Genomic DNA, 57,671 nt, shown 5'->3' on the forward strand with positions numbered 1-57,671 from the left:
CTCATCGCGCGATCGCTTTTCTAGGAGATCGTATGAACTTCGGGAACCTGGGCTTCATGGAGATCCTCCTGATCCTCGTGGTCGTGCTGCTCCTCTTTGGGGCGCGCCGACTGCCGGAGATCGGAGCCTCGTTCGGCAAGAGCATCAAGGAGTTCAAGAAGGGGATTTCCGACGTGGATCGCTCCATCCAGGAAGAGACGCGGCGCGACGCGTTGCCGCCGCGCCCGGCCGAGCCGCTTCATCAGGACGAGGAAGCGCGCCCCGAGCCGAAGCGCCTTCTGTCCTGATCCAGGGAGTGGCGCGGCGTCAGTCAGAGAGGGGAGCTCCCAACGGACGCTCCCCTTCGTCTTGCACGGGGCACAGCATGCCCGCGCCTCCGTCCCCTACACGAGAAAGGGCGCCACCTTCGTGGCGCCCTTCATCGTTACGGCCAAGCCCGATCCTCAGCTCGTCTGCTGGCGCGCCGCGGCGTTGATCTCCTTGCGGTGATCCTCGACCTTGGCCCCCTTTCGCATCTCGTTGAGGAAGGTGCGCACGCGCAGCTGCTGCATGGCGGAGGTGGCCTCACGGCGCTGCTGCTCCTTTTGCGCTTCCCACGTGGCCTTGTTGGCTTCCACGCGACGGTCAACACGCAGCACGAACACCCCCTGATCGGTGACGAGCGGGGCGCTCACTGCGCCGAGGGGAAGGGTGAAGGCCGCACCGATCGCCGCGTTGAACCGCCCCAGCCCCGCCACGAACTGCGGGCGCGTGAACGTCTCTGACTTGCTGACGGTGAGCCCGGCGGCCGCCGCGGCGCTCTCGAGCGTCGACCCCGCGGCGGCCTTGGCCAGCGCCTGCGCCTTGGGGAGCAACGACTCGGCCTTCTTGCGCCCAATGAGCTGGCGGCGAATGTCGTCCTTGGCCTGCTCGAAGGTGGGAACGCCGCCTTCGAACAGCGAGTCGAGGCGCGCCAGGTAGTAGGCATCGTCGGCGTCGTACAGGTCGCTCGACTCGCCCACGCGCGCGCCGCCGAAGGCCCACGCGGAGACGCTTGGGATGGCGCGTCCGTTCGCCGCCTGCGCCGGCTGTCCCTCGACAGCGGTAACCACCTGCGGCGTGAGAGCGAGCGCCTTGGCGGCGCTGTCGAACTTTTCCTTCCGGTCGGCGGTCGCCGCCATGCGCGAAAGCGAGTCAGCACGCCGGTCGGAGCGGAGCGCCGACGAATCAGACTGCTGAATGCGCAGGAGGATGTGCCGCATGGTGAGCGTGTCACCCTTGCGCTGGTCGACCTTGATGAGGTGGTAGCCGAACTGCGTGAGCACCGGCTGTGAGACCTCGCCCGCCTTGAGCGCGTACGCCGCCGTCTCGAAGTCCGGAACGAATCGTCCCTTGCCGCCGGTGCCGAGCGAGCCGCCCTGGGCGCCGGAGATGGTGTCTGCCGACTCCCGCTTGGCGACATCCTCGAACTTGGCGCCGCCGAGGATCTCGTTGCGGAGCGCCTCGGCGCGCTGTCGCGTCGCCACCGTGTCGCTCGCCGTCAGGGCGCGCGGAACCTCGACCACTGAAAGGACGGCGCGTCCGGGACGGGTGAGCTGCTCCTTGTACTTGTTGTAGAAGTCACGCAGCTCGCTGTCCGGGATCTTCACCGTCGAGTCGGGCACCGTGGACGCATCGAACGACACGAAGCTCACCTGCGCCGAGTCGTTGAGGTCGCGATAGACACTCCAGAGTTTGGTATCGGGGACGAAGACGTCACCCGCCAGCTGGTCGAACAGCTTGGCGCGGGGGATCTCCTCGCGATAGTAATTCTCGAGCTGGAGCAGGACCCCCTGCGACCTCGCTGCCGCGCTCCCGATGAACCGCCGATACTTCTGGATGTCAAAGCGTCCGTCGGTCTGGAAGTCCGGGCTCTGCATGAGCTCGGGCGGCGGGCTCTGCTGCGCGGCCTCGACGATTTCCTGGTCCGAGACCACGATGCGGCGCCGCTTGTACTCCTGGTTCAGCAGGACACTGGATACGAGCTGCTCGAAGGCGCGGTCCTCGATCTGCCGGCGTTCGTCGAGCGTCAGCCCCCGCCCGGTGGTCTGCTCTTCCTGCTTGGCCAACGAGTTCGATAGGTTGGCCCAGGAGAGATACGGGATCTCGACGCCGTTGACTTCGGCGACAGCCGTGGAGGTGGTGATCGGGGCGCTGCCGATCCCCAGGAGGCCCGAGGTTTCGGCGAAAAGGAAGACTCCGACGAAGCAGATGACGATGAACAGCCAGATCCACTTCGCCGAACTCCGCATCTGTTGGAGCACGGGGCTATTACTCCTGCTGGAACACGAGGTGAGGCGGGGGTCGAGAGCCGCGAAAGCTATTTGTGATCTGCGCCTAAAATCAAGTTAGCGTGTCACTTCTGATCGACTTGCTCGTCTCACACACTGAGCACCGAAACGTTCCACTTGGGCGCCACATCTGGCGCGACGACATCGAGGGCTAGGCATGGCCACGTCCGCCCGACTCGACGAGCTCAAAAAGAAGTTTGACGAGAATCCGCGCCGCTATTTCGCGCCGCTCGCCAACGAGTACCGCAAGCTGGGGGACCTGACGCAGGCCATCGCCCTGTGCCGGACGCACCTCCCCAACCAGCCGGGCCACATCAGTGGGCATATCGTCCTCGCCCAGGCGCTCTACGAAGCGCGGGAGTTGGGTGAGGCGCGCTCCATATTCGAGGCCGCGCTCGATCTCGATCCCGAGAACCTGATCGCGCTGCGCTTTCTGGGCGACATCGCGCGCGAACAGGGCGAGCCCGGTTCGGCGCGCGGCTGGTACGAGCGCGTGCTGGAGGCCGACCCGCGCAACGACGAGATCGCGCAGCTGCTCTCCGAACTGGCGCAGAGCGCACCCTTCCAGGCCACCGCCGACGTGGCGACCGTGAGTGCGCTCGACTCCGCCACCGATACCGTGGTCCCGTCCTACGCGGAGCCGGAAAGCGCCGACAGCGCCGTTCCCACCTTCCTCGCGGCACCGTCCGACTTCGACGGCTCGACCGCCGAGCCCGGGTTCGACGCGCCCCCCCCCGCCGAGTTCCAGGCGAACGCGATCATCGGGGCGCACGACGCCCACGTGAGCGAGTCCCCGCCTGATGGCCTCGCACTCGCCCACTCGATCCCCGCCCTGGCAGAGCTCCACGAAGAGTCCGTCGCCCCGCTGCCTGACGCGCCGCAGGCTTCGGCCTTCTCCGATGAAGCGGTTGGCGAGGTGTCGCCAGCCCCTACCGAGGACCTGCACGAGGTTCTCGCCTCGCACGACGATCCGTTCTTCGGTGGGACATCGTCGCACAGCGGGTTGGACATGGGCGACCTGGAAGCGGTCGCCGAACCGACGGTGGACGACTGGTTCAGCGCCCCGGCCGGCGGCAGTGTGCATGAAGTTGCGGCGCACGCCGACTCCGACCCCGCCGCCTTCGACGATTCGTTCTTCCCCGACCTGTCGGCGGCCACGCCGGTCGCGTCCCCGCTGGTTCCCGAGCCGGCGTCGCTGTCGTTTGCTCCCCCCGCCGAAGTGGACGTGCAGGCACCGACGCCGCCCTTCGTGCGCGCCGAGGAGGAGCGCGGCTCCATCCCGACGCCGGCGTTCCTGGCGTCGATTGCCGCGGACCCAACCGCGCACGACCACGCGCCTCCAGCCGTCCCGGAAGCGATTCCCGCCGCACACTTCGAAGGAACGGCGAGCGAGCTGACGGCCGAACCGGCCGAAGTCGTGGATTGGCACACGGCGCCAACGCCGATCGACTCGCCGGCCATTGCCGAACAGCCAGTCGGCGAGTCCACGTCGGAAGCCAGTGAGGTCGCCGAGCCCGCCGCGGTGGAAAGCTCGAGCGAGTTTGCCGACTTCAACGCGTGGATTGCGGTTGCCGACTCCGAGTCTGCCCCCCCCGCGGAGACCGCCGAGGCGGTGACCGCAGAGGCGGTGACCGCCGAGGAGGAAGCGAGCGCCGAGGTCGTCGTCAGCGAGGGTGCTTTCGCGCCGGATCCTGAGGCGGACGCCGAGCCAGAACCCGTGCAGGCACTGGGCAGCACGACCGAGTTCGAGACCGAGGACGACTACCCGGCGTTGGCCAGCGAGGTCGCCTCAGCGGCGACGCCGTCCGACTTCATTCTCGAGGACAACGCCTTCGTCCCTCCTTCGCCCAGCGAGGTCACCTACATCGCCAGCAGCATCTCGGCCCCGCTGGAAGAGGTCGATGCCTACAGCGCGGGTGCGCCGGAGATGAGCGCCCACGAGCCGTTCCCCATCGAGGGGGAGCGCGAGCGCGAACTGGAACCGTTCGAGCCGGCGCTGGCGGGGTGGGGGACTTCGCCGCTCGACGCCGCGGCCTCGATGGAGCGGCCGGAGGAGCACGAGGAGTTCGTGGTCCCGGTGGAGGGGCTCGTGTCCCGCGAGACGCTCGCCGACCTGGCGGCGATCGCCGCGGCGAGCGAAGCGTACGAAGCAGCGGAAGCCGTCGAGCCTTCCTCCGTCATCGAGGCCAGCGCGCATGCAGTGGACGAAGCGGCGGCGGTGACTGGAGAGGCGGAGGCAACGCCTGCCGTTGCGGCTGGCGAGTCGCCCGCCTTCGTCACCGAGACGATGGCCGAGCTGTACCTGCAGCAGGGGTTCCACGGCGAGGCGCTCTCCATCTATCGTCAGCTGCTGGCGCAGCAGCCTAACGATCTGGCGCTGCGCGATCGCGTGGCGGCGCTGGAGCGCGGCGCGTCGTCGGCGGTGGTGGAGGGGCTTGCGCCGCGCGACATCGTCGATCGCCACGGGCAGTCGGTGCGCTCGTTCTTCCTCCACTTCGCGCGCCGGGAGCCTCGCCACTCGGCGGCGACGAGCGGGGAAGACAACGGCGAGTCCAGCGACCCCTTCGGGGTCACCGAATCGTCCGGCTCGCGCACCCCTTCCTTCTCGGGCGTCGCCACGCGCGAGGAGGCGCTCACCGTCCCTGATGCCCCCGCCACGGCACCGCATGAGGCGCCGACGCTGTCGGAACTGTTCTCCGCGGGCACGGTCTCGGGCGCGGATGACAAGGCGGCCTCGGCGCTGGCGTCGGCGTTCGGCTCCGGAGAAGGCGGCGGTGTCAGCGCTCCGTCGGAGTCCAGCGAACGAGAGTTGTCACTCGAGCATCTGTTTCGCGATGTTCCAGAGCGCTCGTCGGGCGCCGTGACGCTCGACGAGTTCTACGAAGGCTCTTCGCCGGGAAGCTCCGCCTCACCGTCGCCTGATGGCGAGGGGGGCGAGGAACGCGACGCGGACATCGAGCAGTTCACGGCCTGGCTCGAAGGCCTCAAGAAGAAGTGAGAATCGCAGTCCTCAACGGTCCGAACCTCAACCTGCTTGGCCGTCGCGAACCCGCGCTGTACGGGACCACGACCCTTGCCGACATCGAAGCCCGGCTTTGCGCAGTTGGCGCGGAGCTGGGCGTCGACGTTTTCTGCGCCCAGCACAACGGGGAAGGGGAGCTGGTCACCGCCATCCAGGGGCTGCGCGGCGTTACGCAAGGCGCCCTGATCAACGCCGGCGCCTACTCGCACACCTCGCTCGCCATCCGCGATGCGTTTGCAGCTGCCGAGGTCCCGTTCGTGGAGGTCCACCTCACGAACATCCACGCCCGCGAGCCGGAGCGGCGTCACTCCATGCTGGCATCGGGGGCGGTGGCCGTGCTGTGCGGCTTTGGCGCCATCGGGTACGAACTCGCGCTCCGCGGTCTCGTCGCGCGCCTGACCGAACGTGAGTAGCCGCCGGGCGGCGCGCCTGGGAGCACTCGTGGACCGCCTCGTGGTGCAGCACCTCGACGGCGTCCTCGTCTCGTCGCTCCCCAACATCCGCTACCTCACCGGCTTTTCCGGCTCCAACGCGCTCCTCTTCGTCTCGCCGCGCAACGTCTGGCTCATCACCGACTTCCGCTACCAGGTGCAAGCCGCCGCGGAGGCTGGCGACGTGGCCGACGTGCGGATCGAGACCAGCTCGCTCTGGACGGGGCTCTGGAACCTCCTCGCGCCGACGCCCGGGCAACAGGCGCTCGGCTTCGAGTCTGCGCAGCTCGTGCACCGCGATTTCCAACGGTTGCTGGAACAGGGCGCCCGGCATCACTGGCGAGCGACGACCGACCTGGTGGAGGAGCTGCGGCAGCAGAAGGACGCGGAGGAGGTCGCGCTCATCCGCACCGCCGGCGCCATGGCGATGGAGGCGCTGCGCGAGACGCTGGACGCCGTGCGCGTGGGGATGACCGAGCTGGAGGTGTGCGGGATGCTGGAGCGCGCGTTGCGCCGCTCGGGGAGCGACACGCACCCGTTTCCGCCGATCATCGCGTCCGGTCCCCGGTCGGCGCTTCCGCACGCGCGGGCGTCCGACCGGGCTATTGCGCCGGGAGAGTTTCTGTTGTTGGATTTCGGGGCTTCGACCGGTGGCTATTGTTCAGACGTGACGCGGACCGTGGTGGTGGGACGCGCGGACGAACGGCAGCGCTCGACCTACGACGCGGTCCGGGAGGCCAATGAAGTGGCCCGGGAGCGTGTCCGGGCCGGCATGCGAGGGCGTGAGGGCGATGCGCTCGCGCGCGAGGTGCTGGAGGCGCGGGGGCTTGGCGAGTTGTTCGGCCACGGGTTGGGGCATGGGATCGGGCTGCAGGTGCACGAGGCCCCGAGGCTGTCGCGGTTGGCGGAGGAGGTGCTTCCGGTTGGCTCGGTCGTTACCATCGAGCCGGGGGTGTACGTGCCGGAGTGGGGGGGAGTGCGAATCGAAGACGACGTTCATCTGGGCGCCGACGGAGCCGAGCTTCTCACGCACTTTTCGCGGGAGCTTCTCGAACTGACCTGAGCGCCCGAGCCGGCGGACCTCAATGGCTGATATGATCGACCTACGCTACGTGAAGAAACTGATCGAGATGCTCGACGGCTCGACCGTCGACTCGGTGGAGATCTCCTCGGACAAGGGGATGAAGATCCGCATCTCGAAAACCCCGCAGCAGCGCGGGGCGGTACAGATCCCGACGCCGGTGGCCATGCCAGCGCTGATGCCGTCCTCGCCGGTAGGGCGCATGACGCCGACCGAGCCGGTGCCGGCGATCGCCGAGCCGGAGGTCGCGACGCGCTCGGAGGCGCCCAGGGCCAACCTGCTCGAGGTCAAGTCGCCGATGGTCGGGACGTACTACGCGCAGCCCGAGCCGGGCGCCAAGCCGTACGTGAGCGTCGGGCAGCGCATCGAGAAGGGCGAGACGCTGTGCATCATCGAGGCGATGAAGATCATGAACGAGATCGAGTCGGAGTTTTCGGGGGTGGTGAAGGAGATTGTCACGTCCGATTCGCAGCCGGTGGAGTACGGCCAGGTCCTGATGCGCATTGATCCGAATGGGTAACCCGATTCCGGCGCCGGAGTCGCCGTCGCCAGCGGGGAGCCCCGCGGGGGCCAGCGCGCCGACCGCGACGGGGGCTGGTGCGCCGCGCGCCCCCTTCAACTTCAAGGCGATCCTGCAGCAGATGGTGCAGCGCAGTGCGTCCGACCTTCACCTGAAGGTGGGGCGGCCGCCCACGTTGCGTATCAACGGAGACCTGTCGCCGCTCCCGCTCCCGGCCCTTCGGCCCGAGGACCTGAGCACGCTGGCGAAGGAGATCATGACGCCGAAGCAGGTGAAGGAGTTCGCCGAGTTTCGCGAGGCGGACTTCGCGACCGGCGTTCCGGGGATCGGGCGCTTTCGCGTCAATGCCTACCAGCAGCGCGGGACGATCGCCTTCGCGATCCGAACCGTGCCGCACCAGGCCAAGTCGATCCAGGAGCTCAACCTCCCGCTCATCGTCGACGACATCGCGATGATCCCGCGGGGGCTCGTCCTCGTGACCGGGGTGACGGGGTCGGGGAAGTCGACCGCGCTGGCGTCGATGCTGCAGGTCATCAACGAGAAGCGCTACGCGAACATCATCACGATCGAGGATCCCATCGAGTTCCTGCATCGTGACATCAAGTGCCACATCAACCAGCGCGAGGTGGGGACCGACACCGGTTCATTCGCGCAGGCACTGCGGCGCGTGCTGCGACAGGACCCCGACGTGATCCTGATCGGCGAGATCCGCGACCTCGACACGCTCGACACGGCGCTCAAGGCGGCAGACACGGGGCACCTGGTGTTCTCGACGTTGCACACGACGGACGCCACGCAGACCATCAACCGCATTCTCTCCTTCTACCCGCCGCACCAGCAGAACGAGGTGCGCTTTGCGCTGTCGAACGCGCTGGCGGCGGTGGTGTCGTTGCGCCTCGTGCCGCGCGCCGACAAGCCCGGGCGTGTCCCGGCGTGCGAGGTGCTGATGAACACGGCGGCGGTGCGCGAGCAGATTCGCGACGTCTCCAAGACGCTCAACATCCCCGACCTCATCAAGGAAGGGACGGTGCAGTACGGGATGCAGAGCTTCGACCAATCGCTCATGGCGTGGTACACGAAGGGGACGATCTCGTACGAGAACGCGCTGTTTCACGCCACCAATCCCAACGAGCTGGCGCTGCGGGTGCAGGGCGTCGCGGGCTCGAGCGACACCTCCTGGGACGAGTTCCAGACCGACGAGACCGCGTAGGTTCCGTCGTCCACGCGCCGGGCCCCGAGAATCACCATGTTCAAGAAAGTCCTCGTCGCGAATCGCGGAGAGATTGCGCTCCGCGTGATTCGCGCCTGTCGAGAGTTAGGCATACAGACGGTCGCGGTCTATTCCGAGGCCGATCGTGAGTCGTTGCACGTGCGCTTTGCCGATGACGACGTCTGCATCGGGCCGGCGCCGGCACGGGAATCGTACCTCAAGATCCCGCGCCTCATCGCCGCGGCGGAGATCACGGGGGCCGATGCCATCCACCCGGGCTACGGTTTCCTGGCGGAGAACGCCGAGTTCGCCGAGACGTGCGTGGCGTCGAACATCGCCTTCATCGGCCCGACGGCCGAGCAGATCCGCGTGATGGGCGACAAGGCGGCGGCACGCAAGGCGATGCTGGAGGTCGGGGTGCCGATCGTTCCCGGGACGCCGGGACCGATCGAGGATCCCGACGCGGCGCTGGAGTTCGCGAAGGAGATCGGCTTTCCGGTCATCATCAAGGCGGCGGCCGGCGGCGGTGGGAAGGGGATGCGCGTGGCGAAGGATGTCGACGAGTTCCTGCGCTCGTTCTCGCTGGCGCGTTCCGAGGCGCTGTCGGCGTTTGGGAACGGCGACGTGTACGTGGAGAAGTACCTCACCAGGCCGCGGCACATCGAGTTCCAGATCCTGGGTGACACGCACGGCAACGTGATTCACCTGGGCGAGCGCGATTGCTCGGTGCAGCGCCGGCACCAGAAGCTGATCGAGGAGGCGCCGTCGCCGGCAATGACGCCGGAGCTTCGCGCGCGGATGGGCGAGGCGGCGGTGCGCGGCGCCAAGGCCATCGACTATGTCGGCGCCGGGACGATCGAGATGCTTCTCGACGAGGACGGGTCGTACTACTTCATGGAGATGAACACGCGCATCCAGGTCGAGCACCCGGTCACGGAGCAGCTGACGGGGGTGGACCTGGTGAAGGAGCAGATTCGCGTTGCGGCTGGCGAGAAGCTCTCCGTGCTCGAGCTCCCCACGCTGCGCGGCCACGTCATCGAGTGCCGCGTCAATGCGGAGGATCCCGCGCGCGGCTTCCAGCCCTCGCCGGGGCGCATCGAGGCCTTCCATCCCCCCGGTGGCCCGGGGGTGCGCCTCGATACGCACGTGTACGCCGGCTACACGGTGCCGCCGTACTACGATTCGCTGCTGGCCAAGCTCGTGGTGCAGGGGCGCGATCGCGAGGAGGCGCTCACCCGCATGCACATCGCGCTGGAGAGCTTCATCATCGAAGGGGTCACGACGACGGCGCCCTTCCTGGCGCGCGTGATGACGAACACGGGGTTCCGCGCCGGGCAGGTCGACACCAAGTGGCTCGAACGCGAGATCGCGGGGATCCTCAAGGAAGGGGGCTGAGTGCGGCTGGACGTCTTTTTCGGCGCGCAGGGGATGACCGGCGCCGACGTGCAGGGGCGCGTGGCGGTGGTGATCGACGTGTTGCGAGCGTCCACGACGATCGCGGTCGCGTTGCACAATGGGGCGCGCACGGTCATCCCCTTCGAGAGCGCCGAGGAGTGCATCACGCGCTCCAAGTCGTTCGAGCGCGGACAGTGCAAGCTGGCCGGGGAACGCCGCAACCTCATGGTCCCCGGCTTCGATCTCGGGAACTCGCCGCGCGAGTTCACGCGCGAGGCGGTGGAGGGGAAGACCATCCTGTTCACGACGACGAACGGGACGGTGGCCCTCATCGCCGCGCAACCGGCGCGCGAGGTGCTGGTTGGCGCCTTCGTGAACGTCACGGCGGTGAGCGCCATGGTACGCGCCGCCGCCAGGGCGCGGCATGACGTGGCCATCATCGCCGCCGGAAGCGAGCGCCACTTCTCGCTCGAGGATGCGGTGTGCGCGGGGCGCTTCGTGCGCGCCATTCGCCGCGGCCTGTCCGACATCGACCTGAACGACGGGGCAACCGCCGCGTTGCAGCTGGAGAAGCGATATGGCGCCGACCTCGGGCGCCTCCTCGCCGATGCCTCCCACGGCCGGTCGCTCACCGACTCGGGGTTCGGCGAAGACCTCGCCGTGTGCGGAAGCCTCGACGCCTATCCCGTCATCCCCGTGTACCAGGACCGGCAGATCACCAAGGTCGGTCCCGACCGGGAGCGGTAGCGTGCCGCATAACCTGAGGCGCGAGGTGACGGGGATCGCGCTCATTGCGCTCGCCCTCTTCATGGGCGGCGCCCTCGCCCTGCAACCGCTCCCGCTCGACACCGCGTGCACCTCGGCGCGGGGGATCTTTGGCCCGGTGGGGGGCTGCCTCAAGGGGGCGCTCCTCTTCGTGCTGGGCGCGCCGGCCGCGACGATCCTGGCCTTCATCCCGCTGGTGCACGGCCTGCGCCTGCTCGACCGCATGCGGTGGGAAACCGACCGGCGCTGGCTCCTCTTCCTCGCCGGGCTGGTGGTCATCCTCCCCATCGTGGTCGGCCTCGCCACCGGGACGGAGCGACACACCGACGGCCCGGCCGGCATGTGGGGCGGGTTCGTCGCCTTCTACCTGCGACGCGCGTTAGGCATGGGGGGGGCGTGGCTGGCCGTCTTCGTGCTGGCCAGCGCCCTCACCGCGTGGACGCTGCGGTGGAACCCGCTCACCACGCGCGTGGCACTCCCCCGCGTTGCGGCTGGCGGCACGTCGCCCGAGGCGCTGGCCCTGGAACCGCCGCCCGAGGAGATGCCGGCCATCGAGGGCGACGCGCGGGAGGGTGGCGAGCGACGGCGTGCGAAGCGCGCCGAAGCCATCGAGCGCGCAGGTGCCGAGCACCTGGCGGCGAGCGAGAGCGAGGGCGGGGGCACGGCGGCGCCCCGGAAGAAGGCGGCGAAGGCAAAGCTTGAACCGCTCCCCGTTGCGCAGGACTCGTCCCCCACGGTGCCGCTCGTGGAGGAGAGTGATGCGCTCGAGGACCGGATCCCCGAAGCCGAGCTGCTCTCGCCACCTCCGGCGGGGAACGTCGACGTCGGTCGCAAGGAGATCGACGCGATGGGGGTGAAGCTCATGGAGGCGCTGCGGACCTTCAAGGTCGACGGACGCCTGGCGGGGCAGACGATCGGACCGGTGGTGACGCAGTTCGAGGTGGAGCCGGCGTCGGGGGTAAAGGTGCGACAGTTTGCCAACCTGGCCAACGACCTCGCGCTGGCCATGCGCGCACCGAGCATCCGCGTCGTGGCCCCGATTCCCGGGCGCGGGGCGGTCGGCGTGGAGGTGCCGAACCCGGTCCCGCAGATCGTCTCGTTCCGCGAGCTGATCGAGGCGCGGGAGTTTCAGCAGGCGCGCATGGCACTCCCCATCGCGTTAGGCAAGGACCTCGAGGGGAAGGTCGTCGTGGCCGACCTGGCCAAGATGCCGCACCTGCTCATTGCCGGGGCCACGGGGTCGGGGAAGTCGGTGTGCGTGAACACGATCATCACGTCGCTGGTGTACCGGCACAAGCCGGACACGCTCAAGTTCCTGATGGTCGACCCGAAGATGGTCGAGCTCTCGGTCTACAACGACCTTCCACACCTCCTGCACAAGGTCATCACCGACAACCGCGACGCTGCCTACGTCCTCAAGTGGGCGGTGATCGAGATGCAGCGTCGCTACGAACTCCTGGCGGCGAATGGGGCGCGCAACATCCAGGACTTCAACAAGCGCATCGTCGATGGCGGGTCGCTCGTGCTGCCGACGCGCCCGGAGGTCGCCTTCGAACGGCGCGAGTACACCGAAGGGATCCTTCCGTACGTGGTGGTGGTGATCGACGAGCTGGCCGACCTCATGATGACGGTGCAGGGCGAGGTGGAGACGCCGCTGGCCATGCTGGCACAGAAGGCACGGGCGATCGGGATCCATATCATCCTTGCCACGCAGCGGCCGAGCGTGAACGTGATCACGGGGTTGATCAAGGCGAACTTCCCGAGCCGCATCGCCTTCCGCGTCGCGTCGCAGGTGGACTCGCGCACGATCATCGACGGGATGGGGGCGGAGTCGCTGCTGGGCAACGGCGACATGCTGTTCATCCCGCCGGGGAAGTCGGAGCCGCAGCGGTTGCAGGGAGCCTTCATCCCCGGCGACGACACCGAGCGCCTCATGCACTGGTTCGACGCGCGCAGGATCGCCAAGCGAGCGGCGCGCGCTTCCAAGGGGCTCCCCGACGAGGAGCTGGCGCGTCCCGACATCATCGCCGAGGTGAAGGCACAGGAAGCGATCGACAATGCGGAGGATGGCGACGGCGACGTGGGCGGCCACGAGGATCGCGATCCGCTCTTCCGCAAGGCGGCGGAGACCTGCATCCAGCACCAACTCGGCTCGACCTCGCTCCTGCAGCGCCGGCTGAACGTGGGCTATGGGCGCGCGGCGCGCATCATCGACCAACTGCACGCAGCGGGCGTGCTGGGGCCGTCGAAAGGGTCCAAGCCCCGCGACATCCTGATCGGGCTGGACGAGCTGGACCGGATCGCCGGGCCGGACGACAGCTGACACTGGCCTAACGCGCGACAGCGATCGGCGCCTTCGCGGGTGCGGTGGCGTGTGGCGCGCGCCGCGACGTGGTGCGCCAACGAGGCGACGTGACGCGGCGCTGCGGCGAACGCGCGCGAGCGCAGAGGAATGATCCCATCTGCAACGGAATGGTCCGGTGCCCCGCGCGACGGGGTGCTAGCGTAGGGTCGTGACGACGGACCTGCAGCGTTTCGGGATCGAGGGGGAGGCAGTCGCGGAGCGGTGGCTCCGGCTTCGGGGATGGCGCGTGGTGCAGCGCCGGTTCCGGAACGGGCATCGCGACATCGACCTGGTGGTCGAGCGCGACGGGACGGTGGCTTTCGTCGAGGTCAAGGCGCGCCGCGGGGCGTGGTGCGGGGGGCCGGTGGAAGCGGTCAACTGGCGCAAGCGCAGGGAGTTGGTGCGGTCGGCGTCGATCTGGATCGATCGTTTCGGCAAGCGAGGCGAGGCGTATCGGTTCGACGTGATCGGGGTGATCATCGACGGGCGAGGCGTTCGTGTACGCCATGTGGAAAACGCCTTTGACGTTCCAACTCGTACTTGATCGCGGAGAGGGGGTTTCGTATTTTGTTCGGGGTATCGAATCGTTCGCGCCACCCGGTAGATTGCCCGCGTGGCCAGGGCCTCAACGACTCACCAACTGGGTGAATCATGGCGGTTTCGGCAGTGCAAGACGATCGCAGGAAAGCACTGAGTCTGGCCATCTCGCAGATCGAGAAGAACTGCGGCAAGGGGTCGATCATGCGGATGGGTACGGAGAACCGTATCCGCGTGGAGTCGATTCCGACCGGGGCGATCAACCTCGATGCGGCGATCGGCATCGGTGGGATCCCGCGGGGCCGCATCACGGAGATCTACGGGCCGGAATCGAGCGGGAAGACGACGCTCTGCTTGCACATCGTGGCCAACGCGCAGCGTGCCGGCGGAGTGGCGGCGTTCATCGACGCCGAGCATGCGCTCGACATCGAGTACGCGAAGAAGTTGGGCGTGGACGTGGAGAACCTCCTCGTCTCGCAGCCGGACACCGGCGAGCAGGCGCTTGAGATCTGTGAGATTCTCGTGCGCTCTGGCGCGGTGGACGTGGTGGTGGTGGATTCCGTGGCAGCGCTGGTCCCCAAGGCGGAGATCGAGGGGGACATGGGCGATTCGCACGTCGGCTTGCAGGCGCGACTGATGTCGCAGGCGCTGCGGAAGTTGACGGGTGCCATTGCCCGGTCGCGAACCTCGGTGATCTTCATCAACCAGCTGCGCGAGAAGATCGGGGTGATGTTCGGGAATCCGGAGACGACGACGGGGGGCAAGGCGTTGAAGTTCTACGCGTCGCTCCGTCTCGACATCCGTCGCATCGGGCCGGTGAAGGACAAGGAGGAAGTCATCGGCTCGCAGGTGCGGGTCAAGGTGGTGAAGAACAAGGTGGCGCCTCCGTTCAAGCAGGCGGAGTTCGACATCATGTACGCCGAGGGGATCAGCCACACGTCGCTCCTCGTCGACATCGGATCGGAGTCCGGCATCATCGAGAAGTCGGGTGCCTGGTACAGCTACAACGGTCAGCGCATCGGGCAGGGGCGCGAGAACGCAAAGCTGTTCCTCAAGGACAACCTCGCGTTGCAGAAGGAGATCGACGAGAAGGTGAAGGCGGTGCTCGGTATCACGAAGGGGGACATCCCGGCCGATATCGAGGTCGCGGAGGAATAGCGGGAGATACGGCGCGCGCATCGGGGAGTTTGGCCGAGCTGCGCTGGGAACGCCGGCAGGAATCTGGGGCCGGAGGGTTGTCTTCTGAGGATGTTGGGGCCCGGTACCCCACATTGCTCAGCGGGCCTCCCTCCGGCCTCTCTTGCTTCGCGTGGCGACGCTCGACGACGAGAAGCCTGATCCCGCGACGGCTGGGAACGAGAAGCCTGCCCCACCGAACGCTGGGGACGAGACAGGCGAAGGTGTGACGTTTGGACCGGTCGATGAGGGGAAGGGGGCCAGAGAGTGATGAGGTGAGCGCTATGTCGGATCGAGGCGATCAGGAGCGAGGTGGAGACGCTGCCTCCGGCGCGGGGCGGGGGCGGGGCGGGGGCGTGCGTGGAACCGGGAAGCGTGACGGCGTACGGCGCGCATTGGGCGAGGTGGACGAGGTTCCGGCGGGGCGCGTCAGTGGGCTCCAGGAGCGGCGTGCGGGGAGTGCGCGATTCGTTGTCGCAGTCGACGGGCGTCCGGTGGCAACCGTTTCCGCAGAACTGGTCGCCGAGCTGGGACTCAAGGTCGGCGCCGACATCGATACGGCCGGCGCCGATCGGCTGCGGTTGGCGGCGGCCCGCCTCGCGGTATTCGACAAGGCGGTGGAGCTGTTGGCGGTTCGGGCTCGCAGCGCGCGAGAGCTTCGGCTGCGATTGCGACGAGCGGGAGCCGCCGACGATGCCATCGTCGAGGCCATCGTGCGGCTGCAGGCGCTTGGCGTGCTCGACGACCGCGAGTACGCTCGCCAGGTCGCGCGTTCGCGCGTGGTGGGCGGGGGAGTCTCGAAGCGCAGAATTGCGGAGGAGCTGCAACGGCGGGGGGTGACGCGGCGCGTCGTCGACGAGGCGATCGCCGAGACGCTTGACGAGGTGGAGCTGGACGAGGAAGGGGCGGCGCGCGCGGCGGCGGAGAAGCGACTGCGATCGCTCCGCTCCTACGATCTCCCCACACGGCGCAAGCGACTGTACGCCTTCCTGGCGCGCCGGGGATATGCGCCCGACGTCGTAGCTCGTGTGCTGCGCGACGTGATGGGGCGCGCCGACGCGCCACTCGAGGGTGGTGAATCGGGGGACGACGACGTTGGGTCCGAGCTGGGTGAGGAGTAGCGTCCGGGCGCCTGCCTCGGCGCCGTCGGCTTAAGAAACGCACCGGGGGGCCGCTATATTGGGGGCCATGCGTGCCTCCGATATTCGCTCCCGATTCCTGGCGTACTTCCAGCGCAACGCGCACGCCGTGTTGCCGAGTTCGTCGCTCGTCCCCGGTGATGATCCCACGCTGTTGTTCACCAACGCGGGGATGGTCCAGTTCAAGAAGGTCTTCCTCGGCCTCGAGGTCCCGGCGACCGGTCGTCGCGCGGCGACGTCGCAGAAGTGCGTCCGGGCCGGCGGCAAGCATAACGATCTGGAGCAGGTTGGCCACACGGCGCGGCACCACACGTTCTTCGAGATGCTGGGGAACTTCTCCTTCGGCGACTACTTCAAGCGCGATGCGATTAGGTTCGCGTGGGAGTTCGTCACCGGGCCGCAGTCGGAGGGGAACCTGGGCATCGATGCTCGGCATGTGCGGGTCTCGGTCTTCCGCGAGGACGACGAGGCGCGCGCGTTGTGGCGCGAGATTGCCGGGCTCCCTGACGCTCGCATCTACGGCCTGGGGGAGAAGGACAACTTCTGGCAGATGGCCGACACTGGGCCGTGCGGTCCGTGCTCGGAGTTGTACGTCGACTTGGCGCACCTGTCCAACGACTGGGCGTTCCCTGCGGGGGCCTCAGGCGAGTGGACGGAACTGGACCGGACGGAGTTCTCGACCGATGCTTTCGTCGAAGGGGCAGAGGCGGGGCGCTTTCTCGAGATCTGGAACCTGGTCTTCATGCAGTTCGACCGGCAGCCGGATGGGACGTTGGTCCCGCTCCCCAAGCCTTCGGTCGACACGGGCGCGGGGTTGGAGCGCATCGCGGCGGTGCAGCAAGCGGTGACGAACAACTTCCACACGGACGTCTTCGCCCCAATGCTCGCCGCGATCGAGCGGACGGTGGGGCGCCCGTACTGCGGCTTTGCGCCTGACGGATCGCGCATCCTCGACGAGCACAGCGCGTCGTATCGCGTCCTGGCCGACCACGCGCGCGCGGTGAGCTTCCTCCTGGCGGACGGCGTCTTTCCGTCGAACGAGGGACGTGGATACGTGCTGCGTCGCATTCTGCGACGGGCGGTGCGCCACGCCTGGCTCCTCGGGCGTCGCGAACCGACGCTGGTGCACGTGGTGCAGTCGGTGATCGACGAGATGGGAGAGCAGTACCCCGAGCTGCGGCAGCGTGCGTCGCACGTGCTGGAGACGACGCGCGCCGAGGAGGAGCGATTCCTCGCGACGATCGAAGGGGGGATGTCGCGCTTCGACCAGTTGGCGCCCGCTGTGGGGTCGACGCAGGGGTCGACCCACCTGCGCGGGACCATCAGTGGCGAGGACGCATTCAGGCTCTACGACACCTATGGCTTCCCGATCGACCTTACCGACCTGATGGCGCGTGAGCGTGGCTACGCGGTGGACATTGCCGGCTTCGAGGCGGCGTTAGGCGCGCAGCGGCACCAGTCGCAGGAGGAGCGTCGGGCCCGGAAGCTGGGCGTGGTGGCTGACGAGCTGGCCGATGCAGCGCGCTGGGAGCGGACGGGGGCGGGGGCGTCGGCCTTCGACGACACGCAGTTCGTCGGCTACGACGCGGTGGAGATCGAGTCGCAGGTGACGGCCGTCCGGCGGCTCGACGACAACCGCGTCGCGGTGATGCTGCGCGAGACGCCGTTCTACGCCGAGTCGGGGGGGCAGGTGAGCGATCGCGGCGAGATTGTCGGGACCGGGTGGCGCGTGGACGTCGATGACGTGAAGAAGATCGACGGTCGAATCGCCGCCATCGGGAAGCTGACGGGGGCGATCGACTTCGGGACGGCGACGGCGCGCGTTCCCAGCGATCGCCGTCGCGACACGGAACGCAACCACACCGCCACGCACCTCCTGCACTCGGCGCTGCGCGCGGCGTTAGGCGAGCATGTGCACCAGGCAGGATCCCTGGTGGCGCCCGATCGCCTCCGTTTCGACTTCACGCACCATGGCCCCATCAAGCCCGAGGTGCTGGACGAGATCGAGCTGGCGGTGAACCGCGGGATCTGGGCGTCGGTCGATGTGCGCACGGAGCAGAAGGGGTACAAGGCGGCGGTCGCCGAGGGGGCGATGGCGCTCTTTGGCGAGAAGTACGGCGACGTGGTGCGCGTGGTGAAGATCCCGGGGCTCTCGGTGGAGCTGTGCGGGGGGACGCACGTGCGCAATACGGGGCAGATCTCGCTGTTCAAGATCCTGGGTGAGACCGGCGTGGCGGCGGGCGTTCGCCGCATCGAGGCAGTGACGGGGCCGCGCGCGTTCGAGGTGATGCGCGAGCGCGAGCGGACGCTTTCGCGCGTTGGCGAGCTGCTCAAGGCAACGCCGGAGACGACGATCAAGCGCGTGCAGGGGCTGCTCGACGATCGCAAGGTGCTGGAGAAGCGGCTCGACGAGGCGATGAAGGGGGGCGGCGACCAGGTGAAGTCGCTGATCGCGGCGGCACCGGTGGTGGAGGGCTTGCGCCTTGTCGCCTCGATGATGCAGGCACCCGACGTGAAGACGCTGCAGGGGCTGGGCGATGCCTTGCGCGAGCAACTGGGGAGCGGCGTGGCGGCGTTAGGCGCGACGTTCGAGGACGGGAAGAGTACGATCCTCGTCGTTGCAACCGACGATGCGCGCGATCGTGGTGTGCGCGCCGACGCGGTGATCAAGGAGCTTGCGCAGGTGGCGGGGGGGCGCGGCGGCGGAAAGCCGCACATGGCGCAGGCGGGGATTCCCGATGCCGCACGGATTCCCGAGGCGCTGGCGGCGCTGGAGCGCACGGTCCGCAATCTCCTTGGCGCGTGACGTCACCCGCGGTTCTCGACTGGCTCGCCGAGCGCGACTCGGCATCGCCCGCGGCGCTCGCGTCGCGGGTGCGGGCTATCGCCGCTGCGCATGCGGAGAGCGCTGCAACTGGCAGCGTTGCAACTGGCAGCGTTGCAGCTGGCAGCGCGGCGACAGGCGACGCAACGGCCGCCGAGCTGCTACGCGCGGCTGGGGCGGTGCTCGAACGGTTGTTGCGCGACCAGGAGACGGAGCGTGCGAGCGCACTGGAGCTGCTCGCCGCCGATGCGCTCGCCACGTACGCGATGGAAGCGCTCGGCGATTGCCCCGAACGGCTCGAGGCGCAGTGCGAGCACGCCATGCGCTACTTCGCCGAGCGCGCGGATACGGCGTGATCGACCTGCACACGCATCTCCTGCCGGGCGTCGACGATGGCTCACGCACGCTGGACAATTCGGTGCGTGTGCTGGAGCGGTTTGTCGCCGACGGCGTCCACACGGTTGCCTGCACGTCGCACCTCAACGCGTCGCAGGCGGGGAGCGCACCGGTGGCGGCGCATGCCGAGCTGCGCGCGCAGCTGCAAGGCGCGGCGCCCGATGGCATCCGGCTGCTGCAGGGGTTCGAGATCATGCTCGATCGCCCCGGCTGCGACCTGACGGCGACTGGGCTGCACCTTGGTGAATCGCGCGCCGTCCTGGTCGAGTTTCCGCGAAGCGGGCTCCCCGCCGAGTCGACGTCTGAACTGCTGCGGCTGCGAGCGGCCGGACTTGTCCCCGTCATCGCGCATCCCGAGCGCTATCGTGGAGCCACGCTCGACACGGTGCGCGAGTGGCGCGAAGCTGGAGTCGTGATCCAGGGAGATGCCATGGCCCTCCTGTCGACCGGGCCGGTGACGGCGCTGTCGCGCGCGATGCTCGAGGAAGGACTCTTCGACATCCTGGCGAGCGACAATCACGGGGACCGGCGGACCCTGGCGACGGTGCGGCAGTGGCTGCGGGAGTTTGGGGCCGATGCGCAGGGTGCGTTGCTGACTGAGGAGAACCCGCGCCGCGTCCTCGCGGGGGAGGTGGCGGTGCGGGTCCCCCCGGTGACGCGGGAGCGGACGCTGTGGGAGCGCTTGCGGGCGATGTTCGCGAGACGTTAGGCACGTCGCCGGCTGGTGTGGCCGGCGGTACCTTCAGGGGACGATGCGGCAGCCGTGCGTGGCGGGCCGCATCGCAACAGGAGCAACGAGGGGACGATGGACCAGTTCGAGACAATGGCCGGAGCGCACGCGTCGACGCGATTGCGCGACCTGGCGGCGCTGGCCACGCGCACCGCGGAGGCGCTCGCGCCCGACATTGCGCGGGCGGCTTCCCTTGTCCGCGCAACCCTGGACCGCGGCGGAACGCTCTTCTTTTCCGGAAACGGCGGCTCGGCGGCCGATGCGCAGCACATGGCCACCGAGTATGTCGTGCGTTACATGCGCAACCGGCGGGCGCTTCCCGCGATTGCGCTCACGACCGACACCTCGCTGCTGACGGCGGCGGGGAACGACTTCGGCTTCGACGAGATCTTCGCGCGCCAGGTCGAGGCGTTGGTGCGACCGGGCGACCTCCTTATCATCCACTCAACCAGCGGCAACTCGCCGAACGTGCTGCGCGCCGCCGACGTGGCCCGGGGCAAGGGAGTGGCGGTGCTCTCCCTTTCGGCGCGGGACGGAGGGGCGCTGCGCGAGCGGTCGGACGTTGCCCTCGTCATCCCCACCGACCGCACCGACCGGGCGCAGGAGATTCACCTGTGCGTGCAGCACCTGATCTGCGAGGTCGTGGAGAACGCGTTAGGCGACTGACCGCCTGCCGCCCCCTGCCTCGGTCGCAGGGCGCTGCCGATGCTCGGCGACCGCACGCCCTGGCCCTCACTCAAGACTCTCCTCAGCGCACATGTTCTCTCTCTCCGGCAAGCGTGCCCTCGTGACTGGCGGCTCCCGCGGCATCGGGGGCGCGACGACGCGACTCCTCGCCGAGTGCGGCGCCGACGTAATCGTCCACTATCGCTCGCGTACTGCCGAGGCCGAGGCCATGGTGCGCTCGGTGCGCTCGCTGGGGCGCGAGGCGATGGCGATCTCGGCGGAACTGTCGGATCGCGCGGCGGTGGATGCGATGTACGCCGAGGTGGGGCGCACGTGGGGCGGGCTGGACATCTTCGTGGCGAACGCGGGGATCTGGCCGGAGGAGGATGTGGCGGTGTCGGACATGTCCGACGATCGCTGGCGCCGAACGGTGGCCGAGAACATCGACGGGATGTTCTACTCGACGCGGGGAGCGTTGCAGCTGATGCGGGAAGGGGGGCGCATCGTCCTGGTGAGCAGCACCGCGGGACAGCGCGGGGAGTCGTTCCACGCCGACTACGCGGCGTCGAAGGGGGCGATGATCTCGTTCACGAAATCGGTGGCGATCGAGGTCGCGCGCCGTGGCATCACCGTCAACTCGGTCGCACCGGGGTGGGTGGACACGGAGATGTGCGAGGGGGCGTTTGCCGACGACGGTCGCGCGCGCATCTCGGCGGGGATCCCCGTGGGGCGCGTGGCGACGCCGGCCGACATCGCCGGGCCCATCGTGATGCTGTGCCTTCCCGAGGCGCGACACGTGACGGGGGAGATCCTGAACGTGAATGGGGGGAGCGTCCTGTGCGGGTAGTGGCGATGGTGTTCACGGGAGGGACGATCTCGATGCGTTTCGACGCCGGGGTCGGCGGCGCCATTCCGTCGTTAGGGGCGGACGAGATCGTGGCGGCGGCGCGCGGCATCGAGCACGTCGCCGAGCTGCGTGTGGAGGAGTGGGGGCGCTTTCCCGGACCGCACATGACCGTGGAGCGGCAGTGGGCGCTGCGCAACCGGCTGGTGGCGCTGGTGAACGACCCGGCGATCGATGGCGTGGTCGTCACGCACGGGACGGACACGATCGAGGAGTCGGCCTATCTTGCCACGCGGTCTATCGCGACGGAGAAGCCCATCGTCTTCACGGGGGCAATGCGCAACGCGAGCGAACTGTCGTGGGACGGTCCGGCGAACCTCTCCGACTCGGTGCGCGTGGCGGCGTCGGACGATGCACGCGGGCATGGGGCGCTCGTGATGCTCAATGGGCGCGTCTTCTCGGCGCTGGACGTGACCAAGGCGCACACGCACCTGCTGGACGCGTTCGAGAGCCCGGGGCTGGGCCCGATTGGCGTGGTGGACGACGGCGAAGTCGTCTTCCGGCGCACGCTGCCGCCCTTTGCTCCCATCCTCGCGCCGGCGACGCTGGCGACGCCAGTCGACCTGATCACGGCGTACGCTGGCGCCGACGCGCGCTTCGTGGACGTGTCGCGCGCCACGGCGAAGGGGCTGGTGGTCGCCGCGCTCGGGCGGGGGAACGTCCCCGTGGCGATGGCCGAGGGAATTGCGCGCTGCCTGGCTGACGGGGTCCCCGTGGTGGTGGCATCGCGCGCGCCGCGCGGACGCGTCGGCACGACGTATGGATACGCGGGGGGCGGGCGCCAACTGGCGAATGCCGGGGCGATCTTCACGGGATCGCGCCGGCCGCAGCAGGCACGCATCGACCTGATGCTGGCGTTAGGCGCCGGGTGCTCGGGCGACGCGTTGCGAGCCGTCTTCGACCACTGACCGCTGCCTCATGCCGACCACGCGCGCGCGACCGGAGCCGTCGCCGATCCTCGATCCGCCGCACGAGGTGCGGGAGATCGCGCGCACGCTGGAGGCGGCGGGGTACGAGACGTGGTGCGTGGGCGGCGCGGTGCGCGACGCGCTGCTTGGGCTCCCGCACCTGGACTGGGACCTGGCGACGGCGGCCACCCCTACACAAGTCAAGCGAGCCTTCAGGCGCACCGTCCCGGTGGGCGAGGCATTCGGCACCATCGGCGTGCTGGACCGGCACGGGCGCATGCATGAGGTCACCACCTTCCGGCGCGACGTGCAAACCGACGGGCGGCACGCGGTCGTGGAGTTTGGCGCCTCGCTCGACGACGACCTGGCGCGTCGCGACTTCACGATCAACGCCATCGCGTACGCACCGCTCTCCGCCGTCCTGTACGACCCCTACAACGGAAGGGAAGACCTGGCACGCGGCGTGGTGCGGGCGGTGGGACAGGCGCGCGAGCGCATGGTCGAGGACCGGCTGCGCGCACTGCGGGCGCTGCGCTTTGCCGGGCGCCTGGGCTTTCGCATCGAGCCGTCCACCTGGGCGGCGATCGTGGAGAGCGCCCCGCACCTGCCGCGGCTGTCGCGCGAGCGCGTGAAGCAGGAGATGGAGAAGACGATGGAGCAGGTGGCACTCCCGAGCCGTTCGATGGTGCTGTGGCGGAGCGCGGGGGCGCTGCGCGCGCTGGTTCCCGTGCTCGACGCCCAGCCGCACTGGCTTGCCTACGCCGCCGACGCCGTGGCGCACCCCGACGCCACGCGCAGCGGGGGGCGCAAGCGGCGGCGCACGCTGTTGCGGCTGGCGACGCTCTTCGTGGGGCTGCCGCACGACGCCGTGGTGCGGACGCTGCGGGAGCTGCGCTTCTCGAACCGTGACGTGGACTGGATCGCCGCGCTCGCGGTGCAGGCGTCGGCGTTGCGCCCGCCGCTGCGTGCAGCGCTCGAGGGGCCGGGCGCGCCGGGTGTTTCCGCGTCGCCGGCAGATGCAACGCTGCGCCGCTGGGCCGCCGACGCGGGGCGCACGCGGCTCGCCGACACGATGCGCGTCGCGATGGCCGCACTGGCGGCGGAGGTTGCCCATGGCGCGCGCGACGGCGACCAGGAGCCGTGGGGCGACGGGGGGGACCTCGCGCTGCGGAACGCGGCACCGGCGCGCGCCCGCTCGCTCTACCGCCGCGCCCTGCGCGTGGCCTATCGCGATCCCGTCGACGTCGCCGACCTGGCCGTGGATGGCGACGACCTGCTGCGCGAGGGAGGGGTGTCGCGCGGGCCGGCGTTAGGCACCACGCTCCGCCGCCTGCGCGATGCGGTCGTCGACGACCCTCGGCGCAATGACCGTGCAACGCTGCTGGCGCTGGTACAGGCGTGGAACGCCGAGGCGGCGGCGCTCGGCGGGGAGGGGGCGTAGATGGTGTTCATTCGCGGGCCGCACACCGATGCAAGCATCTGGCGTCACTTCAGGGGCGACGGCGACGGCTTCACCTTCGGCGAGCGCGACGGCGTCTGCGAGACGATCGTCATGGCCAACGCCGATCGCGTCGTCGAACTCTTCCTCGCCCTGGCGGAACACCTCCCACCAGCAGTCGCAGTCGAGGTGCACGACCACCGATCGCTCTCCCACTGGCGTGGCGAGGACCTGGCGCTCGTCGACGTGCGCGACGCCGTGGCGCGCATCAAGGGGGCGCTGGCGACGTTCGCCGGCGCGGAACTGACGCTCACGGGGAGCGACGACCAACTCACGATCACTCCCAACCTCGAACTCTTCGTCTACGGGCGCACGGATCGCTGGCTCTACCTCCTGCAGGGAAAGGGGCTGCGGCGCCGGCGCGAGCTTCGCCCCCGCAGCTGGCGCCTTGCAGCTGGCGAGTTCGCGCCGGCGCCGGCCATGTCGTCGTCGCTGGCCGACGCGGTCAACCGCCTGGGGTTGGAACGCGTTTCCACGGAGCCCGCACCGGCGACGCCGTCGCCCGGGCGCGCCACGGACGCACCAGCGCTCGACGCCGACCGAGACGCCGGTGAGGTGCGCCCGTGAAGGGCAAGCGCACGTCGGCGCGCGCCGAGGGCTCGCTCTTCGCGCCGCCCCCCTCCGCACAGCCGCTCGCGGCGCGCATGCGCCCGCGCACGCTCGAGGAGTACGTGGGGCAACAGCACCTTCTCGCCCCCGGCAAGCCGCTGCGCGAGGCGATCGAGAAGGGCACCGTCACGTCGATGATCTTCTGGGGGCCGCCAGGGACCGGGAAGACCACGCTCGGCTTCCTCATCGCGCGCTATACGGACCGCGAGTTCGTCCCGTTCTCCGCCGTCACCGAAGGAGTTCCGCGCGTGCGCGAGATCATCGCCGAGGCCGAAGGGCGGCTCGCGATGGGGCGCGGAACCGTGCTCTTCGTCGACGAGATCCATCGCTTCAATCGCGCGCAGCAGGACGCCTTCCTGCACGCCGTCGAGCGCGGCGTGGTCACCCTGGTCGGCGCCACCACGGAGAACCCGTCGTTCGAGTTGAATGGGGCGCTCCTGTCCAGGGCGCGCGTGCTGGTGCTGCAGCCGCTGGCCGTTCCCGAACTCGCCGGCTTGTTGCAGCAGGCGGTGGACGATCGCGAGCGCGGGCTGGGCGCGTTGCAGCTCACGGTGGAGGACGGGGCGCTGGAGTGGCTGGCACGCGAGGCCGACGGCGACGCGCGCCGCGCCCTCAACGTCCTCGAGGCGGCAGCGACGCACGTCGGGGGTGGCGGACGCCTCTCGGTGGAGACGCTGCGCGAGGCGATGCAGCTGCGCGTGCAACGCTACGACAAATCGGGGGAGGAGCACTACAACCTCATCTCCGCCTATCACAAGGCGCTGCGCGGGAGCGATCCGCAGGGGGCGCTGTACTGGCTGGCCCGGATGATTGCCGGCGGCGAGGACCCGATGTACATCGCGCGCCGCACGATCCGCTTTGCCGCCGAGGATGTGGGGCTGGCCGACCCGCAGGCGCTCACCGTCGCCCTCGCGGCGCGTGACACCTACCACATGCTCGGCACGCCGGAGGGGGAACTCGCGCTGGCCGAGGCGGCGGTGTACCTCGCGACCGCTCCCAAGTCCAATCGGGTGTACGAGGCGTGGAAGGCGGCGATGGACCTGGCGCGCGAGCATCCCGCCGAGCCGGTGCCGCTCCACATCCGCAACGCACCCACGCGCCTGATGAAGGAACTGGGATATGGAAAGGGGTACCAGTACGCGCACGCCGTCCCTGAGGCGTACACGCCGCAGGAGTACCTGCCGGACGCGCTGCGGGACACGGTGTTGTACGAACCCGGCCCCTACGGCTTCGAGAAGGATATCGGCAAGCGCATGCAGTGGTGGACTGACCTCAAGACCCGGATGGGAGGCGGCGGCACGGCCGACACGCCTTCCGCGGAGGAATGACATGAACGCCAGGTGGTTTGGTGCACGGACGGTGGTGCAGGCGATGGTACTCCCGGCGATGCTCATCGCCTCGGCCTCCTGCGCGTCGTTAGGGCGCGCGAGCTTCGAGGAGCCGATCGTCACGTTCAAGGACGCGCGCGTCACCGGGCTCGGGGTGGCCGGCGGCTCGATCGAGATCGTGCTCGACGTCTACAATCCCAACCACTACCGATTGGAAGGGACGCGCCTCACGTATCAGGTGATGGTCGACTCGACACGGTTCGGCGAGGGCGAGTATACCACGCGCTTCGGCGTCGACGAGGGGAAGACGAACGAGGTGCGCCTCCCGCTCTCGTTCACGTACTCCGGCGTGGGCGCGGCCGGCCGCATGCTGATGCAGACCGGGACGGTCCTGTATCGCGTCGTTGGCGACTTCACCGTGCAGACGCCGCTCGGCTCGTTCACTCGGCCGTACGACCAGACGGGACGGTTCTCGACGCTTCAGGGGAACTCGCGCGAATAGCGAGGTCCCGCACCGGCGGCGCCCTTGTTTCAGGGGATGCGACCGCCGAGCTTCCACAGGGCGTCCACCACTTCGCATGGCGCGATTGCCTCTCCCCACCGACGTGATGCCGCTCGTTGGCGGGGCGCGCATCGTCCGGTGCGCGCGCACCCCTTCATCCCTCCTCCCATCAGTCGCGACCTCATCTCCCTCACCATCCCCGTCGAGCGCGCCATTCTGGTTGGCGCGCCGCGCAAGGGGACGCAGGCCCGTCACCACGTCGACGAGCATCTCGAGGAACTCGAACGCCTGGCCGACACGGCGGGGGCGCAAGTCATCGGGACGCTGACGCAGCAGCTCGATCGCCCGCATCCGGGAACCTACCTGGGGAAGGGGAAGATCGAGGAGCTCAAGGAGCGCGTGGCCAACGAGGATGCCACGCTCGTCATCTTCGACGATGAGCTTTCACCGGCGCAGGGGAAGAACATCGAGGACCTGATCGGAAAGCGTGTGATGGACCGCGCCGAGCTGATCCTCGACATCTTCGCCACGCGGGCGCGTACGCGCGAGGCGAAGATGCAGGTCGAGTTGGCGCAGCTGAACTACCTGCTGCCGCGCCTCACGCGGATGTGGACGCACCTCGAGAAGTTCCGCGGCGGGATCGGGATGCGAGGCCCGGGCGAAACGCAGCTCGAAACCGACCGTCGCCTCATTGGCCACCGCATCCGCATCCTGAAGGAGCGGCTCGCCGAGGTGCAGCGCACCCGTGAGGTGCAACGCCACGGGCGACGCGGCGAGTTCCGCGCTGCGCTGGTGGGCTACACCAACGCGGGAAAGTCGTCGATCCTGCGCGCGATGTCGGGGAGCCAGGACATCTTCGTCGAGGATCGTCTGTTTGCCACGCTCGACCCGTTGTCGCGAGAAGTCGACCTGGGGGAAGGGCAGCGTATCGTCCTCACCGACACCGTGGGCTTCATCCGCAAGCTTCCGCACCACCTCATCGCGTCGTTTCGCGCCACGCTCGAGGAGTTGCACGAGGCCGACCTGCTGCTGCACATCATCGATGCGTCGCACGGCTCGTGGGAGGAGCAGCGCGAGGTGGTGGACGAGGTCATCGCCGAGCTCGGCGCGCGCGAGACGCCAATGCTCTACGTCTTCAACAAGAGCGACAACCTCTCACCGGGCGAACTCGATGGGCTGGGGACGCGGGTGCGGCAGCTCTTCCCCAATTCGGTCGTCGTTTCCAGCGTCGCGCCCGGCGGATTGGAGCCGTTGCGCGAGGCGCTGCGCGAGCGCGTTCGCCGGTTCAAGCCCGTTGTCGAACTACGGTTGGGACACGGCGACGGGAAGCTCCTCGCCGAACTGCATCGTTCGGGTGAGGTCGTGACCCAGCGCCACACCGACGAGGGGCTCTTTGTCCAGGTGCGCCTCGACGAGGCTACGCTGGGGCGTGTGCTCCGGGCCGGTGCGTCGGTGGTGGAAGCGGGGACGACCGCCGCCGTCAAGGCGTGATCGCGCCATCCAGCTTCGAAGCTTGGCGATCCGCTTCGCCGGCGCGCGCCGAGCGAGCCGGCGCCGTGTCCCGCGCTTAGTTTTCCAGCATGCCACGAGCACTCATCACCGGAATCACCGGACAGGACGGGTCGTACCTCGCGGAACTCCTGCTCGCGAAGGGCTACGATGTGCACGGCCTGGTGCGGCGCGCCTCCACGTTCAACCGTGGGCGCATCGACCATATCGCCGTGGGCCCGTCGCACACCAACGGGCAGTTGCATCTGCACTACGGCGACATGGCCGACGGGTCATCGATGCGGCGCATCGTCGAGGCCACCACGCCCGACGAGGTCTACAACCTGGCCGCGCAGTCGCACGTGCGGGTCTCGTTCGACCAGCCCGAGTACACGGCCGATATCGTGGCGACCGGGACGTTGCGCCTGCTGGAGGCGGTGCGCGAGCACATCGATCGCACCCGGCGGCACGTGAAGTTCTACCAGGCCGGCTCGTCGGAGATGTTTGGCGCCACGCCGCCGCCGCAGGGCGAGTCGACGCCGTTCCATCCGCGCTCGCCGTACGCGGTGAGCAAGCTGGCCGCGCACTGGTACTCGGTGAACCATCGTGAGGCCTTCGGGATGTTCTGCTGCAACGGGATCCTCTTCAATCACGAGTCGCCGCGCCGCGGCGAGTCGTTCGTGACGCGGAAGATCTCGATGGCCGTGGCGCGCATCGCCATGGGGACGCAGCAGAAGCTGGCGCTGGGCAACCTGGACGCGCGGCGCGACTGGGGCTTTGCCGGTGACTACGTGGACGCCATGTGGCGCATGCTCCAGCAGCCGTGGCCGGACGACTACGTGGTCGCCACCGGCGAGTCGCACTCGGTGCGTGAGTTCGTGGAGAAGGCGTTCGGGCACGTGAACCTGGACTGGCAGCGCCACGTGACGCTCGACGAGCGTTACCTGCGTCCGTCGGAGGTGGACCACCTGCACGGCGACGCGTCGAAGGCGCGCGAGAAGCTGGGGTGGAGCCCCAAGGTCTCCTTCGACGAATTGGTGACGATGATGGTCGACTCGGACCTCAAGCTCGCCGAACGCGAGGCGCGCGCCGGCCAGTAGTCAGCCGTATCCCGGGGCGTGGCCGGTAAGAGACTCGCGAGGGGTCGCCCCGACGCCCCGACGGCGAACTGGCCTCGTACGCTCGTCGCTCCTCCCGAAGCCGCCGGGAAACACGAACGCCCCTCGAACACGAGGGGCGTTGGCGTGTGACGGCGTCAAGAAGTGGTCGCACAGGGACTTGAACCCCGGACCTCTGGTATGTGAGACCAGCGCTCTAACCAGCTGAGCTATGCGACCGGTACCCGTCGGCGGCCGTGACCAGCGCCGCGCGAGGGATCGGTACGATAACGGGTCCGGCAGGAGGGTGGTAGTAGGGTCCTGGCTTTCGCGAGGTGCTGAACTCGGCGCGCCGGGCGGGCGGCCGCGCCGGAAGGCGAGCACACGAGGCTCGATACACGCACCGCCGCCCGGTTCGCGGACGGCGGTGCAATGGCGCGCGAGGCGCGGGATGGGCCCTCTGGGGCTCGAACCCAGGACCGACGGATTATGAGTCCGCTGCTCTAACCAGCTGAGCTAAGGGCCCGCGCCTGCAACGATACTCGCCAAACGGCGGCGCGGGTAGCCGGCGCGGGGGACAGCGAGCGCAGGCGGCGCCAGGCGCGGCTTACGACTCGCCAGCGTGAAGGTCGTACGCCTCGATGATCTCCTCCGGGGTGACCGTCGCGGCGCCGAGTTTTCCCACCTCGACGCCGGCGGCGAAGTTGGCGACCACGGCGGCTTCCATCGGCGTGGCGCCGGCGGCCAGCGCGGTTGCCAGGTACGCCGTGACGGTGTCGCCCGCGCCCACCACGTCGTACACCTCGCGTGCGGTGGTCGGGATGCGTTGCACCTGGCCGTCCGGGGAAACCAGCGCCATCCCGCGTTCGCCCAGCGTGAGGAGGAGGTGGCGGGCCCCCAGGCGCTCCAGCGTGTCGGGAAGGGCGCCCGCGTCGTCGAGGTGCACGGCCGCGCCTAACGCCGACTCCAGCTCCCGCCGGTTTGGCTTGAAGATGGTCGCCCCGCGATAGGCGAAGAAGTTGCGGAACTTGGGATCGACCACGATCGGGATCTCGCGCGCCAGCGCGCGGGCGATGGCGTGCCGGATCACCTCGGGGACCAGCACTCCCTTGTTGTAGTCCTCCAGCACCAGCGCGTCGGCGGTCGCCAGCACGCGGTCCAGCGCCGCCAGAACGCGCGACACCTCGTCGCCTGCCAGGTCGCCGTCGTCCTCCTCGTCGAACCGCACCACCTGCTGCGCGCGGGCCACCAATCGCGTCTTGGTCGTCGTGGGGCGCCGTACGGCGATCAGCGCGGAATCGTCGGAGCCGATCTCGAGCAGCATGCGGCGCAGGCGCTCGCCTCCCTCGTCGCTCCCGATCGCCGCCACCAGCGTCCCGGTGGCACGAGCCGCGGCCACGTTCTGCGCAACGTTCGCCGCCCCGCCAAGTGCATGCTTGCGCTCGCGCACCCGCACCACCGGAACCGGCGCCTCGGGTGAGATGCGATCGACGTCGCCGCGCAGGTACACATCGAGCATGGCGTCGCCAACGATCGCCACGCGCCGACCTGGGATGCGCCCCAGTAGCTCCACCAGCCGAGTGCGGGACAGGTGAGAGGCGGGCGATGAGACGGCGGGGGTGCCGCGCGGCGTGTGGCCGGCCAATTCGCGAGAGGAGGTCATGGCGGGGGAAGCTAGGAGGGCATATCGGGAAGGGTCAACGATCCCCATCCGGTGCAGTGCGCCGATTATCTTCCGCACCACCTCCCGCCACCGGCTCGCCCGGTGTCCCTCCCATGCGCGATCGGATGCATTCCTACCAACTCGATGTCGTCGTGTCTCGCGGCTCCGCGATCGAGTCGCGGCACCGGGTGCACGCCGCTGTCTGGGATGCTTCGGCGGGACTCATCGGGAGCGCGCGCGATCCGTTCCTCGTCTCACCGTGGCGCTCGTGCGCCAAGCCGTTCCAGGTCCTCCCCTTCCTCGAGACGGGCGGCTTTGACGAGTTGGTCTGGGGCGACGACGAGCTGGCGCTCGCCTGCGCGTCGCACGGCGGCGAGCCGGAACATGTGGTGGTCGCCCGCCGCATGCTGGAGTCGATCGGCATGGAGGAAGGGGACCTGGCGTGCGGGCCGCATGAACCGCTGTCGCGGCGCGGCGCGCGCATCGCGCGCGAGGCCGGGCACGCCCCCGGACGCCTGCACAACAACTGCTCGGGGAAGCACGCGGCCATGCTCGCCCGCGCCCACGTGTCCGGATGGTCGACGCACGGCTACGAGCGCGATGGGCACCCTGTCCAGGCGTCGGTGCTCGAGTGCGTCGCGCGGTGGACCGGTGTCCCTTCCGACAAGATCGACCGCGCGGTGGACGGCTGCGGCGTTGTAGTCTTCGGGCTCCCGTTGGCCAACATGGCGCGCTCGTACGCGATGCTCGCTACCAGCGCCACGCGCGGCGACGAGCTTCCCTCGCGGATCGCACGGGCCATTCGCACGCGCCCCATGCTCTTTGGCGGTTCCGACCGCTTCGACAGCATGCTGGTGGAGGAGACCTCGGGGCGCGTGATTGCCAAGATCGGCGCCGAGGGAATCCACACCGCGGCGCTGCTCGAACAGGGGGTGGGGATGGTGGTGAAGGTCGAGGATGGCGCCACGCGCGCGCAGTATCCGGCGCTGCTCAAGCTGCTCCAGCTGCACGGCGCCCTCCCCGACACGCTCCCGCCGCGCCTGCAGGAGTTCGCGCGCACCAAGGTGAAGAACACGCGCAGCGAGGTGGTGGGCGAGGTGCGCGTCGTCGACGGATGAGGGACGGGCAAAGATGCCGCGCGCGATGATGTCACCTCGATGATGCCACCGCGATGATGCAACCGGATGGTACCGAGCGGAACGAAATGATGACGGGGGAGGCGCTCCCCCTGCCTACGATTCCGGGACTCGATGCAACACACGTCGCGCTCGTGCGGCTGGCGGCGGCCGTTGCGGCGGGGGGCGAACCGGCGGTGCGCGCTGCGTTGGCCCACGCGCATTCCGTGGTTCCCGCGGAGTGGGTCGAGGAGGTGATCCTGCAGTCGTACCTCTTTGCCGGCTTCCCGCGTACGCTCAACGCGGCACGCGAGTGGCGGCGGCTGTCGGGACGCGTCGCACCCGCCTCCGACGACGGCGAGCGCTTCGCCGATGCGGCGGCGTGGCACGCAGCGGGGGAGGCGACGTGTCGCGTCGTCTATGGTGCGACGTACGAGCGGTTGCGTCACAACATTCGTGCACTGCACCCGGCGCTGGATGCGTGGATGATCGTGGAAGGGTACGGAAAGGTCCTCTCGCGTCCGCAGCTCGACCTGCGGCGCCGCGAGCTGTGCATCGTGGCGGCGTGTGCCGCGGCGGGGCAGGACCGCCAGCTGCACGCCCATCTCCGCGGGGCGCTCAACGCGGGGGCCCCCGCTGGTGAAGTGGCGGGGGTGCTCGCCGCGGTCACCGACTTCATGGCGCCGGAGAATCCGGCGCGCTACCGCCTGCTCCTCGAACGCGTGGTGCACCAGGATGTTCATTGATCTCGTCGTCGTGAAGGTGGCCGCAGGGACCGGTGGGTCGGGGTGTGTCTCGTTCCGGCGCGAGAAGTTCTATCCCATGGGGGGGCCCGACGGCGGCGACGGCGGGCGCGGGGGCGACATCATCGTGAAGGCCGATCGTAACCTCGCCACGCTCCTCGACTACACCTACCGCGACCAGTGGACGGCGGAGCGCGGGCAGCACGGCATGGGGAGCAACAAGACCGGACGCTCGGCCGACGACCTCATCCTCCCTGTCCCCCCGGGGACGACGATTCGCGACCACGACAGCGGCGCCTATCTCGGCGAAGTCCTCGAGCACGACCAGCAACTCGTCGTTGCCAAGGGTGGGCGCGGGGGGAAGGGAAACACCTTCTTCGCCACCAGCACCCATCAGTCGCCGCGCGAATGGCAGCCGGGGGAGGAGGGCGAGGCGCGCACGCTGGAGCTGGAGCTCAAGCTCATTGCCGATGTGGGGCTGGTGGGGAAGCCTAACGCCGGGAAGTCGATGCTTCTCTCCGTCATCTCCGCGGCACGCCCCAAGATCGCCGACTATCCCTTCACGACGCTCCAGCCCAACCTGGGCGTCGTGGCGCTCAGTGACCACCGCACCTTTGTGGTTGCCGACATTCCGGGAATCATCGAAGGGGCGCACGAGGGGCGCGGGCTCGGGCTCCAGTTTCTCCGCCACATCGAGCGCACGCGACTCCTCGCCTTCCTCATTCCGATGGACGCCGAGGACTGGCAGGGGGAATACGACCAGCTTCGGCACGAGATCGAGCAGTACTCGGCGGAACTCGCCGGCAAGCCGCACTGCGTGATCTTCACCAAGCACGACTTGCTGGGGGAGGCATACATCCCGGAGATCCAGGCGCCGACTGCCTTCGGGCTCTTCTCCATCAGCGCGGCGGCGCGTCAAGGGCTCGATGCGCTCAAGGCCGCGTGGTGGACGCAGCTGCTGGAGATGCGCAAGGCGAGCGAGCGGCGCCCGGTGCGTGCAGGGGATGCGGCTGACGGTGACGACGTCGACCACTGACGGGGGCGCCGGGAGCGTTCGCGTTCAGCGGCGGGCGCCGGTCTTTTCCGCAGCCATCACGCCCGACGAGCGCATCGCGGCCATTGCGCTCACCGGTATTCGCGGACTCGGCGCCGCGCGCATCTCCATTCAGTTCCGCGGCAGGGAGCGGGAGGAGGGCGAGGGGCCGGGAACGGTGGGTGCTGCCGCCGGTGGCTCGGCGGACGCGCCCGACTCGGCGGGTGGCGCGCTACACGTGACGAACGGCGCCGACGATCGGCCTGTTGCAGCTGCCGGTGGCCTCGCGGACACGCCAGCGGCGTCGCCCACACCGTCGCCCACGCCGTCGGCCGTCCTTCGCGCCCTGGTCCCCGACGCTGCCGAGCGCGCGAGTCTGGTGGGGCGCGTGCAACGGCTCCTCGAGTCGTGCGAGGGGCGCGGCATTCGCATCGTCTCCTTCGTCGACCCGGCGTATCCGCCGTCGCTCTTCCACCTGGAGAGCCCGCCACCGCTCCTCTACACGTTAGGCGACCTGTCGATGACCGCCCGCCCCGCGGTGGCCATCGTCGGGTCGCGCCACGCCACGTCGTACGGCCTGCGCGTGGCCCGCGGCTTCGCGGCGCGTCTTGCCGAGCACGGGGTCTGCGTGGTCAGCGGGCTCGCGGCCGGTGTCGACGCCGCGTCGCACCTGGGGGCGCTCGATGCACGCGGCGCCACGATCGCGGTGCAGGGGACGGGGGTCGACGTCGCATATCCGCGCGCGCACGCGGCGCTGCACGCGCGCATTGCGCGCGACGGGCTGGTCCTCTCCGAACTCCCGCCGGGAAGGGGAGCGCACAAGGGCGCCTTCCCCAACCGCAACCGGATCATTGCCGCGCTGGCCGACGTCGTGCTCGTTGTCGAAGCGGGGCTCCCGTCGGGAGCGCTGGTCACCGCCGAGCGAGGGGACCAGATCAACCGCCCGGTGGGGGCCGTTCCCGGTCCCATCGATTCACCCATGTCGAGAGGTACCAACCAGCTCATTCGCGACGGCAAGCACTGCATCGCCTCGTTCGACGACCTCATGGCGTTGCTGGCGCTGTCGCCACGCGTGCTGTCGCAGGGGCTGCGCCTCACGCCGGTGCGCGGCGCGGCCTCGGCACCTGCGGGCGAGGGCGGCACCTCGCCAGGCGCAACCGCCGACGGCGGCGTGACGTCGGCATCGGGAACGCCGGGTTCCGTCGCGACCGGCTGGTCCGGCGATCCGGGCTCGCCGGAGGGGCGGCTGCTGGAGGTCCTCGCGCACGGCCCGCAAGGGAGCGATGACCTGGTGCGCGCCTGTGCGATGGCCCCGCGCGAGGTGGCCACGGCGCTCGCCACGCTGTCGCTGGTTGGACTCGTCGAGGTCGATGCCGTCGGCATGGTCCAGCGACTGGACCGGTCGCTGGAGTGGCGCGCGGGCGCAGCGCGATGAGCGACCGCGCGAGCCACCGCGCGAGCGAGCACGCGAGCGACGCGTCGACCGTAGCGGGTCGCGACGCGGCGCTGGCATCGCACAGTTTGTCAGGGCGCCTGCAAACGCCGGACGGCATTTCGTATCGCCACGTGTACGTGCACGTCCCGTTCTGCGCGCGCCGCTGCTCGTATTGCGACTTTTCGATCGCCGTGCGGCGCGTGGTCCCGGTCGATGACTTCGTTGCCGCGCTGGCGCACGAACTGCGCGCGCGCTTCGGTGCACCGAACGACGCCGGTGCAACGCTTCCCGCGTTGGACACGCTCTATCTCGGCGGCGGCACCCCCTCACGGCTGGGGGGCGAAGGGGTAGCGCGCGTGATCGCGCTCGTCACGCGTCATGCGGCGCTCGCGCCGGGCGCCGAAGTCACCGTGGAAGCCAATCCCGAAGATGTAACCCCGGCCGCCGTGGCGTCGTGGAGGGAGGCCGGCGTGAATCGCGTCTCACTCGGCGTGCAGAGCTTCGACGCTTCGGTCCTGGCGTGGATGCACCGCACGCACGACGTCGCCGCGGTCCACGCCGCGGCGCGAACGCTGGCGGAGCAGGGGATCACGAACTGGTCGCTCGACCTGATCTACGCCCTCCCACGTGAACTGGCGCGGGACTGGGGGAAGGACCTCGACCAGGCCATCGCGCTTCGACCGGCGCACATTTCCGCGTACGGGCTCACGGTGGAGCAGGGGACACCGCTCTCGCGATGGCGTGCGCGCGGCGGGGTGCATGACGCGAGCGAGGAGCGCTACGAAGCGGACTTTCTCCTCGCGCACCAACTATTGGCGGCGGCGGGCTACCTGCACTACGAGGTGTCGAACTGGGGGGCGCCCGGGCTGGAGTCGCGTCACAACTCGTCGTATTGGCGGGGCGTCCCGTATCTCGGGCTCGGGCCGGCGGCGCACGGATTCGACGGCGACACGCGCCGATGGAACGTGCGCGACTTCGTCCCCTGGCGCACGACGGCAATGGTGCAGCGCGACCCCATTGGCGGCTCGGAGACCCTCACGGCGGAGCAACGGGCGCTGGAGGAGGTGTACGTTGGCCTGCGGACGCTGCAGGGAGTGCCGATGCTGGAAGGCGACGAACCGCTGGTGTCGCGCTGGATCGCGGAGGGGTGGGGGGAGCTGCGTGAGCAACGGTTGGTGCTGACGCCGCACGGTTGGCTTCGCCTCGATGCCATTGTCGCTGCCTTGACTGAGCATCGAAGTCGTTACTAGGTTTGGACTTATGGCGTCACCCGAGTTGTCGGACCGCGAACGGCGCGTCCTCGAGGCGGTCATTCAGAGCTACGTCGAAACGGCGGAGCCTGCCGGGTCACGCACCATCTCCAAGCGGTTCGGCCTCGGCGTTTCGCCGGCCACCATTCGCAACACCATGAGTGACCTGGAGGAGAAGGGGTACCTCTACCATCCCCACACCTCCGCAGGGCGCATTCCCACCGACATCGCCTATCGGCTGTACGTCGACTCGCTGATGCATGCGCAATCAGTTTCGCGCGCCGAGGCCGATCGCATCTCCGAGCACCTGTCGCACGGCGGGGCGTCGGCCATCGAGGCGATCCTGCGCAAGGCGGCGCAGTCGCTGTCGATCGTGACGCAGGAACTCGGGGTGGCGCTCGGCCCGAAGCTCGACAACGCCGTGCTGCAACGGCTGGAGCTCATCCGCGTCTCCAACGAGCGGCTCCTTCTCGTCCTGACGCTGGGCGGCGGCGCGATGCGGACGATCTTCGTGGAGGTGGATTCGCAGATCGCCGAGTCGGCGGTGGCCGAGGTGATGCTCGTCCTCAACGAGCGACTGGCGGGGCTGTCGCTGCGCACGATACGCGCGACGTTAGGCGAGCGGCTGCGCGACTCTGGCGGGCGTGCGGGCGTGCACGAGCTGCTCAACGTCTTCGTGCAGGAAGGGGAGACGCTGTTCGACGTCCCGGCGGCGGGTGATGACGAAGGGGTGGTGCTCGGGCAGGCGTCGGTGCTTGCCGAGCAGCCGGAGTTCAGCAGTGGGGCGGGAATGCGCCGATTGCTGGCGCTCACGGAGACGCGGGCGCAGCTGGGGCAGCTGTTGCGCGGACGTTCGGCGTCGCCGGGGATCTCGATCACGATCGGGAACGAACATGGCGATCCGCGGCTCGAGAGTTTCACGATCGTGACGGCGGAGTACCGGGTGGGGGCGCTCAACGGCGTGATCGGGGTGATAGGCCCGACGCGCATGCCGTACGACAAGGTCATTGCGCTGGTGCGGCACACGTCGCTCCTCGTCTCCGACATTCTTCATTAAGGCAGCCGACGGATTCATGGCCGATTTCTACACGACGCTTGGCGTCGCGCGTGGTGCGTCCGACGACGAGGTCAAGCAGGCTTACCGACGGTTGGCCACCAAGTGGCATCCCGACCGCAATGGCGGTTCGAAGGAGGCGGAGGAGAAGTTCAAGGAGATCACCGAGGCGTACGACGTGCTGCGCGACGCCGACAAGCGCGCGGCATACGACCGGTACGGCGAGGCCGGGTTGCGTGGCGCGGCGGGTGGTGGGGGCTACCACCACGTGGACCTGAGCGAAGCGCTGAACATCTTCATGAAGGATTTCGGCGCATTTTCAGGTTTGGGCGACTTCTTCCAGCAGGGGGGGCGGCCTCGCGGGGGGGCGCGCACCGGCCAGGACGTCAAGATCACCGTCGAGCTTACACTGGCCGAGGTGGCGTCGGGCGTGACGAAGACGTTCACCGTGAAGCTCCTCGATGCGTGCGACAAGTGCGCCGGGAGCGGTGCCGAGCCCGGGACCAAGCCGCAGACGTGCCACACGTGCGCCGGCTCGGGCGAGGTGCGCCGGGCACAGCGCTCCTTCTTTGGTCAGTTTGTCTCGGTGGTCCCGTGCCCGATGTGCTCGGGCGAGGGGGTCGTGATCACGGCGCCCTGCAAGAAGTGCAAGGGCGAGGGGCGGGTGCGCGGGGAGCACACCATTCCGGTGCAGATCCCGGCGGGTGTGTCGTCGGGGCAGTACATGACGTTGCGCGGGCTGGGGAATGCGGGGCCGCGCGGCGGCGGGCGCGGCGACGTGCTCGTCGTCTTCGAGGTGGTGGACGACCCGCGCTTCGAGCGTGACGGTGAGGACCTGTACACCGAGGTGCTGGTGTCGTACCCGCAGTTGGTGCTGGGGGCCGATGTCGACGTGCCGACGGTGACGGCGACGATGTCGGTGCGCATCCCGGCGGGGACGCAGAGCGGGCACGTGCTGCACCTGCGCGGGCGCGGGCTGCCGCGCGTGAACTCGTCAGGCGTGGGTGACCTGCACGTGCGCGTGCAGCTGTGGACGCCCGATGGCGTGTCGCGCGAGGAGGAGGAGCTGCTCAAGCGGCTCCAGCAGCTGCAAGGCGCGCCGCCCGAGCAGGGGCGCGCCAAGGGCTTCTGGACCAAGATGAAGGAAGCGTTAGGCGCGTGACCTGGACCTCGTTGCGGGTCCGCGCGCCGGGTCAACTGGAGGCGGCGTCTTCGGCGCTGTTCGCGGCCGGGGCGCAAGGCGTGCACGAGGACGGGGCAACGCTGGTCACGCACTTCCCCCCCGAGGCCGACGTCGCCGCGGTCATCCGACAGGTGCAAGCCGCCGTCCCCGGCGCCACCTGCGAGACCTCGGCCACCGAGCCGGTCGACTGGTCGGTGCACTGGCGCGACAAGCTCCACGCGCAGCAGGTGGGCAGGCTCGTCATCGCTCCCACATGGCTCGCCGACCAGTACGACGCGGCGACCACGGTGGTGATCGATCCGGGGATGGCGTTCGGCACCGGCGACCACGCGACCACGCGCGGCGCCGCGCGCCTCATGCAGGAGCTGGTGCACCCCGGGCTCGTCGTCGCCGACCTGGGCGCGGGGAGTGCCGTGCTCTCGATCGTCGCCGCCCGGCTCGGCGCGTCGCGCGTTTTCGCCATCGAGTACGACGCGGATGCCATTCCCAACGCCGAGGACAACGTCAGGCGCAACGACGTGGAAGCGGTCGTGCATGTGTTCGAGGGCGACGCGACCGTCTTCCTCCCGCTCATCGCCCCCGTCGACGTGATCGTGGCCAACATCATCTCGTCGGTGCTGGTCGAGCTGCTCCCCGCCATGCGGTCGGCGCTGCGCCCGGGCGGGCACGCGGTGCTGGCGGGGATCCTCGTCGAGGAGAAGGAGTTCATGCTCGAGGCGCTGCACTCCGATGGTTGGCGCCTGGTGAACGAGATCGTGGAGGAGGCCTGGTGGAGCATCTCGATCGCCCGGGCGTAGCGACCTTCTACGTCCCCGACGAGCCGTTCGCCGTCGGCGTCTCCGCGTCGTTAGGCGATGGGGTGCTGCACCATGTGCGGGTGCGGCGGCTGGGGATCGGCTCGCGCGTCGCGATGCTCGATGGGGCGGGGAACCGCGCCGAGGGAACGCTCGTCCGCATCACCAGGACGGCGGCAACGGTCGAAGTGGAACGCGTGGATCACGTGCCGCCGCTGCCGCCGGTGCACCTGCTGGTGCCCATCGCCGATCGCGACCGCATGTTGTGGCTGGCGGAGAAGTGCGCCGAGCTCGGCGCCACGAGCTGGCGCCCGGTGCTCTACCGCCGCTCGCGCAGCGTGAAGCCGCGCGGCGAGGGACCCACCTTTGCGGGAAAGCTCCGGGCGCGCATGGCGGCGGCGCTGGAACAGTGCGGTGGGGCGTGGCTTCCAGCGATGTACCCCGAGGCGTCGCTCTCCCGCGCCCTGGGGGCGCTCCCGAGCGGTTCGCGCTTCGTGCTGGACGCCGCCGGGAGTGCCATGCTCGGTCATCGCGTCACGCCGCCGGTTACGGTGGCCGTGGGGCCCGAGGGTGGCCTGGAGGACGAGGAACTCGAGGAGTTCGACGCTGCCGGCTTTGAGCGCGCTGCGCTGGGCGGACACGTGCTCCGTTTCGAGACGGCGGCGCTCGCCGGATTGGCTGTCGCGCGCAGCGCCATCCAGGCAGGTGCGCTCACCACTGCACCTGTCCCCGCATCCACGGTGCGTTTCGCGCACGACACATCCCACCAACCGGCGGTCCGAGCCGCCACCGAGGCGACACGTGGCGACTGATTGCCTGTTCTGCAGGATCGCGAGTGGCGAGATTCCGGCAACGAAGGTGGCCGAGAACGATCACTGCATCGCCTTTCGCGACATCTCGCCCAAGGCGCCGACGCACATCCTCGTGATTCCGCGCGAGCACGTCCCCTCCCTCAACCAGGTGGATTCGGCGACGCTGGCCGGCGAGGTCCTGTTGATGGCGGCGCGCGTGGCGCGGGATGAAGGGATCGCCGAGTCGGGTTACCGTGTGACGCTCAACACCAACGGCGACGGCGGCCAGACGGTCTTTCACCTGCACGCGCACGTGATGGGCGGGCGCGCGATGCACTGGCCCCCCGGATGATCGTCGAGCGCACCACATCTCACGAGGCGGATTTGCATGTCAACGCTCCTTGAACGCGTCCAGTCGGAACTCACCGCGGCCCGCAAGGCGCAGGACAAGGCGCTCACGCTCCTCATTGGCACGCTGCTCTCGGAGATGAAGAACCGCGAGCTCGAGCTCAGGCGCGCGGTAACCGACGACGACGCGATCGAGGTGGTGCGACGCGCGATCAAGAAGCGCCGCGAGTCGATCGAGATGTATGAGAGGGGCGGTCGCCCGGAGCTCGCGGCGAAGGAGGCGGCAGAGGTTGTGATGCTCGAGCGTTATCTTCCGGCGCAGGTCGATCCGGACGAGATTCGCGCCGCCGTACGCACGGCGATCGCGAGCGGGGCGGCGAATGTGGGCGCGGTCATGGGCAAGGTCATGGCGGCCTTCAAGGGGCGTGCCGAGGGAGGGACGATCAGCGCGATTGCCCGCGAGGAGCTGGCCGCACTCGGCTGAGCGACGCCTCGCGCCGGCGTTTCGCCGCGCGCCTGCTGGCGCCCCGTCCGGGGACGCCCCATTCGGAGTGATTCGGAGATGAACGCGCACGCCCTCGCCGTCCTGCAGTTCGACAAGGTCCTCGACGTCGTGGCCGGCTTTGCCTCGTCGTCGGCCGGGGGGGCGCGCGTGCGTGCACTCGTTCCCGAATCGACACTCGAACGCTCGGAGCGGGAGTTGCTTCGCGTGGCGGCGATGCGGGCCATCGTCACGTGCGAGGAAGGGTGGGCGCCATTGCCGATTCCCGACGTGGAGCGTGCGCTGGCGCGACTTCGCATCGAGGGGACGCGCCTCGACGGGCGCGAGTTGCAGCAGGCGGGGGTGCTGTTGCGCTCGTCGCGCCTCACGGCCGATGCGCTCCGTTCGCCCCGTCGTCCGGCCGTCGCGCTGTCTGTCCTGGCGCCGCTGCGCGAGCGGCTGCACGCCAATCGCAAGCAGGAGGAGGAGATCGAGCGCGCGCTCGACGTCGATGGCTCGGTGCGCGACGACGCGTCGCCGGCGCTGCGGCGCCTGCGGCGCGAGCTGCGGAGCGCGCAGGGCGAGCTGGTGTCGCTGCTCGAGCGCATCATGCATCGCCTCGAGGGGCACCATCAGGTGCCCGATGCCTCGGTCACGGTGCGCAACGGGCGCTTCGTGATCCCGGTGCGGCGCGAGGGGCGCGGGGCGGTGGGGGGCATCGTGCACGACACCTCGGGGACGGGGGCCACGGTCTTCGTGGAGCCGCCAGCCGCCATCGAGGCATGCAACCGCATTCGCGAGTTGGAGTCGGAGGAGCAGCGCGAGGTGGACCGGATCCTCCTGGCGCTCAGCGACGGCATCCGTCCCGACCAGCCGCTCATGCGGGACTCGCTCGAGGCGCTGGTCATCCTCGACGCACTCTCCGCCCGGGCTCGTTATGCGGTGGCCGCGACATGCGGACAATCGCGCTTGCGCCCGGCGGGGACCGGGTTCCGCATCCTCGACGGGCGCCACCCGCTCCTCCTCGCGCAGGGCGTCCCGGTCGTCCCGTTCTCCCTCGAGATGGACGCGGCCGAGAAGACGCTCCTCATCTCCGGCCCCAACACGGGGGGGAAGACGGTCCTGCTCAAGGCGCTCGGCCTGATGTCGCTCATGCTCCAGGCGGGGATCCCGGCCCCGGTCGGTGACGAGAGCGAGGTGGCGATCTTCGACGACGTCTTTGCCGACATCGGCGACGAGCAGTCGATCGAGGCGTCGCTCTCCACGTTTAGTGCCCACCTCCGCAACCTGGGGGAGATCCTGCGCTCGGCGACACACCAGTCGCTCGTCCTCATCGACGAGCTGGGGTCGGGGACCGATCCCCTCGAGGGCGCGGCGTTAGGCGGCGCCATCCTCGAGGCGCTCACCACCCGCGGGGCAATGACGGTGGCCACGACGCACCTGGGGGCGCTCAAGGAGCTGGCGACCGAGGTGGGCGGGGTTGTGAATGCCTCGCTGCAGTTCGACGCCGTGGCGCTGGCCCCGACGTACCACCTCATCAAGGGAATCCCCGGGCGCTCCTACGGCCTCAGCATCGCCCGCCGGTTGCAGCTCCCGGACGACGTCCTCGCGCGCGCCGAGGAACGCATTCCCCAGGTGGAGCGCGACGTCAACGCGCTGCTGCAGAGCCTCGAGGCGCGCGACACGCAGCTCGCCGAGCGCGAGCGCGACGTGGCGGCGTCGCTCGCCAATGCGCAGGAGCGGGCACACCGCCTGGCCGAGCGAGAGAAGGCAGTGCGGGAGCGCGAGCGCACCCTGGAGCGCGAGTCGCGACAGGAAGCGCGGAAGTACCTGCTCGAGGCACGCAGCACCATCGAGAAGACCATCCGCGACCTGCGGAAGCGCAAGGACGACGCGGCGCTCGACGAAGCGGCGCGCACGGCGCGACAGCAGGTGGAGCAACTCGCCACGAAGCAGGGCGACCGTATCGAGCAGCTCGAGCGCGAGGCGACCAACCGGCAGCGACGCACCCCGCGCGCGCGCGACGAGGCGCCCCTTGCGGCTGGCGACTACGTGCAGGTGCTCCCGCTGGATGGCAAGGTGGCGCGCGTCCTCGAGCTGCGACCCACCGACGTCCTCGTCGCCCTCGGCTCCATGAAGCTTGCCTACCCGCGCGACCTGGTGCGCCGCGCCGCCCCGGAGCAGCGTCCCGCCGCGACGGCGGTGGCCTTTACCGGCGACCTCCCCGAAGAACATGTCCCCACGGAGGTCGACCTGCGCGGCCAGCGGATGTACGATATCGACGACATGCTCCTCACCGCGCTCGACGCCGCCATCAGGGCCGACCTCCGCTCCATGCGCATCATCCACGGCAAGGGGACGGGAGCGCTGCGCGACCGCGTGGCCGAGATGCTGCGCAAGGACACGCGCGTGAAGTCGTTCCGCCTCGGGCTGTGGAACGAAGGCGGCGCCGGCGTCACCATCGCCGAGCTGTGACCATCGTGCTGGCCGGGGCGTACCACCGCATGCGTCGGCATCAGGGGCGCGCGTGATTCCCGACGAGGAAGTCGAGCGCGTCCGCGAGGCCGCCGACATCGTGGCCATCATTGGCGAATACGTCCCGCTCAAGGGGCGCGGCGGCAACTTTCGCGGCCCGTGCCCCTTTCATCAGGGCGTCAACCGCAACTTCTCGGTCACCACCACCAAGGGAAAGTTCTACCACTGCTTCGTGTGCAAGGAGTCGGGCGACGTCTTCTCGTTCCTGCAGAAGCGGCTTGGAGTCGACTGGCCCACGGCGGTGCGCATGGTCGCCGAGAAGAGCGGGATCGAGCTGCACGAGACGCGCAGCCGGCGCGAGGGCCCCGACCCGCGCGAGCCGCTGTGGGAGGCAAATGCCGCGGCGCAGCAGTACTTCCAGCGCATCCTGTGGGAAGACGACCTGGGGGCACCGGCGCGCGACTATCTCGCGTCGCGCGAGGTGAGACGCGCCGTGGCCGATCGCTTCGGCCTGGGCTTCGCCCCCCGCGAGATCGGGCTCATGCGCGCCTACCTCAACTCGATCGGGATCGACGACGCGCGACTTCTCGAGGCGGGACTCCTGGTGAAGCGGGACGAGACGGAGGAACCGCGCCCGCGCTTTCGCAGCCGCCTCATCTTCCCCATCCACGACGTGAGCGGGCGCATTGCCGGTTTTGGCGGGCGGCTCATTGGCCCGGGGGAGCCCAAGTACCTCAACTCCGCCGAGTCGACGATCTACTCCAAGGGGCGATTGCTGTATCACCTGCACCAGGCGCGCAACGCGATCCGCAAGGCCGACCGCGCCATCGTGGTCGAGGGGTACTTCGACGCGTTGCGCCTGGCGGCGGCCGGGATCGAGTCGGTGGTCGCGCCGTTAGGCACGGCGCTCACCAGCGAGCAGGCGCAGCTCCTCACGCGCTACTCGCGGAACATCTACCTCCTCTACGACTCCGACCAGGCGGGGCTCAAGGCCACCTTCCGCGCCGGCGACGAGCTGCTGGCCGAGGGCGCGACCGTGCGCGTGGTCTCGCTCCCCGACGGCGACGACCCCGACACCTTCGTGCAGCATCGCGGCGGCGACGCGCTGGAGCGGCAGCTCAAGGACGCCATCGACGTCTTCGAGCGGAAGATCCAGCTCCTCGATCGCGCCGGCTGGTTCGCCGACCTCACGCGGCGCCGCTCGGCCGTCGACCGGCTCCTCCCCACCATCCGCGCCACGCGCGACCCGGTGATGCGCGACCTCTACCTCGCCCGTGCCAGCGAGGTCTCGCACGTGGGGCGCGACGTGCTGCAGCGCGAGGTGGAGGAGGGGGCCGCCGCCGCGCTCGACGTTAGGCGAGGCGGGGGCCGCGGCGGCACGCGCGACCCGCGCGCGCCGCTCGCGCCACGCTCGCGCTCGGACGACGACGGGCCGCCGCCGCTGGAGGACGGCGACTACGGTCAACGCGAGTGGTCACCGGAGTCGGGGCAGCCGCGCGGCTTCGAGCGCGGCGGCGAGCGTGCGGGAGGCGGATCGTCGTCGGGCGGGTCGTTCAAGGGACGCGGGAGGTTCAGGCGCCCCTTCCAGTCGCGCGACGACGTGCCGCGTGAACCGCCGCCGCGCCCCGTGCGCGGACGGGTCGTTGCCGTTGGCGCGGAGCGCTACCTCATCACCGCGATGCTCCGGTCGGCCGCGGCAATGGAGCGCATCCTCGAACGGCTCGGCAGCGACTCGTTTCGAGAACCGCGACTGCGGATGATCTTCGAAGCATTGCGCGACATTGGGTCGAATGAGCACGTTGACCAGGTGGCGGAACGCCTGCCACCCGAAGCGGTCGCGCTCATGGATGAGCTGGTGGCCGAGCCGGACGCGATCCAGAACCTCGATCGCACGGTGGAGGATTCGCTGGCGCGCCTCGAGGAGCGCCGGCTGCAGGAACGGAACCGCGAGATCGATCGCCTCATCTCGCTCGCGACCGATGAGGAGAAGACGGCACTGATCACGGAGAAGCGGGAGAATGCGCGCCAGATCGTCGAGCTGGCCGCGCTCCGCTCCAGCAGCTAGCCGAGTGCCATCGCGCCAGCGGACGCCGGCGCTCCGGCCGTCAGGTGCACGCACCGGCGCGCCGGTCGGGAGGGAGCGGGGTGGTAGTCGCACGACGTGAACGCACGCCCACGTGGCGTGGGGCGCCGGACGCCCCCGCGCCCGAGAACCCGGAGGACCTGTGCACGCGGAGCTGGTAGCGCTGTTGGAGTTGCAAGCGGACGACGATGTCGTCGAGGGAATCATGGCGCAGATCGACGGCATTGCCCCTCGACTGGCCGCACTCGATGCCGCCCGCGCCAAGGCGGCGCGGCAGGTCGAGATCACCCAGGCGCAACTGGGCGACGCCGAGCGCAAGCAGCGCGAGGTCGCGCACCTCGTCGCCGAGCACCGGCAACGCGTGGAACGCAACCAGCACCAGCTGGACCTGGTGAAGAACATGCGCGAGGCCACGGCGGCCACGCAGCAGGTGGAGTCGGGCAAGCGCATGCTGAGCGAGGGGGAGCAGGGGCTGCGCGACGCGGAGGAGATGGCGAACGGCATTCGCAACGCGCTCGACGCGCACCGCGCGATCCTCGAGGAGTTCGACGCCACCCAGGACGCCAAGCGCACCGCCATTCACGACGAGCGACAGGCGCTGGACGTGCAGCTGGCGGAGGCGCAGGGCAAGCGCGCGGCTGCCGCGGCCCGTGTGCCGGGCTCGATGCGCGGCATGTACGAGAAGATTCGCGCACGGCGCCGGTCGCAGGTGGTCTTCGCCGTGACGCATGGCGCCTGTGGCTCGTGCGACACGGCAATTCCCGTGCAGCGCCGCACGCAGATGGTGTCCAAGGGGACGCTGGAGCTGTGCGAGGGGTGCGGAATGCTCCTGTATGCAACGGAATGATCCGCACGTTGGCTGGACCGCGCGTACCGTGAGGCCATGACCGCCCCCGCTCCATCCTCACGCCCCGCCCCCCGCGACGCCGCCTCCGCGCCGGCGCGCGCGCGCATCGCGCCGCGATGGCACCACCCGCAGGCGCCCGACGCGACGCTGGTCCACACGCTGGAGGACGCCCTCAAGCTTCCGCCCATGGTGTGCGAACTGCTCGCGGCGCGTGGTTACGCCGATCCGGAAGACGCCAAGCGATTCCTGCGCCCGCGCCTCGAGCAGCTCCACCCGCCAGGCGCAATGCTGGGCATGGATGCGGCCGTCGATCGCCTGGCGCGGGCCATCCGCGGCGGTGAGGTGATCCTCGTCCACGGCGACTACGATGTCGACGGGATCTGTTCGACGACGATCATGGTGCGCGTCATTCGCCACCTGGGGGGGACGGCGGTCCCGTTTCTCCCGCACCGCATGACCGACGGCTACGACCTGGGCGACGCCGGGGTACGCGCGGCCATCGACGCGGGTGCGTCGGTCGTCCTTACCTGCGACTGCGGCACCAGCGCGCACGAGGCGATCGACCGCCTCACCGCGCGCGGCATCGACGTCATCGTCTCGGACCACCATCTCCCCAGCCGGCCGGTCCCCTCGTGCCTCGCGGTCCTCAACCCGCGCCAACCCGGCTGCGCCTACCCCGACAAGGACCTCTGCGCGGCGGGCGTGGCATTCAAGATCGCCATCGCCCTGCTGCAGGCCTTTGGGGCGAGCGAGCACGTGGCGTTGCACCTGCTGGACCTGGTGGCGCTGGCCACCATCGCCGACGTGGCCCCGCTGCGCGGTGAGAACCGGATCCTCGTCCGCTTCGGCCTCAAGCTCATGGCGGAATCGCGCCATCCCGGGCTGCAGGCACTCATGGACGCCGCCGGCCTCGATCGCCAGGCGCTCACCGCTGGGCGCGTCGGCTTCATCCTCGCGCCGCGCCTCAACGCCGCGGGGCGCATCGGGAACGCCATGCGCGGCGTGGAACTCCTCCTCACGCGCGACCAGGGGGAGGCGAACCGGATCGCACGCGAGCTCGAGGAGATGAATCGCGCCCGACAGGAACTCGACCGCGCCACCCTCGACGCCGCGCGCCGCATGGCCGACCGCCTCGACCTGGACGAGACGTGGGGGATCGTCCTCGGGGCCGAGGGATGGCACCCAGGCGTGATCGGCATCGTGGCGTCGCGCCTGGTCGAGGAGCTGGCGCGCCCGGTGATGATGGTGGCCTTCGAGAACGGGCTTGGCAAAGGATCCGGTCGGTCGATCAGCGCCTTCGACCTGCACGCCGGGCTCACGGCGTGCCAGGACCTCCTGGTACGCTACGGCGGGCATCGCGCCGCCGCCGGCATCACGATCCAGGGCGATCGGCTCGAGGCATTTTCCGCGCGGTTCAATGGCGTCGCGCGCGAGCGGTTGACCGCCGACGACCTCGTCCCGCGCGTGCGCGTGGACGTGGAGATCCCGCTGGATGCGGTGACGAGCGACCTGGAGGCGCTGCTGCGCCACTTCGAGCCGTTCGGCGTGGGAAACCCCGCGCCCGTCCTGTCGTCGCGTGGCGTGCGCCTGGCGACCGTGCCGCGCACGGTGGGGCAGGGGGGGCTCAAGTTGCAGCTGGCGCGCAGCGGAGGGATGCTCGAGGCAATCGGTTGGGGAATGGGCGACCTGGCGCGCGCCCTGTCGCCGCACGCCCCCATCGACGTCGCCTTCCGCCTCGAGCGCGACAGCTACGGCGGCACGTCGCGCCTCGTGGCGCGCCTGGCCGACGTGCGCGCCTAACGCCGCGTGCGCATCATTGCCGGCCGATGGCGCGGGCGAAGCATCAAGGCACCGCGTGACGCACGGGTGCGCCCCACGGGCGATCGCGCCCGCGAGGCCTGGATGAGCATCCTCCACCCCGAACTCCCCGGGGCGCGCGTCGTCGACCTCTTCGCCGGCTCCGGCGCCCTGGGGCTCGAGGCGCTCTCGCGCGGCGCGGCGCACTGTGACTTCGTCGAGATCGCTCCCGCTTCGCTGCGCGCCATCCGCGAGAACAGCGAGGCGCTGGGCGTCGGCGCCGGCGAGTTGGACGTCCACCGTACCGACGCGATCCGCTTCGTGCAACGCCTCGGCGCGCACGCCTACGACATCGCCTTCGCCGACCCGCCGTACAACCTCGCCCTTGCCCCTCGCCTCGCCGAGGCATGGCTCGCCGTTCCATTCGCCGGCGTCCTCGGCGTCGAGCACGACGTCCACGAAGCGATGCCCTCGGGCGGTGAGACGCGAAGCTACGGCGGCACCGCCGTGACGCTCTATCGTGCCCAGCCACGCCACGCGTTGCACCTCGTGCCTGACGCGTCCGCGCTCGACGGTTAGAATTCCGCGTCACGCCCCCTTACCTCTGAGCGCATGCCTCGCATCGCGATCTACGCCGGCTCGTTTGACCCCATCACCCGCGGTCACGAGGACCTCATTCGCCGGAGCCTCTCCTTCGTCGATCGCCTGATCGTCGCCGTGGCGATCAACGTCTCCAAGCAACCGCTCTTCAGCTTCGAGGAGCGCGCGGGCTTCATTCGCACGGCTGTGGGCGACGACCCGCGCGTCGAGGTGCACCAGTTCCAGGGACTCCTCGTGGACTTCGCGCACCAGATGGGGGCACGCCTCTTCATCCGCGGGCTGCGCGCCGTGAGCGACTTCGAGTACGAGTACCAGATGGCGCTCATGAACCGCCACCTGTCGTCGGAGCAGGAGACCGTGTTCATGGTGCCATCACTCGATACCACGTACATCAGCGCCTCGCTCGTGCGCGAGGTGGCGCGCTTTGGCGGGAAGCTGGAAGGGCTGGTGCACCCGGTGGTGTCGGCAGCGCTACGCGAGAAGTTCGCGACCCGTTAGGCATGGCCGCCGTTCCCCCGTTCCTCGACACCATGCGCCGGCGTGCCTCGCAGCAACCGGCGCGCATCGTCTTTCCCGAGTCCGGCGACCCGCGCGTGCTCCACGCGGTCCGCGTCCTCCAGGAGGAACGGATCGTTCGCCCCGTCCTGGTGGCGGCGAGCGACGCCGATCGCGGCGCCCTATTCGCGCTCGAGGGAATCGGCGTCGAGGTGATCGATCCGGCCAGCGACCGGCGCCGCGCGCGTGCGGCGGCGTCGCTCGCCGAGCGACGCCGCGGACGTCCGCTCACACCCGAGGAGGGCGAGGCGCTGGCCACGACGCCGCTCCTCTTCGCCGACGATCTCGTCAGGCACGGCGACGTGGACGGCTGCGTGGCCGGGTGCGTGCTCACCACCGCCGACGTCCTGCGCGCCGCGCTCTGGCTCATCGGGCCGGCCGACGGCGTGAAGACCATCTCCTCGGCGTTCTACATGGACGTGGCCCCGTTTCGCTCGGACCAGCGCGAGGTCCTCACCTTCACCGACTGCGCCGTCATCCCCGTCCCCACGCCGGAGCAGCTCGCCGACATCGCGCTGGCCGCGGCGGCCGACCGGGCTCGTATCGTGGGCGACACGCCAATCGTCGCATTCCTGTCGTTCAGCACGATGGGGAGTGCGACGTCGCCGTCGGTGGAACGCGTGCGTGAGGCGCTCGCCCTCGTGCGCCAGCGCGCGCCGGGAGTCGCTGTCGATGGAGAGCTGCAGGGCGACGCGGCGCTCATGGCCGCCGTCGCCGCTCGCAAGGCACCGGGGAGCGCGGTGGCGGGGCGGGCGAATGTCCTCGTCTTTCCCACGCTCGACGCCGGGAACATCGCCTACAAGCTGGTCGAACGCCTGGCGGGCGCGGCCGCGATCGGGCCGATCCTGCAGGGGCTCGCACGCCCCTGCAATGACCTGTCGCGCGGCGCGTCAGCCGACGACATTATCAACGTGGCTGCGGTCACCGCCCTTCAGGCGCGCAATCCCGCCGCTGGGCGCGGCGTACCCCTTGGAGAATCCGCATGAGCTTTGCAATCAAGAAGCAGGGTGCTGTGTGCATCGTCGACGTGGAGGGGCAGCTCATCGTCGGGAATCGTCAGGAGCTCAAGCAGAAGGTGCTCGATGAGCTCGAGCGCGGAGAGCGCAAGTTCCTCGTCGACTTCAGCCAGACGGGGTACATCGACAGTTCAGGGCTGGGGGTGCTGGTCTCGCTTTCGAAGAAGATCCGCGAGGCGGGCGGCGAGTTGCGCCTGGCGAACCTCAACGACGACCTCAAGACGCTGTTCGAGCTCACCAAGCTCGATACGCTCTTCCAGATCTCGGTCAATCGCGACGACGCGCTCAAGACGCTCTAGCGCAGGCGCGAGCGCGCCCTGCCGCCACGGTCCCGGCCCCGTCCGGTGTCCCAACCCCGATCTCTCGCCGCTGCGGCGGGCGGTGCGCGCGTGACGCCAGGGGCGCCGCGCGCGTTTCTCATGAGATGACCGAACCCGCCGATCGTTTCGCCTTCGGCTCACTCCCCGACGAGACTGGGCTCCCGCCGGGGCTCCCTCTCGACGTGCGCATCCCCTCCGACGTGCGCTATATCGAGGGGGTCGTGGGGGTGGTGGCGCGCACCTGCGCGGCGCTGGCGTTCCCGGCGCGAGCCGTCAACCTGCAGGTGCCGGTGGCGCTCACCGAGGCGCTGTCCAACGCGATCCTCTACGGCAACGGCGCCGATACCTCCAAGCGCGTGAGGATTCGCGCCCTGATCGATGAACGGGCGCTCGTCATGGAGGTCTACGACGAGGGGAGCGGCTTCGACCTCACCGCCTGCCTCCACGACCCCACCGATCCGGAACAGCTCGAACGCGAGGATGGTCGCGGCCTCTTCCTCATGACGCGCCTCATGGACCGCGTGGAGCGCTTCTCCGACGGCGGCAACGTGGTCCGCCTCACCCTGCACCGGTCATGAGGGAACTCGTCGCCATCCTCGACCGATTCGAGGACGTGACCGGCGTCAAGGCCGTAGTCTGGACGCGCTCCGGCGACCGGGCTCCCATCGTCCCCGAGTACGGGGAGTGGAACGAGGCCGCCCCACGCGTCCTCGAACTCCTCGCCCCCGGCGCTCCGCCGGCCGAGATCGAGACGGACGACGGGATCCTCCTCGCCGGCGCCGTTCCCGGCCCGCGCCGCGCCTGGGTCAGCGTGGGGCCCTGCACGGGGCAGCGCAGCGAGCCAGCGGCCTGCCTCGAGTTCCTGCTCCCAATCGTTGGTCACTTCTTCCAGTCGGCGCTGGAGGTGGAGCACGCGGCGTACGAACTCGCCGAGCGGTACGAGGAGATCAACCTCCTCTACACCACGAGCGAGATTCTCGGGCGCACCGTCTCGCTGGAGGAGGCGGCGGCGCGCATCCTCGAGGAAATCTGCGAGACCGTGGGAGCGCGCCGCGCCGCGATCCTCGTGCACGATCGCGTCACCGACACGCTGCAGGTGGTGACCGCGCTCGGCTTCGAGGCCGCCGACGCCCCGCCCATCGGGACGCAGGACCCCCACGCCGTCTCGGCCAGGGTGTTTCGCGAGCAGCGCGCGCTCATCCTCGAGCCGGGGGAGTATCCGTGCGAGGCCGAGTCGTTGTACCGCAAGGGCGGGCTCCTTTCGGTCCCGATCCTGTGGACCAACCCCAACCCCCACGGCGCCATCCCGTTAGGCGTGGTGAACCTCTCCGAACGCCGCACGGGTGAGCCGTTCAGCGCAGGCGACGAGAAGCTCGTCACCGCCATCGCCACGCAGATCGGGACGGCGATCCAGAACGCGCGCCTCGTCCGATCGTCGCTCGCCCAGCAGCGCTTGCAGCAGGAAATGCAGCTGGCTAACGATCTGCAGATGAAGCTCCTCCCCGACACGCGCCTCTTTGCGCCCGAGGCGCTGGTGTCGGCGCGCGTGGTCCCGGCCGACAGCGTGGGTGGCGACTTCTATCACCTGTTCCGGCTCGGCGATGGGAAGATCGGGGTGATGATCGGCGACGTCTCCAGCCACGGCTATCGTGCCGCCCTCATCATGGCGCTCGTCATGAGCGCTTCCTCCATCCACGCGCAGGCCAGCGACGATCCCGCCGTCATGCTCAACGCCCTGCTCGCCACGCTGCGTGAGGAGCTGGAGAGCACCGAGATGTTCATCTCGATCTTCTACGGCGTTCTGGACCCGCGGCACGCGACGATGCGATACGCCAACGCCGGGCATCCGCATGCCTTCGTCATGGACGCCGCCGGTGAGGTGGAGCGGCTCGCGGCGCTCGACCCGCCGCTCGGGATGAGTGCGCAGCACCCCTCGGGCAGGGAGCGTCCCTGGGCGCCCGGCACCGATGTCCTGCTCCTCTTCACCGATGGCATTGCCGACGCGCGCAACCGCCTCGACGTGCGACTGGGGGAAAAGCGCGTGCTGGACGTGGTGAAGGCGACGCGCACCGAGCACCCGGACGTGATCGTCGAACGCGTCTTCGGCGCGCTGCGTGCGCACGCCGGCGAGGCGATCCGGCGCGACGACCTCACGCTGCTCGTGGCGCGCACCTGAGCGCGAGCGCCCCCTTCACGGCGCGCCGCTAGCTTTCGGGATGCCGCAACGACCGTCGCTTCCGCCGGCGCGCAAGCGCCTCGGGCAGCACTTCCTCACCGATCGCACGGCGCTCGAGCGCATCGTGCAGGCAGTCGATCCGCGCCCTGGCGAGACGATCGTGGAGATCGGCCCGGGGCGGGGAGCGCTCACCGACCTCCTCGCGCAGCGCGCGGAACGCCTGGTGTGCGTGGAGGTCGATCCGCTGCTCGTCCCCGTCTTGCGGGCGCGATACGCCGACCGCCCGCATGTCTCGATCGTCGAAGGCGACGTGCTCGACGTGGAGCTGCCGTCGCTGGCACCGGGGGCGTGGGCGCTGGTGGGAAACGTCCCGTACTACATCACCACCCCCATCATCTTCCAGGCGCTGCGCTCGCCCCGGCCGTTGCGCATGGTCTTCCTGGTCCAGCGTGAGGTAGCGGAGCGTGTCGCCGCCCCGCCCGGGAGCGAGGCGTACGGCGCGCTCTCGGTCAACGTGCAGGCGCTGGCCAGCGCCGAGGTGGTGGCGAGGGTCCCGGCCGGTGCCTTCCATCCGCGCCCCAAGGTCGACTCAGCCATCCTGCGGCTGGTGCCGCGGCCCGACCCGGTGGTGCGGCCCGACGAGGAGGCCGCCTTCGCGCGCATGGTGCAAGCGGCCTTTGGCCAGCGCCGCAAGCAGATGCGGCGCGTGGTGCGCGAGCTGTTCTCCCTGGGCGCCGCCGAGGCGGAGGCGTTGCTGGCGAAATGCGCGATCGACGTGGCCGTGCGCCCGGAGACGCTCTCGAGCGAGGAATTCGCGCGCGTCCTGCGCGCCGGCGCTGCTGTGAAGGGTTAGGGGCGGGCGGAACGACTCAGGCCGCGCCGTCGACGCCGTTGCGGTCGCGATTGGCGAGGGCGTAGCTGAGCCCCTCCAGCTCCATCGCCATGTTCACGTTGCGCACCGTCACCTCGGCCGGCAGCTGCAACTGCACGGGGGCGAAGTTGAGGATCGCGCGGACGCCGGCGGCCGCCAGCCGGTCGGCTACCTGCTGCGCCTGCGGCCCCGGGACGGTGAGGACCGCGATGTCGGGCTGTTCGAGCGAGAGGTCTCCCTCCAGCACCGCGATGTCGCGCACGATCTGGTCTTCCCACCGCGTGCCGATCTTGCGCGGATCGGCGTCGTAGACCGCCATGACGTGGAAGCCGCGCTGCTTGAAGCCGCGGTACTGCGCGAGGGCGGTCCCGATCTTCCCGGCACCGATGATCATCACGCGCCACTCGCGGTCGAGCCCCAGGATGTCGCGCAGCGCCGCGGTCAGTTCGGCGGCCGGGTATCCCAGGCCGCGCTTGCCGAACGAGCCAAAGAAAGAGAGGTCCTTCCGTACCTGCGCCGACGTGGTTCCGCCGCGCCGCGCCAACTCCTCGCTGGAGATGGTGAGCATGCCGCGCTGCACCGAATCCTCCACGAAGCGGAGGTAGACGGAGAGGCGTCGGACGGTGCTGTCGGCGATACGTTTCACAGTGGGTGATGCTTGTGAATTCGTTCACAAACTAAACCCTCCCCACATCCCCCACCAGCCAAACTGAGCCCGCACGCGGGGAAAGCACGGTCGAAGCAGTCGCGCCGACGCGTGAGCGCGCGCTCGGCGCGAGAGCGCGCACTCGGCGCGAGAGCGCGCACTCGGCGCGCGCCGTGGGCCCGGGTGCTCGATACGGCGCCAGCGTGGCGGCGGCGGTGCGCGGACTCTCCCCCCCGCGCGCGCCGTCACGGGGACGCGGAAACGGCTTACCTTGTCGCGATGCGCGGTTCCCTCGGCCTGTCTTTCGCTCGCCCTGTCGCGACGTTTCGTCTCACGCCGAGCGCGCGAGCATGAGGGGGATAGAAGCCCGCACCCCGGATTCCCTTCTGCTCGTGCGCGCGCGCGAGGCGCTCGCCGCCGGGCCGCTCGACGCCGTTACCCTGATGGAGCGCGTTTGTGCGCTGCCGTCCGCGCCGCCTACGGTCGCGGAGCGGCTCGCCGACGCGTTGTTCGGGCGACATCCCGGCTTTGCGCGCGATGGCGGCGGGCGCTGGACGCTCGTCGTACCGATCCCCGACGACAACGGCGTGCAGGCGACGGCGCGCGTGCGCACGGTGCGCGAGCGGCGGCAGGAAGCGAGCGGCGCCATCGAGCGTGACGATGTCCCGCTGCGCGACCTCTCCTTTGCGGTCGTCGACGTGGAGACGACGGGGACGTCTCCCGCGCAGCGCGACCGCGTCACCGAGATCGCCATCGTGCACGTGACGGGGGGCGAGGTGCGCGACCTCTACGAGACGCTCGTGAATCCCGAACGGAGCATCCCGCCAGCGATCGTCGCGCTCACGCGCATCACCGACGAGATGGTGAGCCGGGCGCCGCGCTTCCGCGATGTGGCGCACGACGTGGTGGGGCGCTTGCGCGAGCGCGTCTTCGTGGCGCACAACGTCTCGTTCGACTGGCGCTTCGTGTCGCATGAGGTGCAGCGCGCCGCGGGCGTGTCGCTGGTTGGCGAACAACTGTGCACGGTTCGCCTGGCGCGTCACCTGCTGCCGCACCTGCCGCGGCGCAACCTGGACTCGGTGACGCACCACTTCGGGATCGACATCGGGGCACGCCACCGTGCGGCGGGCGACGCCCTGGCCACGGCGCACGTGCTCGTGCGGTTGTTGCGGCTGGCGGAGGAGCGCGGGGCGCTCACCTGGCGCGAGCTCGATGCGCTGCTGCACCGCGGGCGTGCCCGCACATCGCGCCGGCGAAGTGCCATGCCGCGCGGCGTCGACATCGACCCCACCGTCTGAACGAGGTAGGGGGAGGGGGAGGGGGAGTGCGTCAGCTCGCGGCCGTCGGCCGTGGCCGGGCTCTCCGCGATGAGGCCGTTGTGGCGCTCGCGCCTCCCGGAACTGGACGCGGCCCGCCACGTTGGGCGCGGGGGGCGCGCGGTGGGGGACGGGTGCCCCCCCAGGGCGCTGCCGAAGCGACGAATGTGCCGCTACCGGTTGACCTCCTAACCCCATGTCGCTTAGGTTTTTCGGACAATTCGGCAAGCAGGGTCTTCGGGCCCTCACCCTCTGGCGCTCGGCGACGAGCAGCTGCAGGAGTCTCGTCAAGACGGCGCCGCCTCACAGGATGAGGGCGGATGGTCGTGTGTTGCGGACTCCAGAGGAGTCCGCATTTGTTTTTCCCGTGACGGCGAGACGTCGTTCGACGCGGGGTCAAACCCTCGGAAGGAGTTCGGACCTATTCAGGACAACACGAAGCGCATTCGCGTCAACCGCCAGATTCGCATCAGCCCGGTCCGCGTCATCGGTGCCGACGGGAGCCAGATGGGCATCATGGAGGTTGATCGGGCCCTGGCCCTCGCCGAGGAGTCGGGTCTCGACCTGGTGGAAGTCGCTGCCACCGCTCGCCCGCCCGTCGTCCGCGTAATGGACTACGGCAAGTTCAAGTTCGAACAAGCCAAACAGGCGCGGCAGGCGAAGAAGAAGCAGCACGTGATCGAGCTCAAGGAAGTGAAGTTCCGTCCTGGGATCGAGGAACACGATTTCGACACCAAGGTTCGACATGCGCGCCGTTTCCTTGGCGAGGGGAACAAGGTCAAGGTGACGCTGATGTTTCGCGGGCGGCAGATTGCCCACCCGGAACTCGGCTTCGCAGTGGTAGAGCGGGTTTCGCAGCAGCTTGCCGACGTCGCCAAGACGGAGAGCTCCGCGAAGATGGAAGGGAAGTCCCTAACGATGATCCTGGTACCGAAGTGAGCTGACGATGCCCAAAATGAAGACCCACAAGGGCGCGAAGAAGCGCTTCTCCGTCACTGCGTCGGGGAAGGTTCGCCGCCTGAAGGCCAACAAGAGCCACATCCTCACCAAGAAGGACGCCCGTCGGAAGCGCCGGCTGCGCCGTCCCACCACCGTCGCGACCAACGGGGAGGCGAAGGTTCTCAAGCGCCTCATCCAGGCGTAAGGAGAGAGAGCGATGCCACGCGTCAAATCCAATGTGGTGCGCCTGAAGCGCAAGAAGCAGGTCATGAAGGCCGCGCGCGGCTATTTCGGCGCGCGCTCCAAGCTGTGGCGTCCGGCCAAGGAGTCGGTCGAGCGCGGCTGGCGGTACGCGTACCGCGACCGTCGCAACAAGAAGCGCGACTTCCGTCGTCTGTGGATCGTGCGTATCAACGCCGCGGCCCACCTCAACGGGATGAACTACAGCACCTTCATGAACGGCCTGATGAAGGCCGGGATCGAGGTTGACCGGAAGATCCTGGCCGACCTGGCGGTGCACGACGAAGCGGCGTTTACCGCGCTCGCCGAGAAGGCCCGCGCTGCGCTGGCGACTGCCGTCGCGTAAGATCAACGCCACAGTGGTTCGGCGGCAGCGCGACGCGAGTCGCGCCTGCCGCCGTTCTTTTTTCCCGTCCCGACTTCCCACTCCTGCATCGGTCACCTCGTGACGCTTGACGAGTTCCTCCTGAAGGTCGAGGCCCTGCGCGCCGACGCCCTGCGCGATGCCGCGCACGCGGCGGATGCCGCGGCCTGGACCGAGACCCGCAACGCACTGCTCGGGCGCAAGTCCGGGCGCCTGACCGAGGTGATGGCGCTCCTCCCCACGCTCCCCGCGGAGGAACGGCGGGGGGCCGGCGCCGCCATCAACGCCCTCAAGCAGGAGGTCGAGGCGGCGCTCGAGGCACGCAAGGGCGAGTTGGAGTCGGCGGCCCCGCGCGGGACGCAACTCGACCTCACCATGCCCGCGCGCACCACATGGCGCGGCGCGGTGCACCCGGTCTCGCTCGTCATCGACGAGATCTGCGACATCTTTCGCGAGTTGGGCTTCACCGTCGCGTTAGGCCCCGAAGCAGAGTCGCCGTGGTACAACTTCACGGCGCTCAACTTCCCCGACAACCACCCGGCAATGGACATGCACGACACCTTGTACCTGGCGGATGGCGGCGTGCTGCGCACGCATACGTCGCCGGTGCAGGTGCGCACGCTGCAGTCGTATGCGCCGCCGGTGCGCGTCCTCGCG

Annotated in this window: 54 protein-coding genes and 2 tRNA genes (1 of these 56 running past the window's edge); 51 read left to right on the top strand and 5 right to left on the bottom strand. The window is 69.5% G+C overall.

Annotated elements, in window-relative coordinates; translation table 11 throughout:
* Positions 1 to 32: 32 nt before the first annotated feature.
* Positions 33 to 287 carry a twin-arginine translocase TatA/TatE family subunit gene (gene tatA / locus IT359_19155; GenBank protein MCC6931118.1) on the top strand — a complete coding sequence of 85 codons (255 nt, stop codon included), beginning with the start codon at positions 33 to 35 and terminating at the stop codon, positions 285 to 287.
* Positions 288 to 443: 156 nt separating this feature from the next.
* Here tatA and IT359_19160 read toward each other — a convergent pair whose 3' ends face one another.
* Complete coding sequence (locus tag IT359_19160; protein ID MCC6931119.1) at positions 444 to 2,282, bottom strand: peptidyl-prolyl cis-trans isomerase; 1,839 nt, start codon at positions 2,280 to 2,282, stop codon at positions 444 to 446.
* A 184-nt stretch (positions 2,283 to 2,466) separates the two neighbouring features.
* Between IT359_19160 and IT359_19165 the strand changes: the two genes are divergently transcribed.
* From IT359_19165 to gmd, 23 genes are all read left to right on the top strand, one after another.
* Positions 2,467 to 5,307, top strand: a complete 2,841-nt coding sequence (locus IT359_19165) for a tetratricopeptide repeat protein (GenBank protein MCC6931120.1) — start codon at positions 2,467 to 2,469, stop codon at positions 5,305 to 5,307.
* Positions 5,304 to 5,744 carry a 3-dehydroquinate dehydratase gene (locus IT359_19170; GenBank protein MCC6931121.1) on the top strand — a complete coding sequence of 147 codons (441 nt, stop codon included), beginning with the start codon at positions 5,304 to 5,306 and terminating at the stop codon, positions 5,742 to 5,744. The genes IT359_19165 and IT359_19170 overlap by 4 nt, the downstream gene beginning before the upstream one ends.
* Positions 5,737 to 6,825: an aminopeptidase P family protein gene (locus tag IT359_19175; protein ID MCC6931122.1), complete on the top strand. Its 1,089-nt coding sequence runs from the start codon at positions 5,737 to 5,739 to the stop codon at positions 6,823 to 6,825. The genes IT359_19170 and IT359_19175 overlap by 8 nt, the downstream gene beginning before the upstream one ends.
* A 31-nt stretch (positions 6,826 to 6,856) precedes the next feature.
* Positions 6,857 to 7,363, top strand: coding sequence for an acetyl-CoA carboxylase biotin carboxyl carrier protein (accB, locus tag IT359_19180; GenBank protein ID MCC6931123.1), 507 nt, complete (start codon positions 6,857 to 6,859; stop codon positions 7,361 to 7,363).
* Entirely contained in the window at positions 7,356 to 8,573 is a 1,218-nt protein-coding gene (locus tag IT359_19185) for a type IV pilus twitching motility protein PilT (GenBank protein MCC6931124.1), read from the top strand. Before accB ends, IT359_19185 begins: the two co-directional genes overlap by 8 nt.
* Before the next feature lie 36 nt (positions 8,574 to 8,609).
* Entirely contained in the window at positions 8,610 to 9,968 is a 1,359-nt protein-coding gene (accC, locus tag IT359_19190) for an acetyl-CoA carboxylase biotin carboxylase subunit (protein MCC6931125.1), read from the top strand.
* Positions 9,969 to 10,715, top strand: coding sequence for a 2-phosphosulfolactate phosphatase (locus IT359_19195; GenBank protein ID MCC6931126.1), 747 nt, complete (start codon positions 9,969 to 9,971; stop codon positions 10,713 to 10,715). It begins immediately after the preceding gene.
* A gap of 1 nt (position 10,716) precedes the next feature.
* A complete protein-coding gene (locus tag IT359_19200) occupies positions 10,717 to 13,056 on the top strand; it encodes a DNA translocase FtsK 4TM domain-containing protein (GenBank protein MCC6931127.1) in 2,340 nt (779 codons plus the stop codon).
* 190 nt (positions 13,057 to 13,246) lie between these two features.
* Positions 13,247 to 13,621 (top strand): YraN family protein, encoded by a 375-nt coding sequence (locus IT359_19205; protein MCC6931128.1) that lies wholly within the window; start codon positions 13,247 to 13,249, stop codon positions 13,619 to 13,621.
* A 107-nt stretch (positions 13,622 to 13,728) separates the two neighbouring features.
* Positions 13,729 to 14,772: a recombinase RecA gene (gene recA, locus IT359_19210; GenBank protein ID MCC6931129.1), complete on the top strand. Its 1,044-nt coding sequence runs from the start codon at positions 13,729 to 13,731 to the stop codon at positions 14,770 to 14,772.
* Positions 14,773 to 15,284: 512 nt separating this feature from the next.
* The gene (locus IT359_19215; GenBank protein MCC6931130.1) at positions 15,285 to 15,911 is read left to right on the top strand and encodes a RecX family transcriptional regulator; all 627 of its coding nucleotides are present in this window, start codon (positions 15,285 to 15,287) and stop codon (positions 15,909 to 15,911) included.
* Between the two features lie 67 nt (positions 15,912 to 15,978).
* Positions 15,979 to 18,735: an alanine--tRNA ligase gene (gene alaS, locus IT359_19220; protein ID MCC6931131.1), complete on the top strand. Its 2,757-nt coding sequence runs from the start codon at positions 15,979 to 15,981 to the stop codon at positions 18,733 to 18,735.
* Entirely contained in the window at positions 18,732 to 19,109 is a 378-nt protein-coding gene (locus IT359_19225; GenBank protein ID MCC6931132.1) for a hypothetical protein, read from the top strand. The genes alaS and IT359_19225 overlap by 4 nt, the downstream gene beginning before the upstream one ends.
* The gene (locus tag IT359_19230; protein MCC6931133.1) at positions 19,106 to 19,858 is read left to right on the top strand and encodes a hypothetical protein; all 753 of its coding nucleotides are present in this window, start codon (positions 19,106 to 19,108) and stop codon (positions 19,856 to 19,858) included. The genes IT359_19225 and IT359_19230 overlap by 4 nt, the downstream gene beginning before the upstream one ends.
* Positions 19,859 to 19,912: 54 nt before the next feature.
* Positions 19,913 to 20,545 carry an SIS domain-containing protein gene (locus IT359_19235; protein ID MCC6931134.1) on the top strand — a complete coding sequence of 211 codons (633 nt, stop codon included), beginning with the start codon at positions 19,913 to 19,915 and terminating at the stop codon, positions 20,543 to 20,545.
* Between the two features lie 91 nt (positions 20,546 to 20,636).
* Complete coding sequence (locus IT359_19240; protein MCC6931135.1) at positions 20,637 to 21,392, top strand: SDR family oxidoreductase; 756 nt, start codon at positions 20,637 to 20,639, stop codon at positions 21,390 to 21,392.
* 32 nt (positions 21,393 to 21,424) lie between these two features.
* A complete protein-coding gene (locus IT359_19245) occupies positions 21,425 to 22,357 on the top strand; it encodes an asparaginase (GenBank protein ID MCC6931136.1) in 933 nt (310 codons plus the stop codon).
* Positions 22,358 to 22,367: 10 nt separating this feature from the next.
* Positions 22,368 to 23,798, top strand: coding sequence for a CCA tRNA nucleotidyltransferase (locus IT359_19250; protein MCC6931137.1), 1,431 nt, complete (start codon positions 22,368 to 22,370; stop codon positions 23,796 to 23,798).
* Entirely contained in the window at positions 23,799 to 24,422 is a 624-nt protein-coding gene (locus IT359_19255) for a hypothetical protein (GenBank protein ID MCC6931138.1), read from the top strand.
* Positions 24,423 to 24,499: 77 nt separating this feature from the next.
* Complete coding sequence (locus tag IT359_19260) at positions 24,500 to 25,792, top strand: replication-associated recombination protein A (protein ID MCC6931139.1); 1,293 nt, start codon at positions 24,500 to 24,502, stop codon at positions 25,790 to 25,792.
* Position 25,793: 1 nt separating this feature from the next.
* Positions 25,794 to 26,294: an LEA type 2 family protein gene (locus tag IT359_19265; protein ID MCC6931140.1), complete on the top strand. Its 501-nt coding sequence runs from the start codon at positions 25,794 to 25,796 to the stop codon at positions 26,292 to 26,294.
* Positions 26,295 to 26,330: 36 nt separating this feature from the next.
* A complete protein-coding gene (gene hflX, locus IT359_19270) occupies positions 26,331 to 27,785 on the top strand; it encodes a GTPase HflX (protein MCC6931141.1) in 1,455 nt (484 codons plus the stop codon).
* Positions 27,786 to 27,874: 89 nt separating this feature from the next.
* Positions 27,875 to 28,882 (top strand): GDP-mannose 4,6-dehydratase, encoded by a 1,008-nt coding sequence (gene gmd / locus IT359_19275; GenBank protein MCC6931142.1) that lies wholly within the window; start codon positions 27,875 to 27,877, stop codon positions 28,880 to 28,882.
* 163 nt (positions 28,883 to 29,045) lie between these two features.
* On the opposite strand, the gene IT359_19280 is transcribed toward gmd, so the two are convergent.
* The 3 genes from IT359_19280 to IT359_19290 all read right to left on the bottom strand — a co-directional run bounded on the left by IT359_19280 (position 29,046) and on the right by IT359_19290 (position 30,542).
* Positions 29,046 to 29,119: transfer RNA gene (locus IT359_19280), tRNA-Val, on the bottom strand.
* 212 nt (positions 29,120 to 29,331) lie between these two features.
* A tRNA-Ile gene (locus IT359_19285) sits at positions 29,332 to 29,405 on the bottom strand.
* A gap of 81 nt (positions 29,406 to 29,486) precedes the next feature.
* Complete coding sequence (locus IT359_19290) at positions 29,487 to 30,542, bottom strand: D-glycero-beta-D-manno-heptose-7-phosphate kinase (protein ID MCC6931143.1); 1,056 nt, start codon at positions 30,540 to 30,542, stop codon at positions 29,487 to 29,489.
* A gap of 125 nt (positions 30,543 to 30,667) precedes the next feature.
* Between IT359_19290 and IT359_19295 the strand changes: the two genes are divergently transcribed.
* From IT359_19295 to rsmA, 22 genes are all read left to right on the top strand, one after another.
* Positions 30,668 to 31,660: an asparaginase gene (locus tag IT359_19295; protein MCC6931144.1), complete on the top strand. Its 993-nt coding sequence runs from the start codon at positions 30,668 to 30,670 to the stop codon at positions 31,658 to 31,660.
* Between the two features lie 53 nt (positions 31,661 to 31,713).
* Complete coding sequence (locus IT359_19300; protein MCC6931145.1) at positions 31,714 to 32,403, top strand: carboxymuconolactone decarboxylase family protein; 690 nt, start codon at positions 31,714 to 31,716, stop codon at positions 32,401 to 32,403.
* Positions 32,393 to 33,436, top strand: coding sequence for a GTPase ObgE (gene obgE / locus IT359_19305; protein MCC6931146.1), 1,044 nt, complete (start codon positions 32,393 to 32,395; stop codon positions 33,434 to 33,436). The genes IT359_19300 and obgE overlap by 11 nt, the downstream gene beginning before the upstream one ends.
* Positions 33,417 to 34,868, top strand: a complete 1,452-nt coding sequence (gene dprA, locus IT359_19310) for a DNA-protecting protein DprA (protein ID MCC6931147.1) — start codon at positions 33,417 to 33,419, stop codon at positions 34,866 to 34,868. Before obgE ends, dprA begins: the two co-directional genes overlap by 20 nt.
* Positions 34,865 to 36,118 (top strand): radical SAM family heme chaperone HemW, encoded by a 1,254-nt coding sequence (gene hemW, locus IT359_19315; GenBank protein ID MCC6931148.1) that lies wholly within the window; start codon positions 34,865 to 34,867, stop codon positions 36,116 to 36,118. Before dprA ends, hemW begins: the two co-directional genes overlap by 4 nt.
* Before the next feature lie 10 nt (positions 36,119 to 36,128).
* Positions 36,129 to 37,175 carry a heat-inducible transcription repressor HrcA gene (gene hrcA, locus IT359_19320; GenBank protein ID MCC6931149.1) on the top strand — a complete coding sequence of 349 codons (1,047 nt, stop codon included), beginning with the start codon at positions 36,129 to 36,131 and terminating at the stop codon, positions 37,173 to 37,175.
* Positions 37,176 to 37,191: 16 nt separating this feature from the next.
* Positions 37,192 to 38,334: a molecular chaperone DnaJ gene (gene dnaJ, locus IT359_19325; protein MCC6931150.1), complete on the top strand. Its 1,143-nt coding sequence runs from the start codon at positions 37,192 to 37,194 to the stop codon at positions 38,332 to 38,334.
* Positions 38,331 to 39,152: a 50S ribosomal protein L11 methyltransferase gene (locus IT359_19330; protein MCC6931151.1), complete on the top strand. Its 822-nt coding sequence runs from the start codon at positions 38,331 to 38,333 to the stop codon at positions 39,150 to 39,152. The genes dnaJ and IT359_19330 overlap by 4 nt, the downstream gene beginning before the upstream one ends.
* The gene (locus tag IT359_19335; GenBank protein MCC6931152.1) at positions 39,125 to 39,961 is read left to right on the top strand and encodes an RsmE family RNA methyltransferase; all 837 of its coding nucleotides are present in this window, start codon (positions 39,125 to 39,127) and stop codon (positions 39,959 to 39,961) included. Before IT359_19330 ends, IT359_19335 begins: the two co-directional genes overlap by 28 nt.
* The gene (locus IT359_19340) at positions 39,951 to 40,292 is read left to right on the top strand and encodes a histidine triad nucleotide-binding protein (protein MCC6931153.1); all 342 of its coding nucleotides are present in this window, start codon (positions 39,951 to 39,953) and stop codon (positions 40,290 to 40,292) included. Before IT359_19335 ends, IT359_19340 begins: the two co-directional genes overlap by 11 nt.
* 36 nt (positions 40,293 to 40,328) lie before the next feature.
* A complete protein-coding gene (locus IT359_19345; GenBank protein MCC6931154.1) occupies positions 40,329 to 40,772 on the top strand; it encodes a GatB/YqeY domain-containing protein in 444 nt (147 codons plus the stop codon).
* A gap of 78 nt (positions 40,773 to 40,850) precedes the next feature.
* Positions 40,851 to 43,244: an endonuclease MutS2 gene (locus tag IT359_19350; GenBank protein MCC6931155.1), complete on the top strand. Its 2,394-nt coding sequence runs from the start codon at positions 40,851 to 40,853 to the stop codon at positions 43,242 to 43,244.
* Positions 43,245 to 43,296: 52 nt separating this feature from the next.
* Positions 43,297 to 45,309: a DNA primase gene (locus tag IT359_19355; protein MCC6931156.1), complete on the top strand. Its 2,013-nt coding sequence runs from the start codon at positions 43,297 to 43,299 to the stop codon at positions 45,307 to 45,309.
* 160 nt (positions 45,310 to 45,469) lie between these two features.
* Positions 45,470 to 46,174, top strand: a complete 705-nt coding sequence (locus IT359_19360) for a hypothetical protein (protein ID MCC6931157.1) — start codon at positions 45,470 to 45,472, stop codon at positions 46,172 to 46,174.
* Between the two features lie 36 nt (positions 46,175 to 46,210).
* Positions 46,211 to 47,974 carry a single-stranded-DNA-specific exonuclease RecJ gene (gene recJ / locus IT359_19365; protein MCC6931158.1) on the top strand — a complete coding sequence of 588 codons (1,764 nt, stop codon included), beginning with the start codon at positions 46,211 to 46,213 and terminating at the stop codon, positions 47,972 to 47,974.
* A 6-nt stretch (positions 47,975 to 47,980) separates the two neighbouring features.
* Positions 47,981 to 48,550: an RsmD family RNA methyltransferase gene (locus tag IT359_19370; GenBank protein MCC6931159.1), complete on the top strand. Its 570-nt coding sequence runs from the start codon at positions 47,981 to 47,983 to the stop codon at positions 48,548 to 48,550.
* A 33-nt stretch (positions 48,551 to 48,583) separates the two neighbouring features.
* Positions 48,584 to 49,069 carry a pantetheine-phosphate adenylyltransferase gene (gene coaD, locus IT359_19375; GenBank protein ID MCC6931160.1) on the top strand — a complete coding sequence of 162 codons (486 nt, stop codon included), beginning with the start codon at positions 48,584 to 48,586 and terminating at the stop codon, positions 49,067 to 49,069.
* Positions 49,070 to 49,071: 2 nt separating this feature from the next.
* Complete coding sequence (gene pta, locus IT359_19380; protein MCC6931161.1) at positions 49,072 to 50,112, top strand: phosphate acetyltransferase; 1,041 nt, start codon at positions 49,072 to 49,074, stop codon at positions 50,110 to 50,112.
* Positions 50,109 to 50,441 (top strand): STAS domain-containing protein, encoded by a 333-nt coding sequence (locus IT359_19385; GenBank protein ID MCC6931162.1) that lies wholly within the window; start codon positions 50,109 to 50,111, stop codon positions 50,439 to 50,441. The genes pta and IT359_19385 overlap by 4 nt, the downstream gene beginning before the upstream one ends.
* Before the next feature lie 125 nt (positions 50,442 to 50,566).
* Positions 50,567 to 51,040, top strand: a complete 474-nt coding sequence (locus IT359_19390) for an ATP-binding protein (protein ID MCC6931163.1) — start codon at positions 50,567 to 50,569, stop codon at positions 51,038 to 51,040.
* Positions 51,037 to 52,638: a SpoIIE family protein phosphatase gene (locus IT359_19395; protein ID MCC6931164.1), complete on the top strand. Its 1,602-nt coding sequence runs from the start codon at positions 51,037 to 51,039 to the stop codon at positions 52,636 to 52,638. Before IT359_19390 ends, IT359_19395 begins: the two co-directional genes overlap by 4 nt.
* A 40-nt stretch (positions 52,639 to 52,678) precedes the next feature.
* Entirely contained in the window at positions 52,679 to 53,491 is an 813-nt protein-coding gene (gene rsmA / locus IT359_19400; protein ID MCC6931165.1) for a ribosomal RNA small subunit methyltransferase A, read from the top strand.
* A gap of 16 nt (positions 53,492 to 53,507) precedes the next feature.
* On the opposite strand, the gene IT359_19405 is transcribed toward rsmA, so the two are convergent.
* Positions 53,508 to 54,155 carry a redox-sensing transcriptional repressor Rex gene (locus IT359_19405; protein MCC6931166.1) on the bottom strand — a complete coding sequence of 216 codons (648 nt, stop codon included), beginning with the start codon at positions 54,153 to 54,155 and terminating at the stop codon, positions 53,508 to 53,510.
* A gap of 350 nt (positions 54,156 to 54,505) precedes the next feature.
* On the opposite strand from IT359_19405, the gene IT359_19410 reads away from it, so the two are divergent.
* From IT359_19410 to pheS, 5 genes are all read left to right on the top strand, one after another.
* A complete protein-coding gene (locus tag IT359_19410) occupies positions 54,506 to 55,453 on the top strand; it encodes a 3'-5' exonuclease (GenBank protein ID MCC6931167.1) in 948 nt (315 codons plus the stop codon).
* A 441-nt stretch (positions 55,454 to 55,894) separates the two neighbouring features.
* Positions 55,895 to 56,410 (top strand): translation initiation factor IF-3, encoded by a 516-nt coding sequence (locus tag IT359_19415; protein MCC6931168.1) that lies wholly within the window; start codon positions 55,895 to 55,897, stop codon positions 56,408 to 56,410.
* Positions 56,411 to 56,417: 7 nt separating this feature from the next.
* The gene (rpmI, locus tag IT359_19420) at positions 56,418 to 56,615 is read left to right on the top strand and encodes a 50S ribosomal protein L35 (GenBank protein MCC6931169.1); all 198 of its coding nucleotides are present in this window, start codon (positions 56,418 to 56,420) and stop codon (positions 56,613 to 56,615) included.
* 12 nt (positions 56,616 to 56,627) lie between these two features.
* Entirely contained in the window at positions 56,628 to 56,996 is a 369-nt protein-coding gene (gene rplT, locus IT359_19425) for a 50S ribosomal protein L20 (protein MCC6931170.1), read from the top strand.
* Between the two features lie 99 nt (positions 56,997 to 57,095).
* Positions 57,096 to 57,671, top strand: the 5' portion of a protein-coding gene (pheS, locus tag IT359_19430; protein ID MCC6931171.1) for a phenylalanine--tRNA ligase subunit alpha. It continues 435 nt past the right edge of the window; 576 of the gene's 1,011 nt are visible here — the first part of the coding sequence; it begins with the start codon at positions 57,096 to 57,098; its stop codon lies beyond the right edge, outside the window.

Source organism: Gemmatimonadaceae bacterium (assembly GCA_020852815.1).
Taxonomy (GTDB): Bacteria; Gemmatimonadota; Gemmatimonadetes; order Gemmatimonadales; family Gemmatimonadaceae; genus SCN-70-22.

What these genes read in the sequence shown, in the direction of transcription:
- IT359_19390 (MCC6931163.1), top strand. Translation starts at nt 50,567, where the DNA reads ATGACCGAACCCGCCGATCGTTTCGCCTTCGGCTCACTCCCCGACGAG.
- IT359_19300 (MCC6931145.1), top strand. Translation starts at nt 31,714, where the DNA reads ATGATGCAACCGGATGGTACCGAGCGGAACGAAATGATGACGGGGGAG.
- accC (MCC6931125.1), top strand. Translation starts at nt 8,610, where the DNA reads ATGTTCAAGAAAGTCCTCGTCGCGAATCGCGGAGAGATTGCGCTCCGC.
- IT359_19255 (MCC6931138.1), top strand. Translation starts at nt 23,799, where the DNA reads ATGGTGTTCATTCGCGGGCCGCACACCGATGCAAGCATCTGGCGTCAC.
- accB (MCC6931123.1), top strand. Translation starts at nt 6,857, where the DNA reads ATGATCGACCTACGCTACGTGAAGAAACTGATCGAGATGCTCGACGGC.
- IT359_19260 (MCC6931139.1), top strand. Translation starts at nt 24,500, where the DNA reads ATGCGCCCGCGCACGCTCGAGGAGTACGTGGGGCAACAGCACCTTCTC.
- obgE (MCC6931146.1), top strand. Translation starts at nt 32,393, where the DNA reads ATGTTCATTGATCTCGTCGTCGTGAAGGTGGCCGCAGGGACCGGTGGG.
- IT359_19385 (MCC6931162.1), top strand. Translation starts at nt 50,109, where the DNA reads ATGAGCTTTGCAATCAAGAAGCAGGGTGCTGTGTGCATCGTCGACGTG.
- recA (MCC6931129.1), top strand. Translation starts at nt 13,729, where the DNA reads ATGGCGGTTTCGGCAGTGCAAGACGATCGCAGGAAAGCACTGAGTCTG.
- tatA (MCC6931118.1), top strand. Translation starts at nt 33, where the DNA reads ATGAACTTCGGGAACCTGGGCTTCATGGAGATCCTCCTGATCCTCGTG.
- IT359_19350 (MCC6931155.1), top strand. Translation starts at nt 40,851, where the DNA reads ATGAACGCGCACGCCCTCGCCGTCCTGCAGTTCGACAAGGTCCTCGAC.
- IT359_19240 (MCC6931135.1), top strand. Translation starts at nt 20,637, where the DNA reads ATGTTCTCTCTCTCCGGCAAGCGTGCCCTCGTGACTGGCGGCTCCCGC.
- recJ (MCC6931158.1), top strand. Translation starts at nt 46,211, where the DNA reads ATGACCGCCCCCGCTCCATCCTCACGCCCCGCCCCCCGCGACGCCGCC.
- IT359_19395 (MCC6931164.1), top strand. Translation starts at nt 51,037, where the DNA reads ATGAGGGAACTCGTCGCCATCCTCGACCGATTCGAGGACGTGACCGGC.
- rplT (MCC6931170.1), top strand. Translation starts at nt 56,628, where the DNA reads ATGCCACGCGTCAAATCCAATGTGGTGCGCCTGAAGCGCAAGAAGCAG.
- rpmI (MCC6931169.1), top strand. Translation starts at nt 56,418, where the DNA reads ATGCCCAAAATGAAGACCCACAAGGGCGCGAAGAAGCGCTTCTCCGTC.
- IT359_19245 (MCC6931136.1), top strand. Translation starts at nt 21,425, where the DNA reads ATGCGTTTCGACGCCGGGGTCGGCGGCGCCATTCCGTCGTTAGGGGCG.
- hflX (MCC6931141.1), top strand. Translation starts at nt 26,331, where the DNA reads ATGCGACCGCCGAGCTTCCACAGGGCGTCCACCACTTCGCATGGCGCG.
- coaD (MCC6931160.1), top strand. Translation starts at nt 48,584, where the DNA reads ATGCCTCGCATCGCGATCTACGCCGGCTCGTTTGACCCCATCACCCGC.
- gmd (MCC6931142.1), top strand. Translation starts at nt 27,875, where the DNA reads ATGCCACGAGCACTCATCACCGGAATCACCGGACAGGACGGGTCGTAC.
- IT359_19165 (MCC6931120.1), top strand. Translation starts at nt 2,467, where the DNA reads ATGGCCACGTCCGCCCGACTCGACGAGCTCAAAAAGAAGTTTGACGAG.
- rsmA (MCC6931165.1), top strand. Translation starts at nt 52,679, where the DNA reads ATGCCGCAACGACCGTCGCTTCCGCCGGCGCGCAAGCGCCTCGGGCAG.
- hrcA (MCC6931149.1), top strand. Translation starts at nt 36,129, where the DNA reads ATGGCGTCACCCGAGTTGTCGGACCGCGAACGGCGCGTCCTCGAGGCG.
- IT359_19185 (MCC6931124.1), top strand. Translation starts at nt 7,356, where the DNA reads ATGGGTAACCCGATTCCGGCGCCGGAGTCGCCGTCGCCAGCGGGGAGC.
- IT359_19345 (MCC6931154.1), top strand. Translation starts at nt 40,329, where the DNA reads ATGTCAACGCTCCTTGAACGCGTCCAGTCGGAACTCACCGCGGCCCGC.
- alaS (MCC6931131.1), top strand. Translation starts at nt 15,979, where the DNA reads ATGCGTGCCTCCGATATTCGCTCCCGATTCCTGGCGTACTTCCAGCGC.
- dnaJ (MCC6931150.1), top strand. Translation starts at nt 37,192, where the DNA reads ATGGCCGATTTCTACACGACGCTTGGCGTCGCGCGTGGTGCGTCCGAC.
- pta (MCC6931161.1), top strand. Translation starts at nt 49,072, where the DNA reads ATGGCCGCCGTTCCCCCGTTCCTCGACACCATGCGCCGGCGTGCCTCG.
- IT359_19410 (MCC6931167.1), top strand. Translation starts at nt 54,506, where the DNA reads ATGAGGGGGATAGAAGCCCGCACCCCGGATTCCCTTCTGCTCGTGCGC.
- hemW (MCC6931148.1), top strand. Translation starts at nt 34,865, where the DNA reads ATGAGCGACCGCGCGAGCCACCGCGCGAGCGAGCACGCGAGCGACGCG.
- IT359_19265 (MCC6931140.1), top strand. Translation starts at nt 25,794, where the DNA reads ATGAACGCCAGGTGGTTTGGTGCACGGACGGTGGTGCAGGCGATGGTA.
- IT359_19250 (MCC6931137.1), top strand. Translation starts at nt 22,368, where the DNA reads ATGCCGACCACGCGCGCGCGACCGGAGCCGTCGCCGATCCTCGATCCG.
- IT359_19290 (MCC6931143.1), bottom strand. Translation starts at nt 30,542, where the DNA reads ATGACCTCCTCTCGCGAATTGGCCGGCCACACGCCGCGCGGCACCCCC.
- IT359_19295 (MCC6931144.1), top strand. Translation starts at nt 30,668, where the DNA reads ATGCATTCCTACCAACTCGATGTCGTCGTGTCTCGCGGCTCCGCGATC.